Source organism: Candidatus Aeolococcus gillhamiae, from assembly GCF_016464765.1.
Lineage (GTDB): Bacteria > Chloroflexota > Dormibacteria > Aeolococcales > Aeolococcaceae > Aeolococcus > Aeolococcus gillhamiae.
Genome location: NZ_JAEKNS010000047.1, coordinates 1 through 41,822, shown reverse-complemented (window position 1 = coordinate 41,822; position 41,822 = coordinate 1). Strand labels below are relative to the sequence as shown.

The following is a 41,822-nucleotide window of genomic DNA, read 5'->3' as shown; positions in this document are numbered from 1 at the left end:
GCCTCGAGGTGCCCGCCGCCGGGGTCGCGCAGCGACACCCGCTGGCCCCGGCGGCGGTGCGGGTGGAGCGCGCCCGCGCTCGCGGCAACGGCACGCGCACCGATCAGACGGCGATCACGGTCTGGTTCGGCCAGGGCCCGTCCCTGCCGGGCGCCGGGAGCGACGTGATGCGCAGCGCGATGCGCATCGGCACCGGCGTGCTCGGCGCCGCCGCGCTGGCGGCGATGACCGCGATCGCCGCGCGCCGCGAGGAGCAGCGTTCGAAAGTCATCGACGCGCCCTCCCCGGCGGTGCCGATTCCCTGATCCGTCGGCAGCGACTGCTCAGTCGTTGAGCCAGGGCAGCAGGGACGGTGCGCGCCGCCCATGCTCGAGCACCGCGAAGCTGGCGCCGTCGGTGCGCAGCACCTCGCGTGAGCACGGGTTCATCGCCTCGCGCCATTCCTGGAGCACGCGCCGTCCGAACGTCTCCGCGGCGGGCAGCGCGGCGGGGATGATCAGCGCAACGGCGCGGTCGGGGAGGCCGATGAGAACGTCGCCGCCGCTGCGCTCGACGAGGCCGCGCAGCACGGCCGGGACCATGACGATGCTCCCCTGGTAGAGCGAATCGCCGGCCAGCCGCCACCCGTCTGCGGGGATGCGCTCGATGGCCGCGACGCGCTCGAGCACGCGACTGAACCTGGTGGCGGTGTTGTCGTCGGCCGCACGGCGCACCGCGGCATCGCCGATGCCCGCCGACCGCCACTCAGCGCGGGGCACGCCGCGCATCACCTGGCCGGGCAGCGACTCGGCGATGAAGGCGACGATGTCGCCGCCGACGCGCTCGGTGAGCAGCTCCTCGCTGCGCGCCAGCGAGTCGAGGTACCCCTGGCTGCGCACGCACCACAGCACGCGCCCCAGCGACACCGACTCGGCGGCGCGGGGCACCATCGTCGCCTCCACGGAGCGCACGAAGTCGGCGATCAGCGCGGCGGTGCGTGCGGGCTGGCGCTCGCAGGCCCTGTGGAGGGTGGCCAGCGGCAGGGTGACGTCGAGGCCGGGTCCGTGCACGCGCAGCGAGTACCGCGCCGGGTCGATGTCGACGGTGGTGCCGCCGTACCGCGCGGCGACCTGGAGACGCATGCGCTCCGCGAACGCGGCCCGGTCCCCGGGGGAGTCGGCCATCAGCCGCCTAGGCGGCGCGCCGCCGCTTGCTGGCGACGTAGTCGACCAGGACGTAGTCGCCGAGGCGGTCGGGGCTGATGAAGAAGGCGCGCCCGCGGTTGAGCCGGGTCATCTCGTCGACGAATTGCACCAGCTGGTGGTTGGACTCGAGCATGAAGGTGTTGATCACGATGTGCTCGCGGGTGCAGCGCTGCACCTCGATGAGCGTCTTCTCGAACGTCTCCGGCAGTGGTGGGTAGAAGAACACCGGGCGGCCGTTGTCGATGTGGGCGGTGGGCTCGCCGTCGCTGACGATGATGATCTGCTTGTTGGCCGCCGAGTCGCGGGCGAGCATGCGCCGCGCCAGCATCAGGCCGTGCTGCATGTTGGTGCCATACACGTACTCGTTGACGCTGAGGTGAGGCAGGTCGGAGGAGCTGATCTCACGAGCGATGTCGCTGAAGCCGATGATGTGCAGGGAGTCGCGCGGGTACTGGCTGCGGATCAGTGAGTCGAGCGCCAGCGCCACCTTTTTGGCGGCGTAGAAGTAGCCGCGCAGCGGCATGCTGCGGCTCATGTCGAGCATGAGAACCGTCGACGAGCGCGTTAGCGCGTCGCTGCGGTGCACCTCGAAGTCGTCCGGGGTGAGCCGGGGCACGCCGGCGCGGGCCGGCGCCTCGGATGCCTGGCGCTGGATCGCGTTCATCACGGTGCGCTCGACGTCGAGGTCGAAGGGATCGCCGAACTCGTACGGCTTGCTGTCGTCGGCACGCTCGCCACGCTGGCCGCGCCGCGGGAGCGCGTGCTCTCCGAAGCGATCCTTGCGCAGCTGCGCGAAGAGGTCGCCGAGCGCCTTCTGGCCGATGCGCCGCATACCCCGCGCGGTGAGCCGCAGGCCGTCGGCGTCGCGCTGTACCAGGCCACGCGCCTCGAGCTCGCGGGCCATCTGGGAGAGCTGGTCGAGGCTGCGCGCGGCGTCGTCACCGAGCATGTCGCGCAGCTGGCTGCGCGCATCCGGGGGGATCTGACCGCCGCGGTACACCTCGCGCAGACTGCGCTCGAGCTCCTCCATCGACTGGAGGCGGCCCATCAGGTTCATCGCCTCGTCCAGCGGCAGCTGCTCGCCGCCGAAGAACGAGTAGCGCGAGCCCAGGCCACCACGCGGTGAGAGCATCTCCAGCCCAGCCCCGAGCTCGGCGAGCTCGGCCTGCAGCTCGGGGTCACCGAACGTGGCGTCCATGAGGTCACCGAGCTGGCTGCGCATCTCCGGGGAGAGCGAGCGCATCAGCGAGTCCATGCGGGCCATCTGCTTGGTGATCTCGTCGAGGAAGTCGTCGACCTTGGGTGGCGCGTTGGGAAAGAGCCGGCCCCACTTCTCCAGGAAGCTCTCGTAGCTGCGCTGCCGCTGGGCGTCGGGAACCCCCTCGAGCTTCTCGCGCACCAATCGGTTGAGGTCCTTGGCCATGGCGCGCAGCGTGGCGACGTCCTCGCTGGACATCGACTGCATCTGCTCGGTCATCTCTTTGAAGTACGTGTCGACGACGCCCTTCTTGATCTCCTCGAGGAGGCGCTGGAAGGCCTGCTCCGCGCGCTCGTCCATGAACTCGTAGCCCTGGAGCTCGCGGATGGCGCCACCGGGGTCGCGCGGCAGGTTGTCGAGCTGCTCGCGTCGCTTGGCGGCGACCCGGTCGAGGATGCGTCGTGCCGATTCGTCCTCGACGGTGCTGACGCGCTCGTCGATTCCCTGGCGCTCCATGCGCACCACGTTGTCCAGCTTCTCGGTGATGTCATCGAAAACACCGTTGAGGCTGTACTTCTCCAGCTGCTTGCGACGCTGCCGGGCCAGACGCTCGGTCATCTCCTCCAGCCCCATGAGCCGGCGTCCCGACTTGTCGCGCCAGCCCTGGCTGAGCATCCGACGCAGCGCTGTCTCGAAATCCCAGCCGTGGAACACGTCCTCGCTGAGCCGGTTGAAGATCTCCTCGACGTCAGGCCCCAGTGGGTCCTGAGTGCCGTCCCAGGCGCTGAAGCGATGCGTGCTCACCCGCCGTACACGGCGGTGCCGTCCATCTCCGTCTTGTTGAGCCGCTTACCACGGTGGAGGCCTTCCAGCACGAACTCCAGCACGGCGACCCGCGACGGCGCGCTCGTCGGCTCGCCAAGCTTGGTGGTGGCGGCGTCGATGCCGGGAAGCTCGCCCAGAGCCGCGGCGTATGCCGTCGCGGGCAGCGCATCGCCGGCCTCCACGGTGAAGCCGCCGTGCTCGAAGCGCTGCACCAGCTCCGCGAACTCGCCGACGTTGAAGTGGCGGCGGAAGACGTTGTGGCAGGCGGTGACCAGCATCTTGTCGAGGACTGCGCTGTCATCGCCGTCGTCGAGGGTCTCCATCTCGAGCTTGCCGGCGCTCGACGCGATGAGCGCGGGCAGGTCGCTGATGCGCGCCACCGCCTCCTTCTCACCGGTGCGCAGCGCGCGCCGCAGCGCGTTGCTGGCCAGGTTCTCCTGGTTGGCGATGGACATGCGTACCGACACACCACTGCGCTGGTTGATCTGCGGATGGCGACGGGCGAGCTGCGTGTACTCGGCGACGATCTCCTTCATGTAGTGGGGCACGTGCACCGGAACCGGCATGTCGTCGAAGGTGGTCGCCTCCTGGTCGATGATGGCGATCTCGTGCTCGACGCTGCGCGGGTAGTGGGTGCGGATCTGGGCGCCGAAGCGATCCTTGAGCGGGGTGATGATCCGGCCGCGGTTGGTGTAGTCCTCGGGGTTGGCTGTGGCCACCACGAAGACATCGAGCGGCAGGCGCAGCCGGTAGCCGCGGATCTGCACGTCGCGCTCCTCGATGATGTTGAGAAGGCCCACCTGGATGCGCTCGGCGAGGTCGGGCAGCTCGTTGATCGCGAAGATGCCGCGATGGGTGCGCGGGATCAGCCCGTAGTGGATGGTCAGCTCGTCGCTGAGGTAGCGGCCCTCGGCGACGCGAATCGGATCCACCTCGCCGATGAGGTCGGCGATCGAGGTGTCCGGGGTGGCCAGCTTCTCGCTGTAGCGCATGTCCGGGCTGAGCCAGGCGACCTCGACCTCGTCGCCGTGCTCTACCACAAGATCACGGCAGCGCCGGCACAGCGGGTCGTAGGGGTCGTCGTTGATCTCGCAGCCGGCGATCGCCGGGATGGCCTCGTCGAGCAGCGCGCACAGCCCGCGCAGCAGCCGCGACTTCGCCTGGCCGCGCTCACCGAGGAGGATGAGGTCCTGGCCTGCGAGCAGCGCGTTCTCGAGCTGCGGGATGACGGAGTCCTGGTAGCCGAGGATGCCATCGAAGAGGGCGTCGCCGGCGGCGAGGCGTCGGATCAGGTTGCGGCGGAGCTCGGCACGGACCGGGATCACGCGGTACTCCGTGCGGCGCAACTCGCCGATCGTGGACGGCCGGGAATCGGGCATGCCGTTCACCTTACACCGGCCCCGCCCGGCGACCCAGTCTAGGAGCCGGTCGCCTGCAGCTGGCGGCGGTGGGCCCCATCTCGTGCGGCCGCCACCAAACGCTCCGCGAGACGCGGGTCCTGGCCGAAATGGAGGTGGACAAGGGAGGCCAGCATGGTCGGCGTGCTCCAGCCCTCGCAGCCCAGCGGCTCGCCCTCGACGTCGTGGACTGAGTAGGCGTTGGCACCGGCCTGGATCCCGGCGAGGAGGCGCGCGAAGTGGAACTCATGGCCGCGCAGCGTGGTGCCCGCCTCCCCGAGGATGTTGTCGCCGGCGAGACGCAGCTCGCGATAGCCGGTGTGCAACACACCGGCCTCGAGCGCGACGTCGAAGGGGACCAGCGACGCCATGTTGTGGACGTTGCCGTCGCTGGTGTGCAGCGTGCGCGCGCAGTACATCAGGCCACCGCACTCCGCGTAGATGGGCACGCGGTGCGCGTGAGCGCGGCGCAGGGAGTCGATGAAGGCGTGGTTCGCCGCCAGCCGTGGGACGAACATCTCGGACACGCCGCCACCCATGTAGACGGCGTCGAGGTCTCGCGGCAATACCCGGTCCTCGAGCGGCGAGAACGTGATCACCTGCGCGCCCGCGTCTTCGAGCAGCTCGAGGTTCTCCGCGTAGTAGAAGCAGAAGGCGTCGTCGAACGCGACGCCGATCCGAGGGCTGACGTCACTGACGCTGCGCGCGTGGGGAAAGCTGGACGCGTGAACCGGGCGCGCCCGTGCCATGAGGCGCTCGATCAGCGCCATGTCGCAGCGTCGTTCCACCGCGCCGGTGAGCTCATCGAGCGCGGGGTCGACATGCGGGTTCTGCGTGAGCGGCAGCAGCCCGGTGCGCACCTCGGGGATCTGCACGTTGGGCAGGCGCGGAAGCGCGCCGAGGACCGGCAGGCGGGCCCAGTTCCAGACTGCGTCCTCGACGACGCGCCGGCGATAGTCGCTGGGCACGTTGTTGAGGACGACCCCGATGACGTCGAGCTCCGGGTCGAGCTGCCTGGCGCCCAGCGCAACTGCCGCTGCTGTCTCGGCGAGGTTGGCGACGTCGATGACCAGCACCACCGGTGAGCCGATCAGACTGGCCAGCTCGGCGGTGCTGCCCGGGAAGCGCACCGCCCCGAGCTGCGTCGTGTCGGAGCCCCCGTGGCCGTCGAAGATGCCCATGGTGCCCTCGACGACGGCGCAGTCGGCCTCGGCAATCCCGTGGGCGAACGAGTGCACAACACCGTCACGACCGAGCATCCACGAGTCGAGGTTGCGACAGGGGCGCCGGCTGGCATGCGCCAGGTAGGCGCAGTCGACGAAGTCGGGTCCAACCTTGAACGTCTGGACGCTGCGGCCGCGACGCCGGAATGCGCCCACAAGTCCCAGCGCGACGGTGGTCTTGCCCGCGCCCGAGCCGGTTCCGGCGACCACCACGCTGGGGATCGACGTCCGATCCGCCACTGCGCTCTCCCTGCGCGACCCGGCCTGGTGACGCGGCGACGACGTGAGCTGGGACAGCGTCCCGGCGTTTCCGCCGGACGGTCGTTGGCGGCGACGCTAGCACCTGCTTGCCAGGCGTGTAAAGGAGGGAGCAGGACTTGCCGGCGGCCACCTCGCGCCGTCACCCGTTGGGGTGAAATCGCCGACAAAGGCTGGTCATCCGGGTCAGCGATGTCTATCGTATGCCCGCAAAGGCTCGCCGGCTGCTCGGCCGCGCACGAGCCCCACAAGGGAGGCGGGTGATGAGCTCGACAGGATCCTGGAGGGGGAGGCGCGCTGCGTCCCTCCTTGGAGTGGCGGCGACCCTGCTCGCCGCGTCGTGCGGCAGCAGCCCCGGCAACAGCGGACCGGCCGTCACCAAGACGACCGCGACGTTCGCGGAACCCCCGGGTGCGACCCCGAGCTACATCTTTCCGTTGATGTCCTTGAAGTACTTTAGTGTGGTCAACGCTTCGCAGTTCCAATACCTCCTGTACCGCCCGCTCTACTGGTTCGGCGAGAACGGCCAGGTGCACCTCAACGACCGTCTCAGCCTCGCCAACGCGCCGGAGTACTCGGCCGACGGGACTTCGGTGACGATCACTCTCAAGCACTACGTCTGGTCTGACGGCCAGCCGGTGACCACCCGCGACATCGAGTTCTGGCAGAACCTGGTCACGGCGAATAAGGCGAACTGGGCGGCGTACTCGCCGGGCGAGTACCCCGACAACGTCACCAGTGTGACTGTCAACAGCCCGACGTCGATCACGTTCCACCTCAGCCAGAAGTACGGACAGTACTTCTTCACGTACAACGAGCTCAGCCAGATCTCACCTCTCCCCCAGCACGTGTGGGACAAGCAGGCGGCGAGCGGCGCGGTCGGGGACTATGACAGGACGCCGGCCGGCGCGACCGCAGTCTACAAGTACCTCGACGGCGAAGCCAGCAATCTTGGAACGTACGAAACCAACCCGCTGTGGCAGGTTGTGGACGGTCCGTGGAAGCTGAAGTCCCTCAACGCTGCCGGGCTGCTCAAACTGGTGCCTAACGCCTCGTATTCCGGACCAACCAAGGCGAAGCTCACCGAGTTCGACGAGGTCCCATTCACCAAGGACACTGCTGAGTTCAATCAGTTGAGGAGCGGCACCACCGGGGCGAACGCCATCGACTATGGATACCTGCCGCAGCAGGACGCCCCTCAGAAGGACGCCATCGCCGCGCTCGGCTACAGCTTCTCGTTGTGGGCGAACTGGGGCATCACCTACTTCCCCGAGAACTTCACCAACCCCGTGAGCGGCCCGATCTTCAAGCAGCTCTACTTCCGGCAAGCGATGCAGGACCTGATCGACCAACAGACATACATCAAACGTGCGTACAACGGCTACGCCTACCCGACGTACGGGCCCGTTCCCGTCAAACCGTCATCGGCCTACGTCACCCAGCTCGAGTCGAACAACCCGTTCCCGTTCAGTCCGAGTGCAGCCGTCTCTCTGCTCCAGTCGCATGGATGGACAGTCAATCCGGGCGGCATCAGCGTGTGCAGCTCGCCAGGGGGCGCCGACAACCAGTGTGGTCCCGGTGTGGCGGCGGGAGCCAAGGCTTCCTTCCACCTCGAGTACGCTAGTGGTACGGCCCCGATTGACAACGAGATGGCCCAGTTCAAGACCGATTTCGCCAAGGCCGGGATCCAGATCATCCTCTCCACGAACACCTTCAACAGCGTGATCGGGACGGCGATTCCTTGCGCAGCCGGTCAGGATTGCAAGTGGGACATGGAGTTCTGGGGCGGCGGATGGGTGTACGCACCTGATTACTACCCGACAGGTGACCTCCTCTGGGCGACAGGGGCGGGCTCCAACGCCAACGGTTACAGCGACCCCCAGATGGACCAGCTCATCAACAACAGCGAGGTGAGCAATGACGTCCAAGCGCTCAAGGCATACGAGGACTACGCCGCCAAGCAACTGCCGGTCATCTGGATGCCGACCGCCTACTACGCGCTGAACGAGATCAACAGCCACCTGCAGGGCGTGGGCCCGCTGGATCCACTTCTGCAGATCTACCCCGAGGAGTGGTCCTGGTCCTGAACGTTCTTCGGGCAGTGAACGTTCCAACGACACGCAGACACAGGGGTGCCGGGCTTGCCCTGGCATCCCTGGCGTGTGCCGCCCCGCGTAACAGGTAAGAGCGGAACAGATGGTCGGGTACATCATCCGGCGACTGATCCAGGCCCTCTTTGTCACCCTCCTGGTGACGATGGGAATCTTCCTGTTGTTGCACGTGTTGCCGGGCGGCGCGGCCCGTGCCATCCTCGGCCCGCGGGCGAACGCCGCGCAGATAGCTCAGTTCAACCATGACAACGGGCTGGACCAGGCGCTTCCGCTCCAGTACTGGGCCTACCTGACCCACGTGATCCGTGGAGACTTCGGTTTCTCCTACAAGCTGAACCAAAGTGTCGGCTCGATCCTCGCTCAGGACATCCCCAAGACGATGCTGCTGGTGGGCCTGAGCTACGCGGTGGCCATCGTGGTGGCGGTGCCGCTTGGCATCTATCAAGCGGTGCGTCGCAACAAGGTTGATGACTACGCCCTGACCGGCGCGACCTTCATCTTCTACTCGATGCCCGTGTTCTGGCTGGGCATCCTCCTCATCGGACTGTTCTCCTTCACCCTGCATCTTCTCCCGGCGGAAGGGCCGCAAGGGGAGAATGTCGGCGACCTCCTCGGCCAGTTGTCCTCCATCGTCCTGCCGGTGGCCACCCTGTCGCTGATTACCATCGCGTCCTTCAGTCGCTACATGCGCTCGTCCACTCTCGAGAACATGGTGCAGGACTACGTGCGCACCGCCCGCGCCAAGGGAGCGTCGAACAACCGCGTTCTCTACGTCCATGTCCTGCGCAATGCCCTGATCCCGATCATCACGCTCATCGGGCTTTCGGTCGGGTTCATTTTCAGCGGTGCCCTGATCACCGAGGCGCTCTTCAACTATCCCGGCCTGGGACTGCGCTTTTGGAATGCCGCGCTGACCAACGACTTCCCCGTGATCCTCGGGATCATCGTCGTCGCGGCGTTCGGCACGGTGCTCGGCAACCTCGCGGCCGACATCATGTACGCGGTCGCGGATCCGCGCGTGAGGCTCTGACGAGATGAGCGTCGGCCCCCTCGCCGCAGACGCGCGCGATGCCTCGATCCAGGCCGCGCCCGTCGACGCGCCCGCGGAGATCCAGGACTTGGTTCCCGCCTTCGAAACCCGCGGCGTCTGGCGGCTCGCCGTGGACGTCTTCCTCGAGCACCGCCTCGCCGTTCTCGGCCTGGGCATCATCGTCTTCATGGTGTTGTTCTGTTTCGTCGGCCCCCTTGTGTACAGCACGGACCAGACCACTACCAACCTGAACAACCAGTTCATCACGCCGGGCACCGCCCATCATCTGGGTACCGACCAGCTTGGCTTCGACCTCATCGGCAGGCTCATGATCGGCGGCCAGACGTCCATCGAGGTTGGTCTCGCCGCCGCGTTCATTGCGACAACATTCGGCGTTCTGTACGGGGCGATCTCTGGATACGTCGGAGGCTTCGTCGACACGGTCATGATGCGCATCGTCGATGCCTTCCTGGCAGTACCAGGCTTGTTCCTTCTGCTGTTTCTCGCGGTGGCGCTGGCGCCGGTGAACATGTTCGTGCTCATCCTGGTGGTTGCCGTGGTTGCATGGCTGATACCGGCACGCCTGGTGAGGGCGGAGACGCTGAGCCTGCGCAGCCGAGAATACGTTCAGGCCGTGACCATGATGGGTGGCGGTGGCACGCGCACAGTCCTGCGGCACATCATTCCCAACACCGTTGGAACCATCATCGTCAATGCCACCTTCCAGGTGGCCGACGCGATCCTGCTGGTGGCCTCGCTCAGTTTCCTTGGACTGGGGATCCCCCCACCGGCGACGAACTGGGGGGCGATGCTGTCAGACGGTGTCACCTACTACGCCGACGGCTATTGGTGGCTGATCTATCCCGCCGGCATCGCGATCGTGCTGACCGTGATCGCTTTCAACTTCGTCGGCGATGGCCTGCGTGACGCGCTGGAGGTGCGCCTGCAGAAACGGTGAGTTGCTAGGCGGCCTCACCCACCGGCGGCAGGAGTGGAAAGTGGCAGGCGGCCTGGTGCTGCGGACCGAATGGACGCAGCGGTGGCTCCACCTCAGCGCACAGGGTCTGCGCGCGCGGGCAGCGAGTGCGGAAGCGACATCCCGACGGAGGATCGATCGCCGACGGGATCTCGCCCTTGGGAGTGTCGACTCGCTTGCTGCGCTCCACCTGCGGATCCGGGATGGGAATGGCGCTGACCAAGCCGCTGGTGTAGGGGTGCGCCGGCCGCGCATAGATATCGTCCCCACTGCCGATCTCCACGAGCTTGCCCAGGTACATCACCCCGATGCGGTCGGCCATGTACTTCACCACCGAGAGGTCGTGGGAGATGATCACGTACGTGAGGCCGTACTTCTCCTGGAGCCGGTTCATCAGGTTGAGGATCTGAGAGCGGATGGAGACGTCGAGAGCCGACACGGGCTCGTCCGCGACGACCAACTTGGGCTGCATTGCCAGGGCACGCGCCAGGCCGATGCGCTGGCGCTGACCGCCGGAGAACTCGTGGGGATAGCGATCCATGGCCGCGTGGGCGAGCCCAACGTCGGCGAGCAGCTCGGAGACGCGGTCGCGCTGCTCCGCTCGAGTACCCAGTTTCTGGATGGCGAGAGGCTCGCGGAGGATGGTCGAGACCCGCATGCGCGGGTCCAGCGACGCGTAGGGATCCTGAAACATCATCTGCATGTGGCGCCTGCGACGGCGCAGCAGGCGCCACGGCATAGCGGCGATGTCCTCGCCGTCGATGTTGATCGAGCCGGAGGTCGGCTCCTCGAGGGCGACGATCATTCGCCCCGTGGTGGTCTTGCCGCAGCCCGATTCCCCCACCAGGCCGAATGTCTCGCCGGGACTGACGCTGAATGAGACGTCCGACACGGCGTGCACGCTGCCGACGCGGCGCCGCAGGACAGCACCGACCGTGACTGGGAACTCCTTGACCAGGTGGCGAACCTCGAGGTAGGGCCGGATCCCGGTTGGGCTCTCTGGCACCGGTGCGTCGGCCACAGCGCCGCCGGTCACGCGGTCCGCACCGGCGCCGGGGCGGGCTCTGCAGTGTCGACCTCAGCAGGATGGTGACAGGCATAGCGATGACCCGGCTCGTGTTCGACCAACGGAGGCTCCTGCGTGTGACATATCTCGGTGTCGAAGCGACAGCGCGCCGCAAAGCGACACCCCGCCGGCGGGTTGGTGAGGTCGGGGGGCAGGCCCGGAATGCTGTACAGCTCGCTCGAGGTCTCCTGGTCGAGTCGAGGGATGGCGTCGACTAGGGCCTCTGTGTAGCGATGGCGCATCTGTGCGAACAGGGTCCTCGTCTCCGCCTCTTCGACAATCTTGCCCGCGTACATGACCGCAACGCGGTCAGCGCGGCCGGCGATCACGCCCATGTCATGGGTGATGAGCAGCACCGCCATCTGAAGCCGGCGCCGCAGGTCATCGAGGAGGTCCAGGATCTGGGCCTGGATCGTGACATCCAGAGCGGTGGTGGGCTCGTCAGCAATGAGCAGGCTGGGCGCGCACACCAAAGCCATCGCGATCATGCAGCGCTGCCGCAGACCGCCGGACAGCTGGTGCGGGTAGTCGCCGAAACGCTCCTGCGGTCGGGGCATGCCCACGAGTCCGAGGACCTCGATGGCGCGCCCTCTTGCCTGCTCAGCAGTGACGTGCTCGTGGATGCGCAGCGCCTCTGCAATCTGGTTGCCGACGGTCATGGTCGGGTTGAAAGAGGTCATCGGGTCCTGGAAGATGACCGCGACGTCGTTGCCGCGCAGCTCGCGCATCTCCCGCTCCGCCAGGGGGACGAGGTTGCGACCGTTCAAGGTCACGCTGCCACCAACGATCTGGCCGCCGGGCGGCAGCAATTTCATGATGGACATGCCGGTGATGCTCTTCCCGCAGCCGGATTCGCCGACCAATCCCAGCGTCTCGCCGGGTGCGATGTGCAAGGAGATGCCGTCGACCGCGTGGACGGTGGAGCGAGTGAGTCGGATGTTGGTGGTGAGGCCGTCGATGTCGAGGACGTTCGGCATGGTGATGTCTCCCAGCGTAAACCTGGACTCGCACACAGTGCAACGCCGCCGGGACGGGGTCCGGAAGGGGTCTAGGAGGCCGGGGCGGCCGGGCCCGCGGCCGCGACCCGCTGCACTCGCGTGCCCGCGAGCTCGACCACCGGCTCGAGGCGCGCCGGGCGGATGTCACGCAGCCGGGCGCGGACCCGCACCATCCCCTGCCACTCGTCGCGCTCGAGCGCGACGCAGACGTCGACGCGGCGGCCTCGGGGCAGGTGGTCGGCGAGGAGCGGCTTGAAGAACGCGATCGCCTCGATGATGCCGTTGCCGTCGCTGAGCGCCACGCGCAGGTGCTGAGAGTCGGCGCCAAAGGTGCTCGTCGACAGCACCGCGCAGTCGCGCATCGCCAGCACCGGCGCGGCGTTGCCCTGGCCGCACGGTTCGAGCAGATCGAGGAGGTCGCACGTGCCCGGGACGCACTCGGCGGTAGTGATGCTGCCGTCGATGGCCACAACCCGCTCGCGGGGCAGGTCGCCGAGCTGCTGGGCCACCGCCGCGCGGACCGCGTCGGCGAACTCGTCGAAGCGGGCCGCCTCGAGGCTGAAGCCGGCGGCGACCTTGTGACCGCCGTAGCGCAGCAGCGTTGCGGCGGCGCCGTCGAGCGCTTCGACGATGTGGACCGCGGCGATCGATCGCGCCGATCCCTTGGCCTCCGTAGGATCGAGGCAGACGATAAAGCTGGGCCGCGCGTACTTCTCGGTGAGGCGCCCGGCGACCAGCCCGACAATCCCCATCGGCCAGTCCGGGCTGCCCAGCACGATCGCCGGGTCATCCTCGGGCAGCGCGGCGACCATCCCCTCCGCCTCCGCCATGGCCACTGCGACCGCCCCCTGCCGCTCGCGGTTCTGCGCGTCGAGCCGCGCCGCCAGGTCGACGGCCACATCCTCGTCGTCGCAGAGGCAGAGGTCGAGCGCCAGCTTGGCGTCCTCCATCCGCCCGGCGGCGTTGATGCGCGGACCGATGCCGAAGCCGATGTCGGTGGCGCGCAGGTCGCCGGATATGCCGGCCGCCTGGCAGAGCGCGCGAATGCCGGTGTGGTCGCGCAGCCGTGGCAGGCCGCGCTGCACGATGAGCCTGTTCTCGCCACGCAGCGGCATCATGTCGGCGACGGTGCCGAGGGCGGCCAGCCCGAGGCCGTCGTCGGTGCTGCCGGGTAACACCAGGCCGGCATCCTCGAGCGCGGCGAGGAGCTTCCACGCGACCCCGGCGCCGGCGAGGCCGTCGAACGGGTACTCGCACCCCGGTTGCTTGGGATTGATGAGCGCGTCGGCAGGCGCGAGCGCCGGCGGAGCGCCGTCGGGTGCGAGCGGCAGATGGTGGTCGGTGACCACCAGGCGCATCCCCTGCGGCCGCGCCGCCGCGACGTCGACGCTGCTGGTGCCGCAGTCGACGGTGATGACGCAGCGCACGTCCTGCGTGTACAGCTCGGCGAGCGCGGCACCGTGCAGCCCGTAGCCCTCGCTCATGCGGTTGGGGATGTACGGCACGGTGTCGACGCCGGCGCGGCGCAGCGCGCGGCTCAGCATCGCGCAGGCGGTGACGCCGTCGGCGTCGTAGTCGCCGTACACCGCGATGCGCTCGCCGGCGCGGATCGACGAGCCGAGCACCTCCACCGCCGCCCCCATGCCGCGCAGGCCGAGCGGGTCATGGAAGATGGCGGCGCTGTCCAGGAAGATCGCGGCGCTGCCGTCGTCGTGTCCGCGCGCGGCGAGGATGCGACCGAGGAGCGGCGGATGGCCGGGCAGCGGCGCGGAGTCGGAGACCTGCCATGTACGCGGGGCGGGCTTCATCGGCGTTCCTCGACAGGACGGGTGGGATGGACTGAGGTTGACCGTGGCCGGCGACAGCTCCCTGTCGCCGGACCACAGCCTATCCCCTCCCGGGCGGCCTCCGCCCTCTGTCAGACGCTCGACGGCACTCCCGACGTGACGACGGCGACGCTACGGCCGCGAAGTCCCAGAACAGCCCCGATCAAGCCCAGCAGCGCACCCGCTGCCGTCACGTAGACCCCCGCCCCCACGGAGACCGTGACTCCAGAGCTGGAGCCGTCGATGGGATTCGCCGCGGCGAAAAACACAAGAGCTGCCCACAGCGCGGCCATGACGGCGACCGCGACGGCGAGCAGGTGACCCCAGCGCTGACCCGCCGCGACAGCGAAGGCGGCGACGACGAGCAGGATGCCGAGGGCCACGGTGGTGCCGACGTCATAGCCGGCGTAGTCGAGGCCGCGGCGCGAGGCCAGCGTCAGGTCTCCGACGATCGCCGTGGACCATTGCAGCGGCAATCCGATGAGGACGACGATCCCACCGGCGAGGAGCAGCACGGAGGCGGCGGGTCGCTTCATGTGCGGTGAGGTGCTCCTTGCGGACGGATGGATCTGGACTGAATGCAGCAAACGCGCCAGCTGCGCCGCCTAATATCGCTGCCCGCGGGACCGCTGTCGACTGTTGCGCACGAAAGAAGTGTCAAGGCCCGTTAAGGAACGTCAGATCACCCGGCCATCAATTGACGAAGCACGTGCAGAAGGATGCCGCCGGCCCGGAAATACTCGACATCGGTGGCGCTGTCGAGGCGGCAGATCGTCTCGAAGGTGGTGTCGCCGCCCTCCCCGCCGGCGGTCACCTCAATGATCACGCCGGGACCGGCCTCGGCCACTCCCCTGATGGTGTAGCGCTCGGTGCCCTGCAGCTCCAGGGACTCAACGGAGTCACCGTCGCGGAACTGCAGCGGGAGCACGCCCATGCCCACGAGGTTGCTGCGGTGGATGCGCTCGAACGACTGGGCGATGACCGCGCGGACGCCCTGCAGCATCGGTCCCTTGGCGGCCCAGTCACGCGACGATCCCGAGCCGTACTCGCGACCGGCGAGGATGATCAGCGGGACACCCTCGGATGCGTAGCGCATTGCGGCGTCGTATATGGACATCAGCTCGCCGCTGTCGAGGTGGGTGGTCCAGCCGCCCTCCCTGCCACCGGCAAGGGCGTTGCGCAGGCGGATGTTCGCGAAGGTGCCGCGTATCATCACCTCGTGGTTGCCGCGCCGCGCGCCGTAGGTGTTGAAGTCGCGCAACTCCAAGCCGTGCTCGCGCAGGTACTGCGCGGCCGGGGAACTCGGCGCGATGCTGCCCGCCGGCGAGATGTGATCGGTGGTGATCGAGTCGCCGAGCACGGCGAGCACGCGGGCGTTCTCGATGGCCTCGGGCGGCGTGGGTTGCTCTCCGGCGGTGGCGAAGAACGGCGGTTCGCGCACGTACGTCGAGTCGTCCTCCCACACGAACATCGCGCCGGTCGGAGCCGGCAGCTTCTGCCAGTGCTCGTCGCCGTCGAAGATGCGCGCGTACTCGTCGTGGAACATCGACTGCTGCAGACCGCGGGTGGTGGCGTCGGCGATCTCCTCGGCGGTGGGCCAGATGTCGCTGAGGAAGACGTCGGCGCCGTCCTTGCCGCGCCCGAGCGGCTCGCTCGTGAGATCGATGTCAAGGGTCCCGGCGAGCGCGTACGCCACCACCAGCGGGGGCGACGCGAGGTACGCCGCCTTCACCTGCGGGTGGATTCGGCCCTCGAAGTTGCGGTTGCCGCTGAGCACCGCCGCCACCGCGAGGTCCTCGGACTCGATGCGCGCCGACACCTCCTCGGGCAGCGGGCCGCTGTTGCCGATGCAGGTGGTGCAGCCGTAGCCGACGGTGTTGAAGTGCAGTGCGTCGAGCGCGTCCGACACGCCGGCGCGCTTCAGGTAATCGGTGACCACACGCGAGCCCGGGGCCAGCGACGTCTTGACGTGCTCGGCGACGTGCAGGCCGCGCTCGACCGCGTGCTGGGCGAGCAGGCCGGCGGCGAGCATCACCGACGGATTGGAGGTGTTGGTGCACGAGGTGATCGCGGCGATCACCACTGAGCCGTCGGCGAGTCCCTTGGCGCTGCGGCCATTGCCGGCGGCGGCGGGCAGCGGTTGGGGGTTGCCGGTTGCACCGGCGGGATTGCCTCCCTCCTCGACGAGGCGCGCGAGGTCGCCGTTGCGCTGCGGGCGATCGTCGCCGCCGCCGCCGTACACCGCGGTGAAGGAGTCCCACACGCCGGGGAGAGCGACGCGGTCCTGGGGACGTCGCGGCCCGGCCACCGAGGGCACTATCGACGCCAGGTCGAGGTCGAGCGTCTCGCTGAACAGCGGCGTCTCCGACTCGTCGGTGCGGAACATGCCCTGCTCACGGCAGTAGCGCTCCACGAGGTCGACGTGCTCCTCCTCGCGGCCGGTCTGGCGCAGGTACTCGAGCGTGCGCGCGTCCACCGGGAAGAACGACGCCGTGGCGCCGTACTCAGGGGCCATGTTGGAGAGCGTGGCCCGGTCGGCCGCGGTCATCGAGGAGAGCCCGGCGCCGCAGAACTCCACGAACTTGTTGACGACGCCATGCTTGCGCAGCATCTCGGTGAGCGTCAGCACCAGGTCGGTGGCGGTGGTGCCCACGGGCAGCGCGTTGTGGAAGCGAACCCCGACCACCACCGGGGAGAGCAGGAACAGCGGCTGGCCGAGCATGCACGCCTCGGCCTCGATGCCGCCGACGCCCCAGCCGAGCACGCCGATGCCGTTGACCATGGTGGTGTGCGAGTCGGTGCCGACCAGCGTGTCGGGGAGCGCCACCTTCCTGCCATCGTCGTCACGAACCTGGACGACGCGGGCGAGGTACTCGAGGTTGATCTGGTGGACGATGCCCATCCCCGGCGGCACCACCCGGAACCCCTTGAAGGCCTGCTGTGCCCAGCGCAGCAGCATGTAGCGCTCACGGTTGCGCTCGTACTCGCGCTCGATGTTGCGGCCGTACGCCCGGGCGTCGCCGAAGGAGTCGACCTGCACGGAGTGGTCGACGACGAGGTCGACCGGGACCAGCGGATCGATCTTGCCCGGGTCACCGCCGGCGCGCTGCATGGCGGCGCGCATGGCGGCGAGGTCGACCACCGCGGGGACGCCGGTGAAGTCCTGGAGGAGGACGCGCGAGGGCACGAACGGGCGCTCCCGGTCGTGCTCGGGGCGCTTGCCGTCCCAGGCGGTGAGCGCGGCGACGTCGTCCTCGTTGGCGAAGGGCGCGTCGGCGTGGCGGAGCGCGTTCTCGACGAGGATCTTGACGGTCATGGGCAGCCGCGAGGGGTCGCCGACACCGCTCTCGGCAAGGCGGTTGATGCGGTAGTAGTCGACGCCGTCCGCCAAGGTGGCCCGGGCGCCGTAGCGATCCCTGCTGCTCATGCTTCGATCATCCCACTCGGTGCGACCGCGACGGCGCGCGGTCAGCTCGGCGTCGAGATCTGGGCGAGGTACGACGTGAGGTGGGTGTACCAGCCGCTGAGAAGGAGCAGCCCGAGCGCGACCGTGAGCACGCCGCCGATGCGGGTCATCGGGCCGGCGAGCCGGGCGACGCGGCGGGGCAGTGCGGGCAGCGACGCCCAGAGCAGCGCCATGAGCACGAAGGGAAGACCGAGCCCGATCGAATAGGCGAGCAGCAGCGCCGCGCCGGAGAGGACGTGGGCGCTGCTCGCCGCCAGCACGAAGGCCACGCCCAGGTACGGCCCCACACACGGCGTCCAGCCGATCCCGAACACGACGCCGACCAGGTAGGCGGCGGCCACCCCGCGACCGCGCAGTCGCTCGGGGAGGGACACGCCGCGCACCCGCTCCAGGAATGGCAGGCGCAGCGTCCCGACGACCACCATGCCGAAGAGCACGAGCAGGATCCCGCCGGCGATCTCGACGCCGCGCTCGACCTGGCGGATGGAGTGGCCGATGCCGGCGGCGCCGATGCCGAGCAGGATGAAGACGGTGGTGAAGCCCGCCACATAGAGGATCGAGCCGGCCACCAGGCGGCCGCGGAAGTCACGGCGGCGGCGGTTGTCGGCGAGGTCGGTGGCGGTCGCGCCGCTGACCGCGGAGAGGTACGCGGGCAGCAGCGGCACCGAGCACGGCGCCAGGAACGAGGCGAGCCCGGCGACGAACGTCGCCACCAGCGAGGCGATGCTAATCACCGTGCGTCAGCCGAAGGTGAATGTGTAGAGACGGAAGCCGTCAGGCACGGTGAGGTCGATCACGCGGCGGTTGCCGCCCTGGTTCTGTAGCAGGTGGTAGAGCTGCTGACCGGTGACGTCGAGGCCGGAGGCGGTGAGATCAGGGCCGCGCTGCGACGCCGGGATGGCGGCGCCGTCGACCGTGACCGTGACGTGCGCGGTCTGCCCGTTCTGGCCGGCGACCAGGTAGACGTCGCGTGCCGAGAAGCTGAGACGGACGTAACCCGGCGACGCCGCCACCAGGTACTCGCCCTGGTCCGCCCACCTGCCGGTCACGAGGATCTTGTCGGCGTCGCGCGGCGGCCCTGGATCGGGATATGTGGTCGGCTGTCCGGTCGCACCGTAGGACTCGCCGTCGGCGAGCTGGCCGCGCACGCTTCCGGCGTACAGCTCGGGTGTCTGCGAGCTGACGTCCGGGGTGGCCGCGACCGGCGTGGGTGAGCTGTTGATGCCGAGCAGAGCGGCGATCGCCGACTCGGTGACGTCGTACTCGCCCTCGCCGAAGTGCATGTAGGCGACGCGCCCCGACTGGTCGATGAGGTACTCGGCCGGCCAGTACTGGTTGCCGTACGCGTTCCAGGTGCTCATCGCGGAGTCGAGCGCCACCGGCCAGGTGACCCCGAAGCGCTGCACAGCCGCAGCGACGTTGGCGCGCTGTTTCTCGAAGTCGAACTCCGGTGAGTGCATGCCCACGATCACCAGGCCGCGGCCCGCGTACGTCTGTTGCAGGTGCTGCAGGTGCGGGATGGTGCGCACGCAGTTGACGCACGAGAACGTCCAGAAGTCGACGAGCACCACCTTGCTGCGCAGGCCGTTGACGGTGAGCGGCTGGCTGTTGAGCCACCCGTCCAGGCCGGTGAACTCGGCGGCGTTCATGCGCTGGTCGGTGGGGATCAGCGCGGCGTTGCCGCGACCGGTGGCGGCGCTGGGCGGCGTCGTCCGCGCCAGGACGGTGAGGACCACGGCACCCAGGGCGAGCGCGGCCAGCCCGGTCAATGCCCAGCGGTAGCGCGACATGGGGTTCAGAGTACGCCGCGGTCATTCCCGGTGAGCCGCGCACGGCGCAGGGGGTGAGAGCACGGACGGTGATGAAGCGGTTTACGTGGCCGTCTGCACGTCCATCGCCTGGCGCGCGGCTGCCAGCAGAGCGTCCGCGGATCGCTCGACATCCGCAGCCGTGGTGGCGTGATTGCACACCGAGATCCTCGCCACGACCTGGTCCCGCCACACGCTGCCGCCGAGCCACAACACGCCGTCGTTCTGGGCTTTCTCGATCACGGACCGGGTGAGGTCGTCGCTGCCGTCGAAGCGCACCAGCACCTGGTTGAACACCACGTCGTTGAGCACTTCGACGCCGGGTTGGCCAGCGAGCAGCTCCGCAAACTGGCGAGCGCGTTCGTGCAGGCCGGTGACCAGGTCGTCAACACCGGAGCGTCCGAGTGCCCGCAGCGCGGCCCACACGGGGATCGCCCGCGCACGCCGCGAGTACTCGGGGACCCAGGCGTTGGCATCGCGCTCGGCGACGTCGAACGCGACGTAGCTGCCGGTGCCGCTCATGGCCGCACGGTGTGCCTCGGGCAGGGCGCAGGCCACGAAGCCGCAGTCGTACGGGGTGTTGAGCACCTTGTGGGCGTCGGTGGCCCACGAATCGGCCTGCCCAACGCCGGCCGTGAGGTGTCGCAGCGATTCGCTCGCTGACGCCCAGAGCCCAAAGGCGCCGTCGACATGGACCCACGCTCCGGCGTGATGAGCGACCGTGCAAATACGCGGGAAGTCCTCGAATGCGCCGCTGTGGATGTTGCCCGCCTGGGCAAGCACGATCGTCGGCGCATCGGGGTCGCGTGACAGCGCCTGGGCGAACGCTTCCGGAGCGACCCTCCCCTGGACGTCGGACGGAAGCGGCGTGAGCGCATCGCTGCCGATCCCGAGGTAGCGGAGCGCAATGTCGACGGTGACGTGGCGGTCCTCTGCGGCGAGGACGCGGATGGCAGGCGCTCCACGGAGGCCGGCGCGCTCGACGTCGACACCACGACGGCACAGCAGCTCGTGCCGGGCGGTGGCCAGCGCGGTGAGGTGAGCTGTCTGGCACCCAGTGGTGAAGCCGAACGAGCTGAGCGCCGGCAGCCCGAGCAGGTCGAGCAACCAGCGACCGGCCTGATCCTCGAGGCGGGCGAGAGCGGGACCAGCGGCCGACACCCCACCCACCGAGTCCCAGGCCGACACCAGCCAGTCGGCGGCGAGCGCCACCGGGAGGGTGCCGCCGACGACCCACCCGAAGAATCGCGGCGAGCCGGTGAGCAGGAGACCGCCCTCGACCACGTCCGCGAGGGAGTCGATCACTGCGGCTGGATCGGACACGCCCCGGGGGAGCTCGGGCGGGAGCTGCGCGCCCGCTTCGTGGGCTGACTTGACAGGACGGACCGGACGCTCGGGGAGGGCGGCAAGGTGACGGCGCGCGGCGTCGAGCGCCGCGTCGAGCGGATCGCGCGCGGGCGGGACTGTCACGGGACGTGATTGGACCACGCCGGCGGCGGCAACGTCTCGAGCGCCGGAGGCCCGGACCGCCTAACGGTCGAGACGCTGGCCCACACGAACCCGGTACCGCGGTGCTACGTTCGCCTCCGCGAATCAGCGTCTGAGAGCAGGAGTCGGGGGGGCCAATGCCAGATCGCAACCGCGAGAGCCGTCCGGGCTCGGCGCCAGCCGTGCCGTCGCGCCGCACCGGCAACGCCCGACCGATCTCCTCGCCTCCCAAGCAGTCCGCGGCGAGCGGGCCGAAGCCGGCGTCGATCATCGTCTTCCCCGCCGGCTCCTGAGCTCAGCCCGCGCCTGACGCGCTGTCCCGGCGTCGCCGTACGGGCAGACGCGGCCGTTAGGCTGGTCGCCGTGCAGGAATGACAGGGAGGACGCGCGTGCCCCGAGCTGGCGGACGGGTGGTGATTGAGGACGTGCGCCCGGCTGTCGACGGTGGCGCGCTCGCCGCCAAGGGAGCGGTCGGCCTGCCCCTGCGGGTGAGCGCCATCCTCATCGCCGACGGGCACGACCGCCTGCTCGGCTGGGTGCGCCATGGTCCCCCGCGCACAACGGCGGGGACGGCGTCGTCGCAGCTGCCCAGCGGCTGGCGCGAGTTGCCGATGGAGCCGCTCGGCAACGACCACTACGCCGGCAGCGTCGTGCCCGCGGATGTGGGTCCCTGGAGCTTCGAGGTCGCGGCCGTGCCGGACGACTACGGCAGCTGGCTGCGCGATCTGCGCCTGCGCTTCGACGACGGCCAGGACGTGGCCGTCGAGCTCCAGGAGGGCGCCCTGATGGCCGAGCACCGCGCCACCCGCGCGGACGTCAGCGCCACCGACAAGCGCGCGCTCAGCGCGCTGGGGCACGCGTTGCTGCGACGGCGTGAAGCTGCCCGGCTTGTGGCCACTGCCGAGGCGGAGACCGCGGTGGCGCTGATGCGCCGCACGGTGAACCGCAGCGCGGCGACGCTGGCCGGTCCGTTCCCGCTCTGGATCGACCGCGAGCTCGGCGCGTTCGCAGCGTGGTACGAGTTTTTCCCGCGCTCCGAGGGAGCCACGCCGCACCACCCCGGCACCCTGAAGACCGCCAGGGCACGGCTGCCCGGTGTGGGCCAGATGGGCTTCGACATCGTCTACCTGCCGCCGATCCATCCCATCGGCGTCACCCACCGCAAGGGTGCCAACAACAGCCTCACCCCCGGCCCGGAGGACCCCGGGAGCCCGTGGGCGATCGGCTCGGCGGAGGGGGGCCACACGGCCATCCATCCCGACCTCGGCACCATCAAGGACTTCGACGCGTTCGTCGCCGCGGCTGGCAGCGCCGGCATCGAGGTTGCGCTCGACTACGCGCTGCAGTGCAGCCCCGACCATCCCTGGGTCACCGAGCACCCGCAGTGGTTCCGCCACCGCCCCGACGGCTCGATCCGCTACGCGGAGAATCCGCCGAAGCGCTACCAGGACATCTTCCCGATCAACTTCGACACCGCGGACCGCGAGGCGCTCTGGGACGCGCTGCGCGACGTCATGCTGTTCTGGATCTCGCACGGCGTGCGCGTGTTCCGCGTCGACAACCCGCACACCAAGCCGATCGCGTTCTGGGAATGGCTGATCGCCGAGGTGCACGCGAACCACCCCGACGTCCTCTTCCTCGCCGAGGCGTTCACCCGCCCGGCGATGATGCGGCGCCTCGCCAAGGTGGGCTTCACCCAGTCGTACACGTACTTCACCTGGCGCAACACCAAGCGGGAGCTCGAGGCGTACCTCACCGAGCTCTCCTCGACCGAGATGGTCGACTACTACCGGCCCAGCTTCTGGGTCAACACCCCCGACATCCTCCACGCGTTCCTGCAGCACGAAGGACCGGCAGCGTTCCGGCTGCGCCTGGTGCTGGCCGCGCTCACGGCGCCGTCGTGGGGGATGTACAGCGGCTACGAGCTGTGCGAGAACCTGGCGGTGCGCGAGGGCAGCGAGGAGTACCTCAACTCCGAGAAGTTCCAGGTTCGCACCCGCGACTGGAACGACCCGCGCTCGCTGGCCCCGCTGATCGAGCAGCTCAATGGCATCCGGCGACGCCACCGTGAGGCCATCGCCTTGCTGCGCACCCTGCGCGTGCACCACATCGATTCAGACCACATGCTCTGCGTCTCGCGGATGAGCGACGATGGCAGCGACGTGCTCCTGGTCATCGTCAACCTCGACCCGCACTCCGCCCGCGAGGCCACCATATGGCTGGACCTCGAGGCCCTGGGCATCCCTGCCGACGCGCCCTTCGCCGCCCACGACGAGCTGACCGGGGCGACCTACAGCTGGTGGGGCCCGGCCAACTACGTGCGCCTCGACCCGGCATACCAGGCGGCGCACGTGCTCCACCTGCGCCCGCAGCAGTGACCGCCACCGGACGTCGCCGCCAGTCGCCGCCCCAGGAGGACGATGTGCCGCCGGATCCGATCCCGTCGCCGGCGCCGCACGCGCACCCCGTACCGGCGTCGGACCCGCTCTGGTTCAAGCGCGCCGTCTACTACGAGCTGCTGGTGCGCGCGTTCGCCGACAGCAACGGCGACGGCGTCGGCGACTTCCGCGGGCTCATCGACCACCTCGACTACCTGGAGTGGATGGGCGTCGACTGCATCTGGCTGCTGCCGTTCAATCAGAGCCCGCTGCGCGACGGCGGCTACGACATCAGCGACTACTACGACGTGCACCCCGATTACGGCAGCGTCGAGGACGTGCGCGAGCTCGTGTTCCGCGCACACGAGCGCGGCATGCGCGTGATCATGGACCTGGTCATCAACCACACCAGCGACGCGCACCCGTGGTTTCAGCAGGCGCGCTCCTCGCCCGACAACCCGTACCGCGACTGGTACATGTGGAGCGAGAGCAACCACAAGTTCAAAGACGCGCGGATCATCTTCGTCGACACCGAGACCTCCAACTGGACGTGGGACGAGCAGGCCGGTGCGTACTACTGGCACCGCTTCTTCAGCCATCAGCCCGACCTCAACTACGACAACCCCGCCGTCCGCGCCGAGATCCTCAAGGTGGTCGAGTTCTGGCTCGACCTGGGCATGGACGGCTTCCGGCTCGACGCCGTCCCATACCTGTTTGCGCGCGAGGGCACCAGCTGCGAGAACCTGCCCGAGACCCACGCATTCCTCGCCGACCTGCGCGCCACTGTGGACAGCGAGTACCCGGACAAGGTGCTGCTCGCCGAGGCCAACCAGTGGCCCGAGGACGTCATCGACTACTTCGGCACCGAGGAGCGGCCGGAGTGCCACATGTGTTTCCACTTCCCGCTGATGCCGCGCATGTTCATGTCCCTGCGCCGCGAGCAGCGCTACCCGATCACCGAGATCCTCGAACGGACCCCGCACATCCCCTTGACCGCGCAGTGGGGCATCTTTCTGCGCAACCACGACGAGCTCACCCTCGAGATGGTCACCGACGACGAGCGCGACTACATGTGGGGCGAGTACGCGTCCGACCCGCGCATGAAGCTCAACCTCGGCATCCGGCGCCGTCTCGCCCCGCTGCTGAACAACGGACGCCGACAGATGGAGCTGTTCTGCGGGCTGCTGCTCTCGCTGCCGGGCTCGCCGATCCTCTACTACGGCGACGAGATCGGCATGGGCGACAACATCTACCTCGGCGACCGCGACGGGGTGCGCACCCCGATGCAGTGGAACGGCGACCGCAACGGCGGCTTCGGGCGCAGCGACTTCGCCCGGTTGTACCTGCCGCCCCTGATGGACCCGGTGTACGGGTTCTCTGCGGTCAACGTCGAGGCGCAGATGCGCAACGAGTCCTCCCTGCTGCACTGGATGCGCCGCTTCGTGGCGGTGCGCAAGCGCCACGCGGTGTTCGGCGAGGGCACCTTCGATGCGCTCGACGCCGCCAACCCCTCGGTCTTCGCCTTCCTGCGCACCCTCGGTGACCACATCGTGCTCTGCGTCAACAACCTCTCGCGCTTCGCCCAGCCGGTCGAGCTCGACCTGCGCCGCTTCGAGGGGCGCACCCCGGTGGAGATGCTCGGCCACGTGCACTTCCCGCGCATCGGCGAGCTGCCCTACCTGCTCACCCTGGCGCCGCACAGCTTCTACTGGTTCACCGTCGAGGAGCCGCAGGAATGAACGGCACTGTCGACGTCGTCCGCGGAGTCCTCGAGGAGGGCTTGGCGACCTGGCTGCCGCGGCAGCGCTGGTACGGCGGTGGGCGCGCCATCCGTGGCGTGCACTGCGAGGAGCTGTCCACAATCGCGGATGAGCCGGAGGTGGCACTGTGCGTCGCCCGCGTGGACCACGAGGATGACACGCACACGACATACAACGTGCCGGTGGCTGTGGGTTCGCCGGGCGGCCTGCGTCCCAGTGACCCGGCGGCGATCATCCACGAGGACGAGCGAACGCTGATCTTCGACGCGCTCGCCGACGCGCGAACCGCCGCACCGCTGTGGCGCATCCTCGCGGGCGGACAGGCGGTGCAGCTGCGCGACGGACGCCTTGGGGTCGGCGGTGACGGCGGGCTCGATCCGTCGACGAGGGACATCGCGCCGCTGGCGCGCGAGCAGTCGAACACGTCGCTCATCGTCGGTGGCGAGCATCTGCTCAAGGTGATGCGCAAGCTGGCCTTCGAGCCGTCGGTCGAGCTGGAGATGACCCGCGCGCTCGAGGCGGCCGGCTTCAACCACCTCGCCCCACCCGAGGCTTGGCTGCACTACGAGCGCAATGACCAGCCACATGGTGCGCTGCTCGCCCTGGCGCAGCAGTACCTTCGCAACGGCACCGAAGGATGGACGCTGGCGCTGACCTCGCTGCGCGACCTCTACGCCGACGCCGAGGACCTCAATGCCGGCGACGCGTTCCAGCGCAACCAGGCCGTGGAGGACGCCGGCGGCAGCTTCACCCCTGACGCGGCCCGGCTCGGTGACATCACCGCGCAGATGCACCTCGCGCTCGCCGACGCCAGGGGCGCCGAGCTCAGCGCTCAGCCGATCACACCCGCTCTGCTGGCGGAGTGGGCGGACGAGATGATCGGCGACCTGGAGGCTCTCATCGCCGGCAACGCCGCGGCGGTGCAGGGCATCGGCGAACACGAGGCCGCCATCGAGGCGCGCATCAACGCAATCCGAACAGTGCATGACCCTGGGCTGGCCATCCGCATCCATGGTGACTACCACCTCGGCCAGGTGCTGCGCACCGACTCGGGCTGGACGGTGCTCGACTTCGAGGGCGAGCCGCGCCGTCCCGTCGAACACCGCCGCCGCCGCCACTCGCCCCTGCGCGACGTCGCCGGCATGCTGCGCTCCTTCGACTACGCGGCGTCTGTCGCGCTCATCGAGCGCAGCACCCCGGCCGACCCGGCCTGGGGGCACCTCTGGGCGCATGGGCGCACCTGGGCCGCCGCCAACCGCGAGGCATTCTGGGCGACGTACGTGGAACGCACCGCGGGCAGCCGGCTGCTTCCCGATGCCGGCGCGGCGCTGACGCTGCGACGCGCGTTCGAGATCCAGAAAGCCGTCTACGAGGTGGGCTACGAGCTGGCCCACCGCCCCCAGTGGGTGTCGGTGCCGCTCGGCTTCCTCCTCGAGGCGACGGCATGACCACCACGCAAGGAGCCAGCACGCCTGTTGACATCGCCGCCGAGGCCCGGTTGCTCACCGACGGCGTGCACCGCGATCCCCACCGGCTCCTCGGGCCGCATCCCCACGGCGAGGTCACCGTGGTGCGCGCGTTCCATCCGGACGCGCTCGAGGTGTCGGTCGCGCATCCCGACGGCGTGGTGCGGATGAAGCGCGTCGACCACAGCGGCATCTTCGAAGCTGAGGTGCCGGTGCCTGAGATCCCCGGCTACCGCCTGCGCTATCGCACCTCGGATACCGAGTGGGAGCTCGACGACCCCTACCGCTTCCTGCCCACCCTCGGCGACATCGATCTCCACCTCATCGGCGAGGGCACCCACTACCGGCTCTGGGAGCGGCTCGGCGCGCGCGTCATCGACCATCAGGACGTGCGCGGCACCGCGTTCGCGGTGTGGGCGCCACTGGCGCGCGGCGTGTCACTGGTCAGCGACACCAACGGCTGGGACACGCGCACGCTGCCGATGCGCTCGCTCGGCGCCAGCGGAGTGTGGGAGATCTTCATCCCCAACGTCGGCGCAGGCTTGCGCTACAAGTTCCGCGTCCTCGGCGCCGACGGGCGCACCGTGCTCAAGGCCGACCCCCTGGCTCGCGCCGCCGAGCCGCCGCCGGCGACTGCCAGCGTGGTGACGGAGTCGGCGCACACGTGGAACGACGCCGAGTGGATCGCCCGTCGTGCGGTCGTCGACCCCACGGCGCGGCCGCTCTCGATCTACGAGGTGCATCTCGGCTCGTGGCGGCGCGGCGCCGACGGCGCGGTGCTGAGCTATCGCGAGCTGGCCGGACAGCTCGCCGAGCACTGCGAGCGCATGGGCTTCACGCATGTGGAACTGCTGCCGATCGCCGAGCATCCCTTCGGGGGCTCCTGGGGGTACCAGGTGAGCAGCTACTACGCGCCGACCTCGCGGTATGGAACACCAGACGACCTGCGCTGGTTCGTCGACCACCTCCACCAGCGCGGCATCGGGGTGATCGTCGACTGGGTGCCCGCGCACTTCCCGCGTGACGAGTGGGCGCTGGCGCGCTTCGACGGCACCGCGCTGTACGAGCACGCCGACCCGCGCCGCGGCGCCCAGCCGGACTGGGGCACGCTGGTCTTCAACTTCGGGCGCAACGAGGTGCGCAACTTCCTCGTCGCCAACGCGCTGTTCTGGATCGAGGAGTTCCACATGGACGGGCTGCGCGTCGACGCGGTCGCCTCGATGCTGTATCTCGACTACTCCCGCAAGCCCGGCGAGTGGGAGCCCAACCAGTACGGCGGCCGCGAGAACCTCGAAGCCATCGCCTTCATCAAGGAGTTCAACGAGCAGGTGCACGCCCGCTACGCCGGGGTGATGACCATCGCCGAGGAGTCGACGGCGTGGCCGGCGGTGTCACGGCCGACGGCCAGCGGCGGGCTCGGCTTCACCTTCAAATGGAACATGGGCTGGATGCACGACTCGCTCGACTACATCAGCAAGGACCCCGTCTTCCGCCGCTACCACCAGCAGCAGCTGACCTTCGGCGTCTGGTACGCCTGGGCGGAGAACTTCATCCTCCCGCTCTCGCACGACGAGGTGGTGCACCTCAAGGCGTCGCTGATCGGCAAGATGCCGGGGGATCGCTGGCAGCGCTTCGCCAACCTGCGCGTGCTCTTCGGCTGGATGTGGGCGCATCCGGGCAAGAAGCTGCTCTTCATGGGCGGCGAGTTCGCGCAGTGGACGGAGTGGAACCACGACCGCTCTCTCGACTGGCACCTCCTCGAGGAGCACGAGCACGCCGGCATGCAGCGACTCGTCGCCGACCTCTGCCATGTGTACCAAGAGATCCCGGCGCTGTGGCAGGTGGACGGCAACAGCGAGGGGTTCCGCTGGATCGACGCAGGCAACGTCGACCAGAGCGTGGTCAGCTTCGTGCGCATGGACGCGTCGGGTCATCCCGGCGCCGCCTGCATCGCCAACTTCTCGCCGGTGGTGTACGAGGGCTTCCGCGTGGGCTTGCCGAAGGCCGGCGCCTGGCGTGAGGTGATCAACACCGACGCCGCCGACTACGGCGGCAGCGGGGTTGGCAACATGGGGCGCGTGGAGACGGAGCCGTCGAACTGGCATGGCTTCGAGCAGTCGGCGCTCATGACCGTGCCGCCACTCGGGGTGGTCTGGCTGTCGCCGGAGGAGTAGGCGCTTTCGGCGCTGCCGCTCAGGTGGCCGCGGTGACCGGTTCGAAGCTGGCCAGCATGTGCTCGAGCGCCTTCTGGTCCGGACCGACAAAGGGATCGGCGTCCGGCGCCTCGGCGAGCATCTGGGTGAACTGCTCGCTGAGCCCGATTGCCGGGGGCAGGTGCGTGCTGAGGATCGCGTGCGCGTCATTGATCGGCATCGAGTTGACCGAGTTCATGTAGCGACCCCTGTCGACGCCGTGGACCCACGGGCTGTCGATGGTGGCCCACACATGCTGCGCACCGCGCAACTGCTCGGCCGGCACCTCGCCAACGTCGGGGCCGCTGGCGATCTCCTCGCTCGGCATCGGAGCACCGAAGCAATCCGAGCTGAAGCACGTCCGCGACCTGTCGTCGAAGAAGCCGACGGTCGCCGGGTTGTCGAACAGCGCGGGGCGGAATGCGTGCAGCGTGCGGTCACCGACGTCGAGGCGCTGTCCCGGGTTGAGCAGGTACAACCGGTCCATCGGCAGCGGCTTCTCGGTCGACATGATGCCGGCGGCGATGAAGGTGGTCACCAGGCGTGCCTGGGGCGCGGCCTCGAGCAGCGCGAAGATGCCTCCGGTGTGGTCGCGATCGGGGTGGGTCAGCCAGATCCACCGCACCGTGGCCGGGTCGATCACCGAGCTGACGGTGGCCACGAAGTCGCGGTCGGGGAGGCCGAGCCCGGTGTCGACAACCACGGGCTCGCGGGCGTGGAGCACGAATGCGTTCACGGGGAGGAAGCCGATGCCAGGCACCTCCATGGCATCGCTGAGCACGGTGACGTCATCGCCGACTCGAAATGTGCGCATTGTTGCTCTCCTAGCTGGTGATTGCTGGTCAGAAGACGATGCGGGTGGCGAGCAGTCCCGAGGACTCTTCGCGGCCGGAGAGAATCCGGCAGAACTCTACGCCGTCAAGGGTGAGGTCCTCGCCGCCAGTGCCGGCGGCGTACGCGCCCCCAGCGGGGCCGGACAGCGTGAGGGTGAACCGCTGACCGTGCCGCCGCGCCCAGTCCGCGACCACGTCGGCGACGATGCGCCCGTCGTGGTCCGCCGTGAGCTCAGGCTCGCGGCCGATCGCCCGGCAGATGTCGACGCGGTGGATCCACGGGTCGCGGGTGTGAACGACGTCGAAGAGGTAGCCGACGGTCCAGCCGGGTTCACCAGGGAGCTGCGGGTCGTAGGGCGTCGCGCGCATCGCCTCAGTGGTGGCGCGGCGCGCGGCCAGACCACGCGGTGCCGCCACATGCAGTGCTTCGCGCAGTTGGTCGGTGGTGAGACCGGCGTGCTCGCTCACCTGCAAGGCGGTCATGGCATCGAGACGGAGCGCGCCGGTCTGTGCCGCCACCTCCGCGGCGGCGCCGATCTGGCGAGTGCGCTCCTGCGGGTCGGCCTGCAGCTCGAGCATTCCCAGGATGTGGCCGAGCATGGCCTTGACGTCCCAGCCGACGCAGTCGGTCGAGCGCGACCAGTCCTCGTCGTGGAGCTCGTCGACGACGGCGAGCAGCCGGTCGTACTCCGCGGTCGCGACCATCATGGCTTCGTCGTGTCCCAGTGGCGCGATGGTTTCGACGGCGACGGCGCTGCTGATCATGTCTCTCTCCTGCTGGTTGCGGGCCGGTAGTGCTCGAAGTACATATCGCTGAGCTCAGCGGCGAGACGGACCCAGCGATCGCCGCCAGGTTCGTTGGAATTCTGCTGAGCGGCGAGGCCGGCGGTCAGCGCGATCCACGCGTCGAACGCACGAGCGCTGGTGATGCCGCACGCCCGCAACGCGGCGCGGGACTCCTCGAGGAGGCGCAGAGCCGGCTCGTAGGTCTCGGGACTCGGCTCGAACCCGGGGATGGTCCGCTGGAAGAGCAGCTGGTATCGGACCGGGTCCTCGACGCAGAAATCGAGAAAGGTCTTCGAGCGCAGGCGCATCCCTTCGACCGGGTCGGCCGTCGGCGGCAGCGCGGTGATGTGCCGCAGCAACTCGACGTTGGACTCGCCGAACATGGCGTCGTAGATCGCGTACTTCGATGGGAAGTACACGTACAGGGACTGGGCGCGCATGCCCACGCGCGCGCCGAGATTGCGCATTGCAAGGGCGGCGAGACCCTCCGCCCGGACGAGCTCCCAGGCGGCGTCGAGGATCTCTCGACGCGTTGCCGCGTACCTCTCGGCGCGCCGGTCTCGGGTGAGTGTAACTGACATTGTCAGGCAGTATGAACATTGTCAGGTGGAAGTGTCAAGGTCAGCGGTCGCCCCAGGCTGTCTCCGGTTGCGCGGCGGGGCACCAGCGATGACAATGTGGCGCCGCCGCGGCCCAGGACCGTTCCCAGGAGAAACCATGGACACCGAACAGGCGCGCGAGCGGCTGATCGCTGAACGCGATCGGCTCACGCAGGTGCGCGATGCGGCGACGAGGTTGAGCACGCCGGCGCAGGAGACGGCTGAACGCGAGCTCTCGAGCGCGGACCAGCATCCGGCCGAGCAGGCGACGGAGACGCTGGAGCGTGAGCTCGACCTGGGCGTCCTGCAGAGCGTGGAGAGCGAGCTGACCGAGGTGCAGGCCGGGCTCGAGCGGGTTGAGGCCGGGACCTACGGCATTTGCGAGATCTGCAAGAAGCCGATCGCTGAGGGGCGGCTCGAGGCCATGCCGGCGGCGCGGTATTGCGTCGAGGACCAGGCCAAGGCAGCGAAGGCGAATCGCGGCTAAGGGGAGCGAAGCGCGGCCGGGAGTCGGCTTGCGGTCAGAGTGCCGCGGTGCCGATCAAACCCTTGCGGGTCACCAGGGTGGCGAGCTTTGCTTCGGACATTCGCTGTGCTGCCGGTGGGCGCTGCGGGACCACCATGTAGCGTGATTCGGCGCTGGCGTCCCACACGCTGATTCGGGTGTCCGCGGGCAGCTCCAATCCGAATTCGCGGAGCAGGGCGCGCGGTTCGCGGACCACCCGGGAGCGGTACGCCTCGCTCTTGTACCAACCTGGTGAGGGACCGAGGAGCGCGATCGGGTAGCAGGAGCAGAGCGTACAGACGACGACGTTGTGCTCGGCCTCAGAGTTGGCGACAACCTTCAGGCGCTGCTCCTGGATGCCGCCGGACATGGTGAAGCCCAGCTCCTGGATCGCCGCATTGGCATCGTTCAGCAGCCGCTCCTTGAACGCCGGGTCGACCCACGCTCGCGCAATGATCCGGGCGCCGTTGGCGGGGGTGGCACCCCTCAGGAACTCGTCGATGCGGCCGTCGATGTCAGCGCGGGTGACCATGCCGCGCTCTTCGAGCAGGGCCTCGACACGCCGGACACGCTCGGAGATGGCCGTGCTGCTGTGATCGCCGCTCACGCCCCGGTATCTCGCTGGTGGGTCGTCGTCGGCTCCAGATAGTCCTCCCAGAGCTCGACCGTGACCGCATGATCGCCGGCGCCGAACAGGACCACAGCCTCGAAACGCACGTGGTACACAGGTTGCGGCCGGCCCTGCAGGCCGCGGGCCCGCTCGTCGGCAAGAGGGTGATGGCCGGCGCATTCGATGATCTCGCCCACCGCGCCACGGGCGTATCTCGGGAGGCGGGTGTGCCCCGGCGGGTCGAGGGTGCGCGTCCGCACAAGCTCACCCGGAGCGAAGCGGTCAGGCACCCGCGAGCTCCTCGGTTGTGGCCAGGCCCTTCTCGGCAAGCAGGGTGGTGATCGCAGTGAACCAGCGCTCGTAATAGGAGGCTGCCAGGTAGGCCTCCGGCGGCATGCGTTCGATCGCGTCCCGGAACTCGTCCAGGTTGTACACGCCCCTGCCGATCAATGCCCGGTTCATCGCGAAGACGTGCGCCTCCCAATCGGCGTGGAAGGCTGGCTCGTCGGGGTCCTCGACGATGTCGGCGAAGCCGATCATCCCGCCCACGTCGTTGATGCGGCTCACGGTGTATTCCTACTCTCTCGCTGAGGCGAGACGCAACTGCTCAGAGAGGCCAACCGGTGGTCGGGGCGGGACTGTTACCAGCCGACGGGGTGTGGGGTGGCCCAGTCGTTGTCGTGAGCGTCGGGGAAGTGCTGGCGCTCGGGGACCATCGAGTCGAGAAGCTGCTCCTGCCAGTCGAGCAGGGCGGCGTGGAGGCGTACGGTGTTGCGCGCGCGGATCGCCTTGCGAGGGAGCGGCACGCCGACCTCGTCCTCGAGGCGGGAGAGGCGCAGGCGGAGCGGCCGGTCGAAGGAGCGCTCGCCTGTGAGGTGGCGCTCCTCGAGCTGGTTGATGAGCGAGTCGATGGCCTTGATGCGCCGACGGATCCGCGAACCGTCCACGCGACGTCGCAGCGACGCGATCCGGCGATCCCAGATCTCCCGCCCGGCGCGGGCGATGAGGTCGGGGTTGATGGGGGTGGCGGCGAATTGGGCGGACATTCCTGGTTGTTCCTGTCTGGCTGGTTGAACCGTCGCGGGGACGGGTTGGTTATTGCCGGATAAGCATCGCGTGCAGGCGGAGCATTCCATCTGTCACCTGTCGTGAAGGTGACGACTCCGACGACGGCGCTTTCGCGATGATCACGAGACCTATGAGCGGCGGCGTTCCTGAAGATCGGCCTGTGGCGCGGATGAGCGACTTCCTGGGGATGCACGTCGCCGGCCGGCCACTGCTGATGCCCAACCCCTGGGACGTCGGCTCCGCCCGGGTGCTGGCGTCGATCGGCTTCCGGGCGCTGGCCACGACCAGCAGCGGCTTCGCCGCGACCCTGGGCAAGCAGGATGGTTCGATCGGCCGGGATGACGTGCTCGCCCACGCCGCGGCGATCGTGGCAGCCGTCGACGTGCCGGTCTCCGCGGACCTCGAGAACGGCTTCGCGGAGGACCCGGACGGCGTGTACGCGACGGTGAGGGCGGCGGTCGCGGCGGGTCTGGCCGGCTGTTCGATCGAGGACTACTCGCGGACTGCGGGTGGCCACATCCTCGAGCGCGGGCTGGCCGTCGAGCGGGTGATCGCCGCCGTGGAGGCGGCCGAGGTTCAGCCGGGGCTGGTCCTCACCGCTCGCGCGGAGAACCTCATCAGGGGCAATCCTGATCTCGACGACACCATCGCCCGGCTCCAGGCGTACCAGGAGGCCGGCGCCCATGTGCTGTACGCGCCCGGGGTGCACGGCATCGAGGACGTGCGGCGGGTGGTCGAGTCGGTCGACCGGCCGGTCAATGTGCTGACGCTGCCCGGCTCGCCGTCGGTGGCCGAGCTGGCTGAGGCCGGTGTGGCGCGCATCTCGGTGGGCGGTGCCTTCAGCCATGTGGCGTTCGGGGCGCTGACGCGAGCGGCGCGCGAGCTGCTCGACGAGGGGACGTACGGGTTCATGGACCTGGCAGGCGAGGGATTGCGGCAGGAGAAGGCGGCCTTCGGCGGCGCGTGAGCGGATCCGGCTGAGAATGGTGACGGTGGACCGTTCGGAGTGACTGACTGGCTGGTGGACGCTGTCATGCTGCCGGACGGCACCGAGCCGGGGAGTCGCTGGCTGACGTCGTCCGGTTGGACGGAACAACGTGTGCCCGATGCGGTGGCGCTGCCCGGACGCTTCGCGCTGCCTGGACTGGTCGACGCCCACAGTCATGTGAGCTTCTCCGACGGTGACGGCGCGCTGGTATTCGTCGACCGCAGCGGCGCAGAGGCTCATCGCGAACGCTACGCGCGCGATGGCGTCGCGATCGTCCGCGATGCCGGCGGGGCGCCGGACGTTGTGCTCTCGCTTCCGCGCACCGCGGGGCGGCCCTTCGTTGTCGCAGCGGGGCGTCATTTGGCTCCGCCAGGGATGTACTTCGAGGGCGTGCACCTTCCTGTCGAGGCGGACGACGTCGTCGAGGTGGCGCTCGGGGACCTCGCTGCGGGAGCGACCTGGGCGAAGCTGGTGGCTGATTTCCCCTCCGCGGCGGCGCGCGCGCTGGGGCCGGGCGCTGCGCCAGAGCAGACGTACGACCTGGATGTTGTGCGACGCCTCATCGACGCTGTTCACGGCGCGGGCGGACGTGTCGCCGCACACGTCACCACGCCGCTGGCGAGTGCGCTGGTGTCGCTCGGCATCGACTCGATCGAGCACGGCACAGCGCTCGACGAGGCCACCGTCGACGAGATGGCGGCGCGTGGAACGGCGTGGACGCCGACGCTGTGCGCGGTGCTGTCGGCGGCCCCCGATGCTCCGCCGGAGCGGTTGCGCGTTGTCGCCGACCGACGTGAGCGCTTCACGCATCTGTTGCCGTATGCGATTGCGCGTGGTGTGCCGGTGCTGACCGGGAGCGACGTGGTGGGGACGATTCCGCGCGAGATCGCCTTGCTGGTGGAATGTGGGGTGGCGCCGGGCGATGCGTTGCGGGCGGCGACCGCATCGGCGATGCGGTTTCTAGGCGCCGACGCGGAGGTGGCGCCGGCGTCGGTGGTGACGTACGAGGCCGATCCGCGTGATGATCCGGAGGTGGTGCGGCAGCCCGCCGCGGTGGTCATCGGCGGGGTCCTGGTGCGCTGAGGGCGGGCTGGCGCGCGCTCTAGCGGCGTCGTGGGGGTCGGCGAAAGCGGAAGTAGGCGCCGAACGCCGTCGATAACAGTTGTTCAAAGGTGGGCGTTCTGGCGTGCGGGTTGCGCATTCGTGGGCCGCGGGCGCGCTCTCGTGCGTGCGTGGGCGCGCTCTCGTGCGTGCGCACGATCGTGGCCCTGCCGGCCCGTGCCGGACCGCCGCTCTAGTGGCGGAAGTGGCGCGCCCCGGCGTGCACCATGGCCATGCTGAGGGCGTCGGCGGCGGCGGTGACCTCAGGGTCCTTCTTCGAACCGCCCGGCTGGATGACGGCAGCGATGCCCGCCTTGCCGAGGGTCTCGACGCCGTCGGGCATCGGGAAGAAGGCGTCCGACGCGGCCACCGCGCCCGACGCCCGGTCGCCAGCGCGGTGCACGGCCAGCTCGGCGGCCTCGACTCGCGACATCTGGCCGGCGCCGACTCCGACCGCCATGCCATCGCTGACGATCACGATGGCGTTCGACTTGACGTGCCGGCACACCGTCCAGGCGACGAGCAGGTCGCGCCACTGCGCCTCATCGGGTTGGCGCTGGGTCGGGACGGACATGGCGGCGCGGTCGGTGCTGACATGGTCGACTGTCTGCACCAGCAGGCCGCCGTCGACGCTGCGAACGTCGAGCTGCGCGGCGCACGAGGGACGCTCGACGACGAGGACGCGCAGGCGCTCCTTTCTGGCGAGCCGTGCCTCTGCTTGGGGTGTGATCGCGGGCACGATGACGGCCTCGAGGAAGGTCTTGGCGAGCTCCTCGGCGGTCGCCTCGTCGAGCGGGCGGTTGAGCGCGACGATGCCGCCGAAGGCTGAGCGCGGGTCGCACTCGAACGCGCGACGGTAGGCGTCGGCGGCGTCACTGCCCACCGCAAAGCCGCAGGGGTTGGTGTGCTTGATGATCGCCGCGGCGGGCTCGCTGAAATCGCAGACGAGGCGGCGGGCGGCGTCGACGTCGAGCCAGTTGGTGAAGCTCAGCGCGGACCCCTGGAGCTGGCGCGCGTGCGCGAGGCCGCCCGGCGCGCCGGGGGTTGCGTAGAGCGCGCCGCGCTGGTGGGGGTTCTCGCCGTAGCGCAGCTCGGCGATAAGGCGGCCACCGATGGTGTATTCGGGCGCGGTCGATTCGCGGTCGTCGAGCTCAGCGGCGAGGTACGCGGCGACGGCGGTGTCGTAGGCGGCCGTGTGTGCGAAGGCGCGCGCGGCGAGGCGATCGCGCGTCGGCTGGGAGATCTCGCGATGCTCGCGCAGCTCGGCGAGCAACTCGTCGTACTGCGACGGCTCGATCACCACGGCCACCGATGCGCTGTTCTTGGAGGCGGCACGGATCATGGTGGGGCCGCCGATGTCGATGTTCTCGATGGTGGTGGCACGGTCGGCGCCGCGCGCGACTGTCTCCACGAACGGGTAGAGGGTGATGACCACGATGTCGATCGCGGTGAAACCGTGCTCGGCGAGCTTGGCCATGTGCTCGGGGAGGTCGCGGCGGGCGAGGATACCCGCGTGGATGGCGGGGTGGAGCGTCTTGACGCGGCCATCGAGCATTTCGGGGAAGCCGGTGACATCGCTCACGGCTGTCGCCTCGATGCCGGCCTCGTGCAGCGCGCGGCGGGTGCCATCGGTGGCGACGATGTCGACGTCGCACTCACGCAGCCCGTGCGCGAACTCGACGAGCCCGGTGCGGTCGGCGACACCGAGCAGCGCGCGCATCTAGCGGACGCCCTCGCGCTGGCGCGGCTGGGCGAGGATGCGTACCTTGGAGCCGTTGACCTGGAGCCGTCCGGTGGCCCAGAGCGCGACAGCCTCGGGGAGCACGCGCCACTCCTGTTCGTGGATGCGCGCGCGAAGAGTGTCAGCGTCGTCGTCCGCCTCGACCGGGACAGCGGCTTGGAGCACGATCGGTCCGGCGTCGACCGCGCCGGCTTTCAGCAGGTGGACGGTGCACCCGGTGACCTTGACGCCCGCGGCGAGGGCCTGCTCGACAGCGTCCATGCCACCGCCGAACGCCGGCAGCAGCGACGGATGGATGTTGAGGATGGCGTCGGGGTAGGCGGCGAGGACGTCGTCGCTGAGCACGCGGTCGTAGCCGGCGCAGACGATGAGCTCGATGCGCGCGGTGCGCAGCGTGTCGAGGATGGCGCGGTCGCGGGCGGTGGCGTCGCCGCCGTACTCCTTGACGGGTAGGGATACCGCCTGCACGCCGCGCGCGCGGGCGATGTCGAGCGCCCCGCATTGGCTGCGGTTGCTGACTACCAGCACGATCTGCGCGGGAAATGCCGGCGTCTGCGCGACGTCGAGCAGTGCGGTGAGGTTACTTCCGGTTCCCGACGCCAAGACTGCGACGCGGGTGGAGGCGCTCATTGCAGGCGAACGCGCTCCCCACCGGTCGACTCGACCACCTCGCCGATGCGCCACACCGGGATGCCCGCGGCGCTGGTCACTGCGCCCGCCTGCTGGCGAGGCACAGCGATGACCATGCCGACGCCCATGTTGAAGGTGCGCCACATCTCCTCCTGCATGACGCCACCGGCACGCTCGATCGCGGAGAAGAGCGCGGGCACCTGCCAGGTGGAGCGGTCGATGACCGCGCTGAGGCCGGCGGGGAGCACCCGGGGGACGTTCTCGATGAGGCCGCCGCCGGTGATATGCGCCATGGCGCGCACGTCGACGGACTGACGCAGATCGTTGATGGCGTGCAGGTAGCTGCGATGCGGCTCGAGGAGGAGGTCGGCGAGCGGAGCGTCGGTGCCGGGGAGCGCGGCGTTCCAGTCGAGCTCGCGCGTGAGCACGATGTGCCGCACCAGCGAATACCCGTTGGTGTGCAGGCCACTGCTCGGCATGGCCAGGAGCACGTCGCCCGCCTCGACGCGGGAGCCGTCGACGATACCGTCGCGCTCGACGGCGCCGACGATGAAGCCGGCGATATCGTAGTCGGCGAGGGCGTAGACCCCGGGCATCTCCGCGGTCTCCCCTCCCACCAGGGCGCAGCCGGTATCGCGACACGCCGCGGCGACGCCGTCGACGAGCTCGGCGAGCTGCTCCGGCACCAGCTTGCCGGTCGCGTAGTAGTCCAAAAAGAAGAGCGGCTGGGCGCCGCAACAGAGGATGTCGTTGACGCAGTGGTTGACCAGGTCGATGCCGATGCCGCGGTGGCGGTTGGTGGCGATGGCGACCTTCACCTTGGTGCCCACCGAGTCGGTGCTCGAGACGAGGACAGGGCGCTTCCAGCGGCTGACGTCGAGCTCGAAGAGGCCGCTGAAGGCGCCGATCCCGCCGAGGACCGAGGGGGTGTGGGTGCTGCCCACCGCCTTGCGGATGAGGTCAATCGCGCGATTGCCCGCGTCGATGTCGACCCCGGCGTCGGCGTAGCGCAGGTCACCCATTCACGGCCGAGTTTATCGGGCGGCGGGGTTTGGCCGTGACCGGCTCGGCGGAACTCAGCTACAGGCGCCTGACCAGGGCCGGCCGGCCACGCGGTTCCTCGACCGCCACGCTTCCATCGGGCTCGAGGCGAAGCACCCAACCGCGCTCGTGAACCATGCGGTGATGGCGGCGGCAGAGAAGTACCAGGTTCCTCAGCGACGTCTCGCCACCGTCCGCCCAGTGCTTGATGTGGTGACCGTCCGTCCATTCTGGAGGGCGATCGCATCCGGGAAAGCGGCAGCCCTTGTCGCGCCGGACAAGCGCTGTGCGGATCGGAGCCGGAATGGTGCGGCTGGCGCGGCCGACTGAGAGCACGGCGCCGTTGGCGGTGGTGGCGGCATCCGCGGGGGCGGCATCGGTGCTCGCGGCGGCCGTCGCGATGGTCCGGACCGCGTCGCAGGCGATGCGGCGCGCCGCCTCGGCGTGGATGGGGCCCACCTTCGCCAGCTCCGCAGGCTGCGCTCCGTCATCGCGCCGCAGCGTCTCGAGAGTGGTGGTGAGGGTCAGATGTGGACGCTGGCCGTGGGTCTCGGGGAGGTTGCCGCTCTTCAACTGGCGCGCAGCGAGCTCGACGAGGGCGTCGGCACGGCGCTGGGAGGTCTTGCGCAGATCATCCGGACCTGTTGGCGGAGTCAGGGCGTCCAGCGCAGTCTTGACGATGGCGCCGCCCTCGGCGTCCAACTCGCCGCGGAGAATGAACACGCCGCCGAATGTCTGGTCGCACGCGAACCAGCGGCGCTCGTGGTCGCGATTGTCGCGATCGAGCGCGCCGTCGGCGTCAAGACGCTGACGCGTGTACGAGGTGAGGTACCACATCCGCCCGGCGTCGACCTTCTCGGCGGCGTCAACCAGCGTTCGCTCGACAGTGCGTGTCGGCTCGACGCCAATGTCGTCAGCGAGCCGTGCGATGAGCGAGACATTGGTGAAGGGGGCGCGGCCTTCGCGAAAGCTCTCCATGGTCATAGGGAGCTCGTTGAGCATGCGCCCCATGCGGACGCGATCGGTCGCCGCGCTGCTGGTGAGGCCGCACGTACCGCGCAGCCACGACACGGTGCTGGCTGCGCCCTCGGCCAGCGCACCGTTGTCGCGGTCAAAGCGATGGACGCGGCGGACGAACTCCGCCTCGAGGCGATCGATCTGCCGCCGGATGGCGACCAGGTCATCGCCGAGGGCGTGGCCGGTGAGGTTGTCGATCGACTCCACGGCGAGGCCGTTGACCGCCTGGGTCAGGTGCTCAATGCCGCTCTCAACGGTCGCCAACATGCTGCTCATCGTAGCCGAACGGCGCGCCGACTTCAAGCGGTATGCGCGTCGAAGCCCTTTGGTGGTAAGGCGTATTGTCCGCGCGTTGTCCGTGTTTAGGCAGCTGCTGCGTGGTCGCCTGACATGCACGTGTGTGTTGTGCATGGAAGCTGTGCATGCGCACGCGCGCTACGGGCGTGCGTGGTGCGCACGCGCGCTGCGGGCGTGCGTGGCGGGCGCGCGCGCCGCGCGCTGCGCCGTAAGGCGCGCAGCGAGGCCGCGCCAGCCGGATGTCAGTGGGGGTGACTCCGGGCGCGGCCTCCGAGGGGTTGCGAGGCGGTCGGGCGACCTGGCGGGGCTGTCCGGTGGACCGGCCGTGGGTGGACGCCGTCTGACGAGTGGACGCGTCCTGCCGCTGTGCCGGCGACCGCTGTGCGCGCTGCGGCTGCGTCTCGCGCCTCTCCGGCTTCGCCTCGCGGTTCTCCAGCAGTGTCTGGCGGTGGAGGATGTTGGGAATGAGCAGTGCGGGAATCGTCACGATCGCGGCGACGACTCCGATGAGGACGATGTTGACGATCAGCCATCCTGTGGTCATGGCGGTTCTCCCTGACTGATTGACGTCGGTACCGCATCTGTTTCGGTTCGACTGGCATCAGCTTGCAACCGCCGTCTCAGATGAGCCTCCGATCCTTCTTAGAACGTCCTCAGACTCGCGCGTGGCGCCCCCCCACAATTGACAGGCGTGGTGACCACGCCTACTGTGGCGCGCGCAGGCGGCGGCGCTAACAGGTTTCTAAAGGAATTTCCCCATATGCCACGACGTCTTGTGCTGATGCTTTCCGGAGCGATAGGGGTGGTTGCTGCCGTCCTCTCGCAGAGTCCGATGGCCGCTGCCAGCACGACCTCGGCGCCACCGCCGGCGGCCTCGTCCGGGCACGACATCTCGTGGCCGCAGTGCGGCGCGGCGTACCCGACTGACGGGTCGTTCGGCATCGTGGGGGTCACCAACGGACGCGCCTGGTCGAAGAATCCCTGTCTCGGGTCGGAGTACCAGTGGGCCGCCGGCTATCCGCGCACGCCCGATCTCTACATGAACACCGCCAATCCGGCACCGCACAGCAGCTACTACTGGCCGGCGTCGGGTGCCAAGGATCCTGCGCTGTGCAAGGACGCCACGGTTACGACCGACCCGGGCTGCGCGTACGACTACGGTTGGCACACGGCGGCAGACGCGCTGGCGACGTCAAAGGCCGCGCTGGGAGCCAATGCGCAGGGTGTGTGGTGGCTCGACGTCGAGACGGGCAACACGTGGAACGGCGACACGTCGTCGAACGCTGCTGACGTACAGGGCAGCATCGACTACCTGATCTCTCAGCACGTTGCCGGCGTCGGCGTGTACTCAACGGGATACCAATGGGGCGTCATCACCGGCGGATACTCGACAAGCAATTACTCGACGTACGCGGCCGCATGGAACGCGGAATTCGCCTCACCGAATGGCCTGTCGGGCGTTCCCTCGTGGGTCGCCGGCGCGTCGGGGCCATCGGATGCTCCGGGCTATTGCACCAGCTCCTTCCTCGGGACAGCCACCTGGCTGGTGCAGTACATCGCGGGGGGCTTCGACGTCGATTACGCCTGCTCGACCGGGCCGCCACCACCGCCGCCTGCCGATTACTCGATCACCGTCCCGAGTTCGGCACGGGTCGCGCGCGGATCGACGGTGAACGTGCCGGTGACGCTGACGTCGACCAACGGCTGGAATGGCGCCGTGACACTGACGGTGACCGGACCATCGCAGGTGAGCACCACGCTGTCGCCGTCATCGCTCACGATCACCTCCGCCTCCACCGCTCGCGCGACGCTCTCGCTACGAAGTGGAATCAGCGGCACCTACACGATCACGGTGACCGCGCGGCCGCAAAGCGGGAGCACGACCTCGGTGATACACAGCGCTAAGTTCGCACTCTCGGTGACCAGGAAGTAGGCGGTCGCACCAGAAGAGGGGCC

37 protein-coding genes are annotated in these 41,822 nt (G+C 69.1%); 13 read left to right on the top strand and 24 right to left on the bottom strand.

Annotated elements, in window-relative coordinates; translation table 11 throughout:
- Positions 1–305, top strand: a 305-nt coding sequence (locus JF886_RS04130; RefSeq protein WP_337309898.1) for a hypothetical protein, incomplete at its 5' end; no start/stop codon positions are given.
- Between the two features lie 18 nt (positions 306–323).
- On the opposite strand, the gene JF886_RS04125 is transcribed toward JF886_RS04130, so the two are convergent.
- Genes JF886_RS04125 through JF886_RS04110 form a run of 4 tightly spaced genes read right to left on the bottom strand, consistent with a single transcriptional unit; the run spans position 324 to position 6,067 of the window.
- Positions 324–1,163, bottom strand: a complete 840-nt coding sequence (locus tag JF886_RS04125) for a hypothetical protein (RefSeq protein WP_337309896.1) — start codon at positions 1,161–1,163, stop codon at positions 324–326.
- 7 nt (positions 1,164–1,170) lie between these two features.
- Complete coding sequence (locus JF886_RS04120) at positions 1,171–3,186, bottom strand: vWA domain-containing protein (protein WP_337309894.1); 2,016 nt, start codon at positions 3,184–3,186, stop codon at positions 1,171–1,173.
- Positions 3,183–4,586 (bottom strand): magnesium chelatase ATPase subunit I, encoded by a 1,404-nt coding sequence (locus tag JF886_RS04115; protein ID WP_337309892.1) that lies wholly within the window; start codon positions 4,584–4,586, stop codon positions 3,183–3,185. Before JF886_RS04115 ends, JF886_RS04120 begins: the two co-directional genes overlap by 4 nt.
- A gap of 38 nt (positions 4,587–4,624) precedes the next feature.
- On the bottom strand, positions 4,625–6,067 hold the full coding sequence (locus tag JF886_RS04110) for a cobyrinic acid a,c-diamide synthase CobB (RefSeq protein WP_337309890.1): 1,443 nt from the start codon (positions 6,065–6,067) through the stop codon (positions 4,625–4,627).
- A gap of 281 nt (positions 6,068–6,348) precedes the next feature.
- Here JF886_RS04110 and JF886_RS04105 point away from each other — a divergent pair, with 281 nt between their 5' ends.
- The 3 genes from JF886_RS04105 to JF886_RS04095 all read left to right on the top strand — a co-directional run bounded on the left by JF886_RS04105 (position 6,349) and on the right by JF886_RS04095 (position 10,184).
- Positions 6,349–8,172 carry a peptide ABC transporter substrate-binding protein gene (locus tag JF886_RS04105; protein WP_337309889.1) on the top strand — a complete coding sequence of 608 codons (1,824 nt, stop codon included), beginning with the start codon at positions 6,349–6,351 and terminating at the stop codon, positions 8,170–8,172.
- A gap of 109 nt (positions 8,173–8,281) precedes the next feature.
- A complete protein-coding gene (locus tag JF886_RS04100) occupies positions 8,282–9,226 on the top strand; it encodes an ABC transporter permease (protein ID WP_337309887.1) in 945 nt (314 codons plus the stop codon).
- A 4-nt stretch (positions 9,227–9,230) separates the two neighbouring features.
- Positions 9,231–10,184: an ABC transporter permease gene (locus tag JF886_RS04095; protein ID WP_337309885.1), complete on the top strand. Its 954-nt coding sequence runs from the start codon at positions 9,231–9,233 to the stop codon at positions 10,182–10,184.
- A 4-nt stretch (positions 10,185–10,188) separates the two neighbouring features.
- Here the strand turns inward: JF886_RS04095 and JF886_RS16905 are convergent, their stop codons facing one another.
- The 8 genes from JF886_RS16905 to JF886_RS04060 form a co-directional block, all read right to left on the bottom strand.
- A complete protein-coding gene (locus JF886_RS16905; RefSeq protein ID WP_502711390.1) occupies positions 10,189–11,238 on the bottom strand; it encodes an ABC transporter ATP-binding protein in 1,050 nt (349 codons plus the stop codon).
- The gene (locus tag JF886_RS16900; RefSeq protein WP_502711389.1) at positions 11,235–12,245 is read right to left on the bottom strand and encodes an ABC transporter ATP-binding protein; all 1,011 of its coding nucleotides are present in this window, start codon (positions 12,243–12,245) and stop codon (positions 11,235–11,237) included. Before JF886_RS16900 ends, JF886_RS16905 begins: the two co-directional genes overlap by 4 nt.
- 71 nt (positions 12,246–12,316) lie before the next feature.
- Positions 12,317–14,074, bottom strand: a complete 1,758-nt coding sequence (recJ, locus tag JF886_RS04085; RefSeq protein WP_337309883.1) for a single-stranded-DNA-specific exonuclease RecJ — start codon at positions 14,072–14,074, stop codon at positions 12,317–12,319.
- A gap of 110 nt (positions 14,075–14,184) precedes the next feature.
- Positions 14,185–14,628 (bottom strand): hypothetical protein, encoded by a 444-nt coding sequence (locus tag JF886_RS04080; RefSeq protein ID WP_337309881.1) that lies wholly within the window; start codon positions 14,626–14,628, stop codon positions 14,185–14,187.
- Positions 14,629–14,774: 146 nt separating this feature from the next.
- Positions 14,775–17,519 carry an aconitate hydratase AcnA gene (gene acnA / locus JF886_RS04075; protein ID WP_337309879.1) on the bottom strand — a complete coding sequence of 915 codons (2,745 nt, stop codon included), beginning with the start codon at positions 17,517–17,519 and terminating at the stop codon, positions 14,775–14,777.
- A gap of 41 nt (positions 17,520–17,560) precedes the next feature.
- Positions 17,561–18,292 (bottom strand): cytochrome c biogenesis CcdA family protein, encoded by a 732-nt coding sequence (locus tag JF886_RS04070; RefSeq protein ID WP_337309877.1) that lies wholly within the window; start codon positions 18,290–18,292, stop codon positions 17,561–17,563.
- Positions 18,293–18,298: 6 nt separating this feature from the next.
- Positions 18,299–19,348: a redoxin family protein gene (locus tag JF886_RS04065; protein WP_337309875.1), complete on the bottom strand. Its 1,050-nt coding sequence runs from the start codon at positions 19,346–19,348 to the stop codon at positions 18,299–18,301.
- A gap of 81 nt (positions 19,349–19,429) precedes the next feature.
- Complete coding sequence (locus JF886_RS04060) at positions 19,430–20,836, bottom strand: pyridoxal phosphate-dependent decarboxylase family protein (RefSeq protein ID WP_337309873.1); 1,407 nt, start codon at positions 20,834–20,836, stop codon at positions 19,430–19,432.
- A 155-nt stretch (positions 20,837–20,991) separates the two neighbouring features.
- Here JF886_RS04060 and JF886_RS04055 point away from each other — a divergent pair, with 155 nt between their 5' ends.
- The 5 genes from JF886_RS04055 (at position 20,992) to glgB (ending at position 28,632) form a co-directional block, all read left to right on the top strand.
- On the top strand, positions 20,992–21,147 hold the full coding sequence (locus JF886_RS04055; RefSeq protein ID WP_337309871.1) for a hypothetical protein: 156 nt from the start codon (positions 20,992–20,994) through the stop codon (positions 21,145–21,147).
- A 96-nt stretch (positions 21,148–21,243) separates the two neighbouring features.
- Complete coding sequence (locus JF886_RS04050) at positions 21,244–23,232, top strand: alpha-1,4-glucan--maltose-1-phosphate maltosyltransferase (protein ID WP_337309868.1); 1,989 nt, start codon at positions 21,244–21,246, stop codon at positions 23,230–23,232.
- A 44-nt stretch (positions 23,233–23,276) separates the two neighbouring features.
- The gene (gene treS / locus JF886_RS04045) at positions 23,277–24,971 is read left to right on the top strand and encodes a maltose alpha-D-glucosyltransferase (RefSeq protein WP_337309866.1); all 1,695 of its coding nucleotides are present in this window, start codon (positions 23,277–23,279) and stop codon (positions 24,969–24,971) included.
- Complete coding sequence (locus JF886_RS04040; RefSeq protein ID WP_337309864.1) at positions 24,968–26,440, top strand: maltokinase N-terminal cap-like domain-containing protein; 1,473 nt, start codon at positions 24,968–24,970, stop codon at positions 26,438–26,440. The genes treS and JF886_RS04040 overlap by 4 nt, the downstream gene beginning before the upstream one ends.
- The gene (gene glgB / locus JF886_RS04035) at positions 26,437–28,632 is read left to right on the top strand and encodes a 1,4-alpha-glucan branching protein GlgB (RefSeq protein ID WP_337309862.1); all 2,196 of its coding nucleotides are present in this window, start codon (positions 26,437–26,439) and stop codon (positions 28,630–28,632) included. Before JF886_RS04040 ends, glgB begins: the two co-directional genes overlap by 4 nt.
- Before the next feature lie 19 nt (positions 28,633–28,651).
- On the opposite strand, the gene JF886_RS04030 is transcribed toward glgB, so the two are convergent.
- The 3 genes from JF886_RS04030 to JF886_RS04020 are packed head-to-tail and all read right to left on the bottom strand — an operon-like array spanning position 28,652 to position 30,850.
- The gene (locus JF886_RS04030) at positions 28,652–29,464 is read right to left on the bottom strand and encodes an MBL fold metallo-hydrolase (protein WP_337309859.1); all 813 of its coding nucleotides are present in this window, start codon (positions 29,462–29,464) and stop codon (positions 28,652–28,654) included.
- Between the two features lie 28 nt (positions 29,465–29,492).
- A complete protein-coding gene (locus JF886_RS04025; protein WP_337309857.1) occupies positions 29,493–30,248 on the bottom strand; it encodes a maleylpyruvate isomerase family mycothiol-dependent enzyme in 756 nt (251 codons plus the stop codon).
- Positions 30,245–30,850, bottom strand: coding sequence for a TetR/AcrR family transcriptional regulator (locus tag JF886_RS04020; protein ID WP_337309855.1), 606 nt, complete (start codon positions 30,848–30,850; stop codon positions 30,245–30,247). The genes JF886_RS04025 and JF886_RS04020 overlap by 4 nt, the downstream gene beginning before the upstream one ends.
- Positions 30,851–30,986: 136 nt before the next feature.
- On the opposite strand from JF886_RS04020, the gene JF886_RS04015 reads away from it, so the two are divergent.
- Positions 30,987–31,355, top strand: a complete 369-nt coding sequence (locus JF886_RS04015) for a TraR/DksA C4-type zinc finger protein (RefSeq protein WP_337309854.1) — start codon at positions 30,987–30,989, stop codon at positions 31,353–31,355.
- Between the two features lie 34 nt (positions 31,356–31,389).
- On the opposite strand, the gene JF886_RS04010 is transcribed toward JF886_RS04015, so the two are convergent.
- From JF886_RS04010 to JF886_RS03995, 4 genes are all read right to left on the bottom strand, one after another.
- On the bottom strand, positions 31,390–31,980 hold the full coding sequence (locus JF886_RS04010) for a nitrile hydratase subunit alpha (protein ID WP_337309852.1): 591 nt from the start codon (positions 31,978–31,980) through the stop codon (positions 31,390–31,392).
- Positions 31,977–32,273 (bottom strand): SH3-like domain-containing protein, encoded by a 297-nt coding sequence (locus JF886_RS04005; RefSeq protein ID WP_337309850.1) that lies wholly within the window; start codon positions 32,271–32,273, stop codon positions 31,977–31,979. Before JF886_RS04005 ends, JF886_RS04010 begins: the two co-directional genes overlap by 4 nt.
- Complete coding sequence (locus JF886_RS04000; RefSeq protein WP_337309848.1) at positions 32,266–32,550, bottom strand: hypothetical protein; 285 nt, start codon at positions 32,548–32,550, stop codon at positions 32,266–32,268. The genes JF886_RS04005 and JF886_RS04000 overlap by 8 nt, the downstream gene beginning before the upstream one ends.
- Before the next feature lie 74 nt (positions 32,551–32,624).
- Positions 32,625–33,029, bottom strand: coding sequence for a hypothetical protein (locus tag JF886_RS03995; RefSeq protein WP_337309846.1), 405 nt, complete (start codon positions 33,027–33,029; stop codon positions 32,625–32,627).
- 191 nt (positions 33,030–33,220) lie between these two features.
- Between JF886_RS03995 and JF886_RS03990 the strand changes: the two genes are divergently transcribed.
- Both JF886_RS03990 and JF886_RS03985 read left to right on the top strand, forming a co-directional pair.
- Positions 33,221–34,018: an isocitrate lyase/PEP mutase family protein gene (locus JF886_RS03990; protein WP_337309844.1), complete on the top strand. Its 798-nt coding sequence runs from the start codon at positions 33,221–33,223 to the stop codon at positions 34,016–34,018.
- A gap of 39 nt (positions 34,019–34,057) precedes the next feature.
- Positions 34,058–35,122, top strand: coding sequence for an amidohydrolase family protein (locus JF886_RS03985; protein ID WP_337309842.1), 1,065 nt, complete (start codon positions 34,058–34,060; stop codon positions 35,120–35,122).
- Positions 35,123–35,333: 211 nt separating this feature from the next.
- Here JF886_RS03985 and purH read toward each other — a convergent pair whose 3' ends face one another.
- The 5 genes from purH to JF886_RS03960 are packed head-to-tail and all read right to left on the bottom strand — an operon-like array spanning position 35,334 to position 40,410.
- Complete coding sequence (gene purH, locus JF886_RS03980) at positions 35,334–36,860, bottom strand: bifunctional phosphoribosylaminoimidazolecarboxamide formyltransferase/IMP cyclohydrolase (protein WP_337309840.1); 1,527 nt, start codon at positions 36,858–36,860, stop codon at positions 35,334–35,336.
- Complete coding sequence (gene purN, locus JF886_RS03975; protein ID WP_337309838.1) at positions 36,861–37,511, bottom strand: phosphoribosylglycinamide formyltransferase; 651 nt, start codon at positions 37,509–37,511, stop codon at positions 36,861–36,863. It abuts the gene before it with no gap.
- Positions 37,508–38,533: a phosphoribosylformylglycinamidine cyclo-ligase gene (purM, locus tag JF886_RS03970; protein WP_337309836.1), complete on the bottom strand. Its 1,026-nt coding sequence runs from the start codon at positions 38,531–38,533 to the stop codon at positions 37,508–37,510. The genes purN and purM overlap by 4 nt, the downstream gene beginning before the upstream one ends.
- Before the next feature lie 58 nt (positions 38,534–38,591).
- Complete coding sequence (locus JF886_RS03965) at positions 38,592–39,836, bottom strand: HNH endonuclease signature motif containing protein (RefSeq protein WP_337309835.1); 1,245 nt, start codon at positions 39,834–39,836, stop codon at positions 38,592–38,594.
- Entirely contained in the window at positions 39,820–40,410 is a 591-nt protein-coding gene (locus JF886_RS03960; protein WP_337309833.1) for a hypothetical protein, read from the bottom strand. Before JF886_RS03960 ends, JF886_RS03965 begins: the two co-directional genes overlap by 17 nt.
- Before the next feature lie 258 nt (positions 40,411–40,668).
- Here JF886_RS03960 and JF886_RS03955 point away from each other — a divergent pair, with 258 nt between their 5' ends.
- Positions 40,669–41,799: a hypothetical protein gene (locus tag JF886_RS03955; protein WP_337309831.1), complete on the top strand. Its 1,131-nt coding sequence runs from the start codon at positions 40,669–40,671 to the stop codon at positions 41,797–41,799.
- Positions 41,800–41,822 lie beyond the last annotated feature (23 nt).

Coding starts and splice junctions, on each gene's coding strand:
- JF886_RS04055 (WP_337309871.1), top strand. CDS start 20,992: ATGCCAGATCGCAACCGCGAGAGCCGTCCGGGCTCGGCGCCAGCCGTG.
- acnA (WP_337309879.1), bottom strand. CDS start 17,519: ATGAGCAGCAGGGATCGCTACGGCGCCCGGGCCACCTTGGCGGACGGC.
- JF886_RS04025 (WP_337309857.1), bottom strand. CDS start 30,248: ATGATCAGCAGCGCCGTCGCCGTCGAAACCATCGCGCCACTGGGACAC.
- JF886_RS04115 (WP_337309892.1), bottom strand. CDS start 4,586: ATGCCCGATTCCCGGCCGTCCACGATCGGCGAGTTGCGCCGCACGGAG.
- glgB (WP_337309862.1), top strand. CDS start 26,437: ATGACCACCACGCAAGGAGCCAGCACGCCTGTTGACATCGCCGCCGAG.
- JF886_RS03990 (WP_337309844.1), top strand. CDS start 33,221: ATGAGCGACTTCCTGGGGATGCACGTCGCCGGCCGGCCACTGCTGATG.
- JF886_RS04105 (WP_337309889.1), top strand. CDS start 6,349: ATGAGCTCGACAGGATCCTGGAGGGGGAGGCGCGCTGCGTCCCTCCTT.
- JF886_RS04040 (WP_337309864.1), top strand. CDS start 24,968: ATGAACGGCACTGTCGACGTCGTCCGCGGAGTCCTCGAGGAGGGCTTG.
- JF886_RS04080 (WP_337309881.1), bottom strand. CDS start 14,628: ATGAAGCGACCCGCCGCCTCCGTGCTGCTCCTCGCCGGTGGGATCGTC.
- JF886_RS16900 (WP_502711389.1), bottom strand. CDS start 12,245: ATGCCGAACGTCCTCGACATCGACGGCCTCACCACCAACATCCGACTC.
- JF886_RS04030 (WP_337309859.1), bottom strand. CDS start 29,464: ATGCGCACATTTCGAGTCGGCGATGACGTCACCGTGCTCAGCGATGCC.
- JF886_RS04095 (WP_337309885.1), top strand. CDS start 9,231: ATGAGCGTCGGCCCCCTCGCCGCAGACGCGCGCGATGCCTCGATCCAG.
- JF886_RS04125 (WP_337309896.1), bottom strand. CDS start 1,163: ATGGCCGACTCCCCCGGGGACCGGGCCGCGTTCGCGGAGCGCATGCGT.
- recJ (WP_337309883.1), bottom strand. CDS start 14,074: ATGAAGCCCGCCCCGCGTACATGGCAGGTCTCCGACTCCGCGCCGCTG.
- JF886_RS04020 (WP_337309855.1), bottom strand. CDS start 30,850: ATGTCAGTTACACTCACCCGAGACCGGCGCGCCGAGAGGTACGCGGCA.
- JF886_RS03965 (WP_337309835.1), bottom strand. CDS start 39,836: ATGTTGGCGACCGTTGAGAGCGGCATTGAGCACCTGACCCAGGCGGTC.
- JF886_RS03960 (WP_337309833.1), bottom strand. CDS start 40,410: ATGACCACAGGATGGCTGATCGTCAACATCGTCCTCATCGGAGTCGTC.
- purN (WP_337309838.1), bottom strand. CDS start 37,511: ATGAGCGCCTCCACCCGCGTCGCAGTCTTGGCGTCGGGAACCGGAAGT.
- purM (WP_337309836.1), bottom strand. CDS start 38,533: ATGGGTGACCTGCGCTACGCCGACGCCGGGGTCGACATCGACGCGGGC.
- JF886_RS04015 (WP_337309854.1), top strand. CDS start 30,987: ATGGACACCGAACAGGCGCGCGAGCGGCTGATCGCTGAACGCGATCGG.
- purH (WP_337309840.1), bottom strand. CDS start 36,860: ATGCGCGCGCTGCTCGGTGTCGCCGACCGCACCGGGCTCGTCGAGTTC.
- JF886_RS03995 (WP_337309846.1), bottom strand. CDS start 33,029: ATGTCCGCCCAATTCGCCGCCACCCCCATCAACCCCGACCTCATCGCC.
- JF886_RS04100 (WP_337309887.1), top strand. CDS start 8,282: ATGGTCGGGTACATCATCCGGCGACTGATCCAGGCCCTCTTTGTCACC.
- JF886_RS04065 (WP_337309875.1), bottom strand. CDS start 19,348: ATGTCGCGCTACCGCTGGGCATTGACCGGGCTGGCCGCGCTCGCCCTG.